Origin of the sequence: Streptomyces sp. NPDC050674, from assembly GCF_040654575.1 — a bacterium.
Classification (GTDB): Bacteria; Actinomycetota; Actinomycetes; order Streptomycetales; family Streptomycetaceae; genus Streptomyces.
This window is the reverse complement of record NZ_JBFAIG010000006.1, coordinates 1-56484: the sequence shown is the minus strand read 5'-3', so window position 1 is coordinate 56484 and position 56484 is coordinate 1. Positions and strand designations below refer to the sequence as shown.

Sequence of the window (56484 nt, the reverse complement as noted above, 5' to 3'; positions counted from 1 at the left end):
CGTTTCGGTCCCGGGACGCGTCCGCATGGTGAAATTCCGTCGGCTGTGGCAGCGTGATTCTCGCCACCCCTGATAAGGGTTGCGCTCAGATGAGCGGATCATGAGCGACTGCACTTCTCCAAAGGGTGGCACTGAGTGCCACCCTTTGATCGTTCATCGAGCGAAATCAAATGGGCGGAAACCCTGCTCACATGAGCATCCAGCCGGGGTTGGGGAGGCTCTTGCGTTCAAGAAGTGAAAACATGCGCTCGCGATCGCTTGCCGTGCCTTGACTTTCGATCCGCTGGCGGGCGAGTGGTTACAGGCGCATGACGCACGAGTGGACGTACCCAGAAGCCTTTGATCTGGGTATGTTCCTCGCCGTCAGGGCAGCCACCGCGTCCTCGAGGAGTCGAGACCCGTGTCGGAAAACAAAGATCCCCACGTAGCTGAGCACGGCACCAGCGTTGAGGGCGTGAAGTTCGTCTACGACTTCACCGAGGGCAACAAGGACCTCAAGGACCTCCTCGGTGGCAAGGGCGCGAACCTCGCCGAGATGACCAACCTGGGCCTTCCGGTTCCTCCCGGCTTCACGATCACCACCGAGGCCTGCAAGGTCTACCTGGACAGCGGTGAGGAACCGGCGGCACTGCGTGACGAGGTGAGTGCACACCTCGACGCGCTCGAGGCCCGCATGGGCAAGAAGCTCGGCCAGGCCGACGACCCGCTGCTGGTGTCGGTGCGCTCGGGCGCCAAGTTCTCCATGCCCGGCATGATGGACACCGTCCTCAACATCGGCCTGTCCGACAAGTCGGTGCAGGGCCTGGCCAAGCAGGCCGGCGACGACCGCTTCGCGTGGGACTCCTACCGCCGCCTCATCCAGATGTTCGGCAAGACCGTCCTGGGCGTCGACGGCGAGCTGTTCGAGGACGCGCTGGACGCGGCCAAGGCGGCCAAGAAGGTCACGGTCGACACCGAGCTGGAGGCCGCCGACCTCAAGAAGCTCGTCACCAAGTTCAAGAAGATCGTCAAGACCGAGGCCGGCCGGGACTTCCCGCAGGACCCGCGCGAGCAGATGGACCTCGCCATCCACGCGGTCTTCGACTCCTGGAACACCGACCGGGCCAAGCTCTACCGCCGCCAGGAGCGCATCCCGCACGACCTGGGCACGGCCGTCAACGTCTGCTCCATGGTCTTCGGCAACCTCGGCCCCGACTCCGGCACCGGCGTCGCCTTCACCCGCGACCCCGCCTCCGGCCACCAGGGCGTCTACGGCGACTACCTCCAGAACGCCCAGGGCGAGGACGTCGTCGCCGGCATCCGCAACACCGTGCCGCTCGCCGAGCTGGAGTCGATCGACAAGAAGTCGTACGACCAGCTCATGCAGATCATGGAGACGCTGGAGAACCACTACAAGGATCTCTGCGACATCGAGTTCACCATCGAGCGCGGTGTGCTGTGGATGCTCCAGACCCGCGTCGGCAAGCGCACCGCGGGCGCGGCCTTCCGCATCGCCACCCAGCTGGTGGACCAGGGTCTGATCGACGAGGCCGAGGCGCTCACCCGCGTCAACGGCGCCCAGCTCGCGCAGCTGATGTTCCCGCGCTTCGACGAGGACGCGAAGGTCCAGCAGGTCGGCCGCGGCATCGCCGCCTCCCCGGGCGCGGCCGTCGGCAAGGCCGTCTTCGACTCCTACACGGCCGTGAAGTGGTCCCGCTCCGGCGAGAAGGTCATCCTGATCCGCCGGGAGACCAACCCCGACGACCTGGACGGCATGATCGCCGCCGAGGGCATCCTCACCTCCCGCGGCGGCAAGACCTCCCACGCGGCCGTCGTCGCCCGCGGCATGGGCAAGACCTGTGTCTGCGGCGCGGAGGAGCTGGAGGTCGACACCAAGCGCCGCCGGATGACCGTCCCCGGCGGGCACGTCGTCGAGGAGGGCGACGTCGTCTCCATCGACGGCTCCTCCGGCAAGGTCTACCTCGGTGAGGTTCCGGTCGTGCCGTCGCCGGTCGTGGAGTACTTCGAGGGCCGGATGCACCCGGGCGCCGACGACGCCGACGAACTCGTCGAGGCCGTCCACCGCATGATGGCCTTCGCCGACCGCAAGCGGCGGCTGCGCGTGCGCGCCAACGCCGACAACGCCGAGGACGCGCTGCGCGCCCGCCGCTTCGGCGCCCAGGGCATCGGCCTGTGCCGCACCGAGCACATGTTCCTCGGCGACCGGCGTGAGCTGGTGGAACGGCTGATCCTGGCCGACACGGACGCCGAGCGCGAGGAGTCCCTCAAGCAGCTGCTCCCGCTGCAGAAGCAGGACTTCGTCCAGCTCTTCGAGTCGATGGACGGCCTCCCGGTCACCATCCGCCTGCTCGACCCGCCGCTGCACGAGTTCCTGCCGGACATCACGGAGCTCTCGGTCCGCGTGGCCCTGGCGGAGTCCCGCCAGGAACCGCACGAGAACGAGCTGCGCCTGCTCCAGGCCGTGCACCGGCTGCACGAGCAGAACCCGATGCTGGGTCTGCGCGGTGTGCGTCTCGGCCTGGTCATCCCCGGCCTGTTCACCATGCAGGTCCGCGCGATCGCCGAGGCCGCGGCCGAGCGCAAGGCCGCCAAGGGCGACCCGCGAGCCGAGATCATGATCCCGCTGGTGGGCACGGTCCAGGAGCTGGAGATCGTCCGCGAGGAGGCCGACCAGGTCATCGCCGAGGTCGAGGCGGCCTCCGGCGCGCAGCTGAAGCTGTCCATCGGCACGATGATCGAGCTGCCGCGCGCCGCGCTCACCGCCGGTCAGATCGCCGAGGCCGCGCAGTTCTTCTCCTTCGGCACCAACGACCTCACCCAGACGGTGTGGGGCTTCTCCCGGGACGACGTGGAGGCGAGCTTCTTCACCGCGTACCTGGAGAAGGGCATCTTCGGTGTCTCCCCGTTCGAGACGATCGACAAGGACGGTGTCGGCTCGCTGGTGAAGCTGGCCGCCAAGGCCGGCCGTGAGACCCGTCCCGACCTCAAGCTCGGTGTCTGCGGTGAGCACGGCGGCGACCCGGAGTCGGTCCACTTCTTCCACGAGGTCGGACTCGACTACGTCTCCTGCTCGCCGTTCCGCATCCCGGTGGCCCGTCTGGAGGCGGGCCGGGCGGCGGTGCAGTCCCAGGGCAGCGATCACCGGTAGGCCGGGCACGGAACCCGGAGCCGCCGAGGTCCCCGACCCTCACCGATCGCGGCGGCTCCGGCTCACGAAGGAGCGCGGGAGCGGCACCTTGTGCGGAGGTGCGGCTCCCGCGCTGCCGTGTCACCGGGGCAGGCCCTCCCGCAGGCACACGGGGGTACCGGTCCTCGCCGCCGTCAGGAGCGCGGCGAGGGTGGACAGCCGGGTGGCCAGCGGCGTGGATTCCAGGTCGGGCAGGGCGAAGAAGCCGTGCCGGTCGTGTTCCGAGCTGCGCAGGACGGGCTGCCCGGCCGGGAGCCGGCCACCGTGGAAGTAGAAGTCGATCACCGGCCCGGTGTCCAGCACGTCGGCTCGGTGGTCGTACCCGATGAACCGCAGGTCCCCTTCGAGGGCGATGCCGGTCTCCTCGTGCAGCTCCCGGCGTGCGGCGCCGACGGGGTCCTCGCCCGGGTCGAGCATGCCGCCCGGCAGCCCCCACAGCCCCGCGGCGGGCTGCCCCCCGGCGTAGCGCAGCAGCAGGATCCGGTCCTCGGCGTCGAGCAGCAGGACGCAGGACGCGACGATGGTCTGCGGCAGTGTCTTGACCCACTCGGCGCGGGGCAGCACCCGGGGCGCGTCGGGGGCGGGCACGGTCGTGTCCACGGTGGAGTTCCTTCCGTCGGCCGGACAGCCCGGACGGGCTGCCCGAACGGTGGAACGGCCGGACCCGCCGATGGTCACCGGCGCGTCGGGGCTCAGGTGTCGCAGGCGACCCCGTCGCGCCCGTGAAAACCGGGCCGGGTGGTTACGAGCGGAACGGGCCCGTCACCTCGTAGGTGATGCCGCCCGAGGACGAGCCGCTGGTGCCGCGCTGGCTGGAGAAGTAGAGGCGGGTGCCGTCCGGGGAGAAGGCCGGGCCGGTGATCTCCGAGGCGGACTGGCCGTCGACGCGGAGGAAGGGGGCCACGACGTCGTCCGGGGTGATGACGCAGATCTCCATGGTGCCGCCGTCCTCGGCGACGAAGAGGTCGCCGGAGGCGGAGCCGGTGATGTTGTCCACGCCGGTGAGCGGGGCCGTTCCGCCGGTGACGAGGGAGTCGTCGTAGGCGAGTTCGATGGTCTGGGCGGCGGCGTCGTACTGCCAGACGCGGTTGTCGCCCTTGGTCGTGAACCAACAGGTGTCGTTCGCGTAGTGGCAGCCCTCGCCGCCGTTGAAGCGCTTGGCGCCGAAGACCTGGTCGCGGGTGGCCGTCGCGCCCGTGGGGTCGGGGACGCGGGACCAGGTGACCGGGCCGCTGGTGCCGCTGCCCGCCACCATGACCTCCAGCGTGCCGGAGGACAGGTCACCCCAGGTCGTCGGCCGGAAGCGGTAGAAGCAGCCGTCCGTGACGTCCTCCGTCAGGTAGACGACCTTGCGGACCGGGTCGGCCGCGGCCGCCTCGTGCTTGAAGCGGCCCATCGCGTCACGGCGTACCGCCGCCTTCACGCCCCACGGATCCGTCTCGTAGACGTAGCCCCGGTCCACCTCCTCGCAGGACAGCCAGGTGTTCCATGGCGTCTTGCCGCCCGCGCAGTTCTGCCGGGTGTTCGACAGGACGCGGTACGCGCCCGTGATCGCCCCGGTCGCCGAGAATTTCACCGCGCTCGCGCCGCCCGAGGGGTTGATCTCGGAGTTGGAGACATAGATCCAGCCGGTGCCGTCGGCGTAACAGGCGCCGCCGTCGGGGGCGTTGTGCCAGGTGTACGAGGTGCTCCCGACCCGCTGTCCGGACCGGGCGACGACCCGGCTCGTGAAGCCGCCGGGGAGTCTGATGCCGTTGGCGTCGGGGGAACCCAGCGGACCGTAGGGGCCGGTGCCGGGCTGGGCCGGGGCCGCGTACGCGGCACCGCGCCACAGGGTTCCGCCCAGAGCGGCCGATGTGCCGCCGAGGACGGCCGCACGCAGGAGGCTACGACGTTCCACACTCACTCCAGAGGTGCCGTACCGCCCCGCCGCCGGTCGACGGCAGGGGTCGTGCGGGGGAGAAGGGGGAGGCGGAAAGGACGCTAAGGGCGCGGGGTTGACGGAGCATGGACAACCCGTGGCCATGGGGCGGCACGCTGTGTGCGGCTGGGCGGCTGGGCCGAATGGAGACGCCGGGCCCGCCGGAGCCCGCCGGGACATGCCGAAGTGGCGTGCGCGCCCGGGCAGGCGTGCACGCCACTTCGCTTCGCGCAGGGGCCGGATCAGCCGCAGCTGCCCGAGATCCACCGGTGGGAGCGGACCTTGTACGTACCGGCCAGGTTGCCGCCGTGCTGCTGACGGGTGCAGCCGATGCGGTCGGAGTAGTCGGTACCCCGGTAGTACGCCACACCGCTGGAACTGCTGGTGCCCGCGTTCCACACCGACTTCACGTTGGTCGTGGCGGCCCACGAACACCGGATGGAACCGCTCTGCCAGTCGGGGTCGGCCACGTCCCACGAGCACTTGCTGCCGGTGAAGTTGGCGCCGGTCCAGAAGCAGACGTGCCCGGACGCGCAGTCCACCGCGGCGGGTGCGGCAGGGGCCGCCGACGCGGAGCTCGGCACGGCCAGGGCGGTGACGGCGGCTGCGCTGACGGTCAGCACCGCGAGCAGCGAGTTCGTACGAGAGTGCCGGCGTACGGAAAGGCGCATGAGCCTGGTCTCCTCGGAGATCGGGGACGGTTGAGCGGACGGCCCGACGCTGGCAAGGCGCGACGGGGCCGGGCAAGGACACGGGGGCCCGCTGGGATGCCGGGACGGCGTCCCGGCGCCGACCTGGCGCGTTCCGGAACCGTTGGGACGGCCATGGGACGCCTTTGGTGGCACAGTGTCGGCACGAGACGCCCGACCAGCGTCCTGTCGGGGATCCAGAGGGGGGAGAGGCGTTGTCCGCATGCCCGGAAACGGAACGGTTCGCCGCGCTGCTGCGTTCGCTGAAGAGCCGGTCAGGGTTGAGTTACGAGGCCCTCGCCCGGAAGTCCGGACTGGCCGGTTCGACCTTGCACCGCTACTGCCGGGGCACGTCGGTGCCGCAGGACTACGGCAGCGTGCACCGGCTGGCGACGGTCTGCGGCGCGACCCCGGAGGAACTGCGCACGCTGCACCGCCTGTGGGCCCTGGCGGACGCGGCCCGGGCGGCGGCCGGTGCGGGGACAGACGGGGCACACGGCCCCGTCGCGGGGGAAGAGGCCGACGGGTCCGAGCCTGACGCCCCGCACCCCCACGTCCCCCCGGGCCCGGCCACGGGCCCGGACCCGTCCCCGGCCGCCCATTCGAGCTCGGGCACGCATGCGGGTGCGGCTACGCACGAGGACCCGGCTCCGCACCCGGGCACGGGTGAGGGTGCGGCTGAGCACGAGGGCCCGATTACGCACCCGGGCACGAGTGAGGGTGCGGCTGCGCACGAGGGCCCGACTACGCAACCCACTCGGGCCTCGACCACGAACCCGGTCCCTGCCACGAACCCGGTCCCTGCCACACACCCGGCCCCGTCCACACACCCGGCCCCTGACACGCGCCCGGCCTCACCCCCGGCCCCAAACGCCGCCCCGCCCTCCGCCCCGGCCCCTCCCCGGGCCGGTGAACAGCCGGACACCGCGCCGGCCGCCCCGGTGGCCGCCTGGCCGCGCAGCCGCCGGTTGCGCTCCACCGTCGTCACCGCCGCGCTCATCGCCGCCGTCGGTGTCTCCGCCTGGGCCCTGTCGAACGGCCGGTCGCCCTCCGGCGGCGGCGGTCAACGTGCCGACGCGGACCGGCCGTTGTTCTCGGCCAACTGCCCGCCCGTGATCGCCATGGGCGAGCACGACGAGTGCGTGCGCGAGGTGCAGCGCCTGCTGCACGCCAAGGGCGCGGACATCGGCGTGGACGGGGACTTCGGGCCGCAGACCCTGCGCCGTGTCACGGCCTTCCAGGTGCTCGCCGGGCTCCAGCCCAACGGAGTCGTCGGGGAGCCGACGAAGAAGGCGTTGTACGCCTCGAAGGTCCGGATGAGCGTGTGGCCGCAGCGGAAGGTGCGGGAGCGGGTCCGGGAGGTGTTCCCCGAGGCGCCGGACAAGGCGGTGGCCATCGCGGACTGCCAGTCCTTCCTCGACCCGCTGCACATCCTCCCCAACACCAACGGCACCCGGAACTGGGGCCTGTTCCAGATCTCCGACGCCCGGCTGCGCGACCTGGGCGGCACACCGCGCGAGGCCCTCGACCCGGAGTGGAACATCCAGGCGGCCCGGAAACTGTGGAGCCGTGAACGCGACTTCGGCGACTGGCCCCACTGCGAACGCGCCGCCGACGCCCCTCGCTCACCGGCACCCCGGCACTCGCCCACGACGGCCCGGCCCCCGAGCTGAACGACACCCCGGCCGCCCACGGCCCCCGGCCTGCCATGCGGACGGGACGGGGAAGGCACCCCTCCAGGACGGAGAGGTGCCTTCGTTCAGCCAGGGGCCGCCGGCCGTGCGGTTACGCGGCGCGGACCGCGTAGGCCGTCACCCGCACCGTCTCGTCGTCCAGGCACTGCCCGGACATCAGGTCGAAGCGCTGCTTGAGCAGGGGGGAGGCGACGAAGGGACGGCCCCGGTGGGTGCCGGTGAGGCCTCGGGAGAGGACCGCGGCGCCGGTGAAGGGGTCGCGGTTGTCGATGGCGAACAGGCCGCCGGAACGGTCGCGGAAGATCGCGGCCTGCCGGCCGTCCGGCAGCAGTGCGGCCACCCCGCGGCCCGGGAGCAGCGTGTTCAGGTCGCAGACCGCGAACCAGTCCCCGTCCAGGTCGAGTTCGATCTTGAGGTCGGTGGTCTCGAGTGCCAGGGTCATCGCTGGGCGCTTCCTTCCAGTACGTCAGCGGCGGGTCGCATGCCGATGGACAGCAGCGGCAGGTCGGGCTTCATCTGGTCGCGCTCGGGCACGAAGGCGACGACCGGGTCCGGGGTGTCCGGCGCGTTCACGAAGGACACGAACCGGGCCAGCTTCTCGGGGTCGTTGATGGTCTCGGCCCACTCGTCCCGGTAGTGCGCGACATGTGCCCGCATGAGCTGCTCCAGCTCGTCGCAGATGCCGAGCGAGTCGTGCACGACGACGTCCCGTACGTGGTCCAGGCCGCCGGGGATCCGCTCCAGCCAGGTCGAGGTGCGCTCCAGGCGGTCGGCCGTGCGGATGTAGAACATCAGGAACCGGTCGATCAGGCGGACCAGTTCGGCGTCCGACAGGTCCTGGGCCAGGAGGTCGGCGTGGCGCGGGGTCGCGCCGCCGTTGCCGCCGACGTAGAGGTTCCAGCCGTTCGCGGTGGCGATCACGCCGAAGTCCTTCGACTGGGCCTCGGCGCACTCGCGCTGGCAGCCGGAGACGGCCGACTTCAGCTTGTGCGGGGAGCGCAGGCCCCGGTAGCGCAGCTCCAGGTCGATGGCCATCCGGACGGAGTCCTGGACGCCGTAGCGGCACCAGGTCTGGCCGACGCAGGACTTCACCGTGCGCAGCGACTTGCCGTAGGCGTGGCCGGACTCGAACCCGGCGTCCACCAGGCGCGCCCAGATCAGCGGGAGTTGCTCGACGCGGGCGCCGAACATGTCGATCCGCTGACCACCGGTGATCTTCGTGTAGAGGCCGAAGTCGCGGGCGATCTCGCCGATCACGATGAGCTTCTCCGGGGCGATCTCGCCGCCGGGGATGCGCGGCACGACCGAGTACGAGCCGTTCTTCTGGAGGTTGGCAAGGAAGTGGTCGTTGGTGTCCTGGAGCGCGGCCTGCTCGCCGTCCAGGACGTAGCCGCTCGCGCCGATCGTCGGGGCCAGGGAGGCGATGATCGAGCCGACGGCCGGCTTGCAGACCTCGCAGCCGTCACCGCCCCGGGCCTCCTCGCGGCCGTGCCGGTCCAGCAGGTCCTGGTAGGTGGTGATGCGCAGGGCGTGGACGATCTCGTACAGCTCCTCGCGGGTCTGCCCGAAGCAGCCGCACAGGCCCTTGTCGACCTCGACGCCGTTCGCCTCCAGCTCGGCGTTGACGAGCTGGCCGAGGACCTTGACGCAGGAGCCGCAGCCGGTGCCGGCCTTGGTGCACTTCTTCACCTCGGGCACCGTCGTGCACTGGTGGTCGGTGACCGCGCCGCGGATCGTGCCCTTGGAGACGTTGTGGCAGGAGCAGACGATCGCCTCGTCCGGTAGCGCGGACGGGCCGAGCTGCACGGACTCCCCGGCCCCGGCGGGCAGCACCAGCGACTCGGGCGAGACCGGCGGCACCGAGCCGGTGAAGGCCTTCAGCGTGCCGTACGCCTCCGCGTCGCCGACCAGGATGCCGCCGAGCAGCGTGCCGTCGCGGCCGATGACCAGCTTCTTGTACAGCCCCGCGCGGGAGTCGGAGTAGACGACGTCCAGGCAGTCCTCGGCGGTGCCGTGCGCGTCACCGAAGGACGCCACGTCCACGCCGAGCAGCTTCAGCTTGGTGGAGAGGTCGGCACCGGTGAAGGACGCCTCGTCCGAGGCGATCGTGGCCGCGGCCGTCTCGGCCTGCTCGTAGCCGGGCGCCACCAGGCCGTACACGCGGCCGTCGGAGGCCAGCGCGCACTCGCCGATCGCGAAGACGTGCGGGTCGGAGACCGTACGGCACTGCTCGTCGACCGTGATGCCGCCGCGCTCGCCGACCGTCAGACCGCAGTCGCGGGCCAGCTGGTCGCGGGGGCGGACACCGGCGGAGAACACCACCATGTCGGTGGCCAGTTCGGAGCCGTCGGAGAGCTTCATGCCGGTGACGGCGCCCTCGGAGTCGACCAGGATCTCCTGCGTGCCCACGCCCGTGTGGACGGTCAGGCCCATCTCCTCGATGGTGCGCAGCAGCGCGGCGCCGCCGCCGTCGTCCACCTGGACGGGCATCAGCCGGGGCGCGAACTCCACGATGTGGGAGGTGAGTCCGAGGCCCTTCAGCGCCCCCGCGGCCTCCAGGCCGAGCAGACCGCCGCCGACCACCGCGCCGACCGTCGCCTTCGACTTGGCGTACTCCTCGATCGCGAGCAGGTCCTCGATCGTGCGGTAGACGAAGCAGCCCTCGGCGTCCTTGTTCGGAACCGGTGGCACGAACGGGTACGAGCCGGTCGCCAGGACCAGCACGTCGTAGTCCACGACGAGACCGGAGCGGGCGGTGACCCGGCGGGCCTCACGGTCGACGGCGGTCGCCGGGTCGCCGATGTGCAGCTCGATGCCGTGGTCCTCGATGAACGCCAGGTCCGTCATGGACAGGTCGTCCGGGGTCTTCCCCGAGAAGTACGAGGTCAGGGCGACGCGGTCGTAGGCCGGACGCGGCTCCTCGCAGAGCACGACCACGCGGTGCGTGGCGGTCAGGCCGCGCTCGGCGAGCGCTTCGAGGAAGCGCTGGCCGACCATGCCGTGGCCGACGAGCACGATCGTGGGGGTGGCCTCCGTGGCCTCCGGGGTGGCGGTCATCAGGAGCCTCCATCGTTGGTGAGCAGGTGGAGCAGCGGGCCGCCGTCGGAGGGGAGCGGCTCTGCTCCCTCCCAGGCGCGGGCGAGCGCGCCGACGGTGCCGAGTTCGCCGACGAGGACCCCGCCGACCAGGCGGTCGTCGCGGACGACGACCTTGCGGTAGGTGCCGCGGGTGGCGTCGGCGAGCTGGACGACGTCGTCGCCCGGAAGCGCCTCGGTCTCACCGAAGGCGGCGAGGTCGAAGGGGCTGTCGTGCCCGTTGAGCGTGAGCCGCGTCAGGGAACGCGTGCCGGTGTACCGGGCGGTGGGGTCACCGGCCAGCAACTCGGCCAGCGCGTCGGCCTGTTCGAGCGCCGGAGTGGCCAGGCCGTACACCGTGCCGTGGTGCTGGACGCAGTCCCCGACGGCGTGGATGTCCGGGTCGGAGGTGCGGAGTTCGTCGTCGACGACGATGCCCTTGCGCACCTCCAGACCGGCGGCCTGCGCCAGACCCACCCGCGGGTGGACACCGCAGGCCAGGACCACCAGATCGGCGTCGAGGGCATATCCGTCGGCCATCTCCACCGAGCGGACCGTGCCGCCGACGCAGCGCACGTCACGGACACGGAGGTCGGTGTGCACCTCGACGCCGAGGTCGGTGAGGTGCCGCCTGACCAGCTTCGACGCCGACGGGTCGAGCTGGCGCTCCATCAGCCGCTCCGACTGCTGGGCGAGCACCACCTGCGCGCCGCGCAGGGCGAGCGCCCGGGCCGCGGAGACCCCGAGGAGCCCGCCGCCGATGACGACCGCCTTCGTGCCCGGCCGGACCGCCTTGGACAGGCCCAGGCAGTCGTCCATGGTGCGGAACGCGTGGACGCCCTCGGGCAGTTGGTGGTCCTCGGTGAACAGGCCGCGCAGCGGCGGCAGTACGGGGTTGGACCCGGTGGCCAGCACGAGCCTGTCGTATGCGATCTCCGAGCCGTCCTCGCACCGCACGGTCCGTGCCGCGCGGTCGATTCCGGTGACCCGGCCGCGGGTCAGCTCCGCGGGCGCCGGCAGGGCGATCACCTCGGGGCTGTACCGTCCGGCCAGGACCTCGGCGAGCAGCACCCGGTTGTAGGGCCGGTGCTCCTCCTCGCCGATCAGCAGCGCGGGCGTGCCGAGCTCACCGAGCCGCCGGGCGAGCCGTACGCCCGCCAGGCCGGTGCCGATCACCACCACACGCTCATTCGAGGTCATGTCCTTGAGCGTGCGGTGCCGGTGTTACCCGGCAGCATCACCTCTGTTTCCCGCGGGGAACGCTGCCCTCAGCGGGGAGGGGCGGTGGGTGTGAGGGTTCCTGAAGTGCGGTGACGGCCGACTGTGAGGGGACGTGGGGGCGTCGCATAGGGTCGCGGTCATGCCCGACATATCGCTGACCATGATCGTCCTGCTCTGCCTCGCGGCCCTCGCCGCCGGCTGGATCGACGCCGTGGTCGGCGGGGGCGGCCTCCTGCTGCTGCCCGTGCTGCTGCTCGGACTGCCGGCGAACACACCCGCCGCGCACGCGCTGGGCACCAACAAGGCCGTCGCCATCGTCGGCACCACGGGCGCGGCCGTGACATACGCCCGCAAGGCTCCCGTGGACGTCCGTACCGCCGTCCGCATCGGGCTGGCCGCCCTCGCCGGTTCCTCCGCCGGGGCGTTCTTCGCGGCCGGGATGAGCACCGACGTCCTCAAGCCGGTGATCATGGTGGTGCTGCTCGGGGTCGCCGCCTTCGTGATCCTGCGGCCCGCCTTCGGCACGGCCCCCGCGACCGGCCCGGCGACCCCCCGCCGGATCCTCGCGGCGATCGGCCTCGGCGGCCTCGGCATCGGCTTCTACGACGGTCTGATCGGCCCCGGCACCGGCACGTTCCTGGTCCTCGCGCTCACCGCGATCCTCCACCTCGACCTCGTCACCGCCTCCGCCACCGCGAAGATCGTCAACTGCTGCACCAACGCCGGGGCGCTGGCCACCTTCGCGTGGCAGGGCGCGGTCCTGTGGCAACTGGCGGCCCTGATGGCCCTGTTCAACCTCGTGGGCGGCACCCTCGGTGCGCACACCGCCCTGAAGCAGGGCAGCGGCTTCGTCCGGATCGTGCTGCTGACGGTCGTCTTCGCCCTGGTGGCGAACCTGGCGTACGAGCAGTGGTTCGCCTAGGCGGCCGAGCCCCCTCGCAGATCCAGCAGTTCGACCATGCCGGTTCCGTCCTCGTCGCCGTGCCCCTGCGCGAGCCGCCGCTCCATCAGCGCCGTGTACGGCGTGAGCAGTTCCGGGCTGACCCGCTGTTCCTCGGCCGTGCGCAGCAGCGTGGCGTTGGCCGTGACCTGCATCGCGAGGTTGGACACGACGTCGCGGGTGTAGTCGCCGCTCTGGATCCGGTCGGCGCTCTGGTGCACGGCCGGGGCCATCGCGGTCAGCCAGTCCACGAGCAGCGGTGCGAAGTCCTTCGGCGCGATGTCCTCCGGGCGGATCAGCGCGAAGGCGTGGGTGACACCGGCGAACATGCCGCTCATCGCGCTCAGCAGTGCCACGTCGTGCAGCGCGGCGAAGCCCGGGTCCGCCCCGACGTAGCGGGTTCCGGCCGGGACGGCGAGGGTGTCGCGGTGTTCCTCGAACGCCTCGGGGGAACCGCTGTACAGGACGTAGCCGCCGGAGTCCGGGGCGCCGATCATGGGCGGTACGGCCATGATCCCGCCGTCCAGGAAGCGGGCACCGCGCGCCTCGGCCCAGGCGGCGCGGGCCCGGCCCTCGGCCGGGGTGCCGGTGGTGAGGTTCACCAGGTCCCGCCCCGTGGGGTCGGCCCCGTCGAGGGCCTCGTCCACGGAGGCGTCGTCGAGCAGGCAGGCGATCACCAGCCGGTGCGCGGCCACCGCCTCGGCGGCGGTCCGGGCGACGGTGGCGCCGTCGGCGGCGAGGGCCTCGGCGCGGGAGGGCGTGCGGTTCCAGACGGTCACCTCGTGCCCGGCGGCCAGCCAGGTGCGGGCCAGGGCGGTGCCCATGGCCCCGGTGCCGAGCAGGGTGACAGGGGTGCGGGAATGAACTTCCTTGTGGGTCATGGCGTTTAGGCTCGTCCAGGGGAGCGGGCCGCTCAAGTACGTACTTCGGAGTGGGTGGTTACCCCGGGGGAAGAGTGCAGGCAGTGGACGGGGGAGAGGTGGCATGGGGACGACAGGGCGACGGCCGGGGGCGTACGTCTGCGGGATCGACGCGGCGATGGACGTGATCGGCGGCAAGTGGAAGGTGCTGATCCTGTGGGCGCTGCACGAACGGCCCTGCCGTTTCGGGGAGTTGCGGCGCGCGCTGCCCGGCGTCACGGAGAAGGTGCTCGCCTCGCACCTGCGGCAGCTGGAGGCCGACGGCCTGGTGCACCGCGAGGCGTACGACGAGGTGCCGCCCCGCGTGGAGTACTCGCTGACGGCGCGGGGCGTCTCCCTGAACGAGGCGCTGGAACCCCTGGGCGCCTGGGGGAGGGCCAACGTCCTGGACGGGTCACCGGCTGCCGGTCAGATGCGCGAAGACGACGACGTTGCCCTGGTAACCGGTGCCCCGTGACCAGCCGCCGCCGCAGGTGATGACCCGCAGCTCCGGCCGGTGCGCGGGGCCGTAGACCTTCTCGTCGGGGAAGTCCTTCGCGGCGTACACCTCGACGGCGTCCACGGTGAACACCGCGACACCGCCGTCCCGCCGGTCCACCTCGATCGTGCTGCCCCTGGTCAGGGCGCCCAGGTCGTAGAACACCGCGGGCCCGTCGGCGTTGTCGACATGGCCGGCGACGATCGCGGTGCCCCGTTCGCCGGGGGTGGTGCCGGCCTCGTACCAGCCGGCGAGGTTCTCGTCCGCGGCGGGCGGTACGTCGAGGCTGCCGGTCCTCGTCAGGCCGAGCCCGGTCAGCGGCGCGTCCACGCGGATCGCCGGGATGCGGATGCGGTCGGGCGGCGAGGGCGGCAGCGCGGGCACGGCGGGCCGCTCACCGGCCCGGCCGTCCAGCCCCGCCCGGGCCTGCGCGGGGGAGGGCTGCGGCGGGGCGTGCGTCGCGGTGCCGTCGCGCAGCAGCCACGCCCCGGAGCACAGGGCGAACACCGTCACGGCCGCCATGGCGGCGTTCGCGGGATCGCGGACACCGCTGCCGAACCTGGGAAACCTGCGCATACCCACCCTTTTCTGCTGGCCCCGTACCCCCTCCGGGCCGCGAGGGGCGTCGGACCCGGAGGGGGAGGGGACACGCGGTACCGGCGACGGACAGCGGAGGGTGTCCGTCAGATCCCGTCGCCTCTCGCCCGGCGATGCAGGAGCCAGGTACCGCCCGCGGCGGCGACGGCGAGGGCCGCCACACCGGCCGCGGTCTGCACGGGGTCGGGGCCCAAGGCGCCGCCGACCCCCGTCTTCACACTCCCCCGGGGATGCACCCGCTCGCGCACCGGCGTCAGCGTGACCACCAGGTCCCCGGTGATCCGCCGGCCGCTGCCGGAACAGGTCGCGGTGATCTCGTACGTGCCCGGCTGCGCGCTCGACGGCACCCTGAACGCGCCGGTGGCGTCCTGTCCGTAGGCGTCCGGTGCCAGGCTGAGCGAACCGGCCCCGACCGCGCTGGCGTCGCCCGTCGCCGGGCCGCCGTCGCCGCAGTCCGCCGTACGCACCGTGACCTGACCGCCGGGCACGACCGAGGCGGGGGAGACCTCCAGGCCGTCGGCGGACGCGCCGTACGCGGGACCCGCCGCGGCGAGGGCCGCCGCGGCGACGGCGAACGCGGTGGCGGTCAGCGGCCGGGCGGTACGTCGCATCGGTGCTCCCTCGAGCGGTTCGTTCGTGCGCCTGCCCTTCCGAGGTAACGGGCAGCGGCACGGCCGCGCTTGCTGAGGGAGCGTCAGAATTGGGGTGAACGGGTGTCGGGGACCGTGCTGTCCGGCCTCTGTTCCTGGCCGTTTCGCCAGGTCACAGGGGGTGAGGGCGGGCGGGCTGCTAAAAAGCGCGGGGCGCGCGGGTGAACGGGTGACCCGGGTGTGCGCGACGGCGCTTGACCTCAACAAAGGTTGAGGTACGAGGCTGGGCGCATGAACCCGACTCAGACCGATTCAGCAACCGCCCGGCAGACCCCCGCGGACCCGATCCGCCTGACCCTCGTCGTGGGCAGCAACCGGCACGGCCGCTTCGGGCCCGTCGTCGCCAACTGGCTCCTCGATCGCATCCGGGACCGGGACGACCTGGTCGCCGAGGTCGTGGACGTCGCCGAGGTCGCGCTGCCGATGTCCCTCGAACCGACCGCCGAGGCCAGTGCCGCGCTGTCCGCCGTGACCCCGAAGCTGGCCGGCGCGGACGCCTTCGTGGTCCTCACCCCCGAGTACAACCACTCCTTCCCGGCGGGCCTGAAGAACCTCGTCGACTGGCACTTCACCGAGTGGCAGGCCAAGCCCGTGGGCCTCGTCTCCTACGGCGGCGTGTCCGGCGGCCTGCGCGCCGTGGAGCACCTCCGCCAGGTCTTCGCCGAGCTCCACGCCGTGACGGTCCGCGACACGGTCTCCTTCCACAACGCCGGCGCCTCCTTCGACGACCGGGGCACCCTGCGCGATCCGTCCGGACCGAACGCGGCGGCGAAGGTCATGCTGGACCAACTGGTGTGGTGGGGGCTCGCGTTGCGGGAGGCCAGGCGGAGCAGGCCCTACGGCGGCTGAGTCGGCCGCGCGCACGCCGGCCCTCGCCCGGGCCGGCGCCGCACGCCTCACTCCCGTGCCCGCCAGTCGCCGCTCGCGATCACCTGTCCCCGGGCCCGCAGCCGCGCGGCGACGGCGGGCGCGGCCACGTACACCCAGGCCCGCACGGCCGCCCCGTCGGCCGCCCGTACGGCCTTCCGCTCGACGCGCTCGTACAGACTGCGCGGATCCCCCGGCACGTACTCCTCCAGCCGGTCCAGCTCGGCGAGCAGCTCCTCGTACGCCTCCGGCAGCGCGGTGACCAGCTCCCCGCTGACCGGGCCGCCGCCCGCTTCCCCGACGGCGTACGGGTAGCCGGGCCCCTGGTACAGCACGGCGTCCGCGAGCCGGGCCGGCTCCTCGGAGCGGGTGCGGCCGCGCAGCAGGAGGTCGTGGTTGACCTCCCCCGGACGGAGGGTGCCGTAGACGAAGAAGGGGAGGGCCACAGGAACGATTCTGCACCCTCACGCACCTGCACAGCGGGGCTATGGACATGCCATGTCCGCTTCCGCCGTGACTCGCGGTCGACATCAACGCCCCGGTCCAAGGCCTGGTACCGCGGAGCACAAGGCGGTGGCGGCGGCCTGGAAGGCCGTCGTGGTGAGCTGACCGCTGCTACGGCCGCACCGCCTCCAGCCGCACCGCGCACGCCTTGAACTCCGGCATCCGCGACGTCGGATCGAGCGCGGGGTTGGTGAGGGTGTTGGCCCGTCCCTCACCCGGCCAGTGGAAGGGCATGAAGACGGTGTCGGGCCGGATGGCGTTGGTGATCCTCGCGGGCGCCACGGCCCGGCCCCGCCGCGACACCACGGCGACCGGATCACCCTCGGCGGCGCCCAGCCGGGCCGCCAGCCGCGGGTGCAGCTCCACGAACGGCCCGGGAGCGGCGGCGTTCAGCTCCGCCACCCGCCGGGTCTGCGCCCCGGACTGGTACTGCGCCACGACCCGCCCGGTCGTGAGCAGCACGGGGTACTCGTCGTCGGGCTCCTCGGCGATCGCCCGGTGCGAGACCGGCACGAAGCGGGCCCGGCCGTCCGGCGTGGCGAAGCGGTCGAGGAAGAGGCGGGGCGTGCCCGGATGGTGCGCGGCCGGTGTCTCCCGGGCGGGGTCGTCCGGCAGCGGCGCGTCCAGCAGGGCGTCCTCGCCTCCCTCCACCGCCTCCGGCGGGGCGGCCCCGTCCGGTTCCACCGTCGCCGGACAGGGCCAGAAGACCCCGTCCTCCTGCGCCAGCCTGCGGTAGGTGATCCCCGAGTAGTCCGCCGCCCCGCCCGCCGACGCCCGGCGCAGCTCCTCGAAGACCTCCTCCGGGTCCGTCGGGAAGCCCTTCTCCACGCCCAGGCGGGCGGCCAGTTCGTGCAGCACCTCCAGGTCGCTGCGGACACCGGCGGGCGGGGTGATCGCCCGGCGCCGCAGCAGCACCCTGCCCTCCAGGCTGGTCGTCGTGCCCGTCTCCTCCGCCCACTGGGTGACCGGCAGCACCACGTCCGCGAGCGCCGCCGTCTCCGAGAGCACCACGTCACAGACCGCCAGGAAGTCCAGCGACCTGATGCGCTCCTCGATGTGCGCGGCCCGCGGCGCCGACACCACCGGGTTGGACGCCATCAGCAGCAGGGACCTGATGTCGGTCCCCAGTGCGTCCAGCAGCTCGTACGCGCTGCGCCCCGGGCCGGGCAGGCTGTCCGGGTCGACCCCCCACACCTCGGCGACATGCGCCCGGGCCGCCGGGTCGTCGAGCTTGCGGTAGCCCGGCAACTGGTCGGCCTTCTGCCCGTGTTCGCGCCCGCCCTGCCCGTTGCCCTGCCCGGTCAGACAGCCGTACCCGGACAGCGGGCGGCCCGCCCGGCCGGTCGCCAGACACAGGTTGATCCACGCACCCACCGTGTCCGTGCCCTTGGACTGCTGCTCGGGCCCCCGGGCGGTGAGCACCATCGCCGACTCCGGCTCGCAGAACATCCGGACCGTCTGGCGGAGTTGAGGAACGGACACCCCCGTGATCCGCTCCACGTACTCCGGCCAGTGCGCCATCGCCGCCGCCCGCGCGTCCTCCCAGCCGGTGGTGCGCTCCCGGACGTACTCCTCGTCCACCCGCCCCTCGGCGATCACCAGGTGCAGCAGGCCCAGGGCGAGGGCCAGGTCCGTGCCCGGCCGGGGCGCAAGGTGCAGGTCCGCCTGCTCGGCCGTCCTGGTGCGGCGCGGATCGATCACGATCAGCGTGCCGCCGTTCTCCTTCAGCTCGGTGAAGAACCGCAGCGAGGGCGGCATGGTCTCGGCGAGGTTCGACCCGACCAGGATCACGCAGCCCGTCTTCGGGATGTCCTCCAGCGGAAAGGGCAGCCCCCGGTCGAGCCCGAACGCCTTGATGCCGGCGGCCGCCGCCGACGACATGCAGAAACGGCCGTTGTAGTCGATCTGGGACGTGCCGAGCACGACCCGCGCGAACTTGCCGAGCGCGTACGCCTTCTCGTTCGTCAGCCCGCCCCCGCCGAACACCCCGACCGCGTCCGGCCCGTGCTCGGCGCGTGTGCGGCCCAGCCCCGCGGCGATCCGGTGCAGCGCCCGGTCCCAGGTGGCCGGCACCAGCGCGCCGCCTTCATCACGCACCAACGGGGAGGTCAGACGCACGCCGGGCGCCAGGACCGCCGCGGCCGTCCGGCCCTTGCCGCACAGCGCGCCCCGGTTCACCGGGAAGTCCGCGCGTTCGCCCACCTCGACGGTCCCGTCCGGCGCGGGCGTCAGGTTCATCCCGCACTGCAAGGCGCAGTACGGGCAGTGCGTGGGCGTCGCGGTGTTCTGCATGCCCTTCAGCGTGCGTCGGCCGTGTTACGCCCGGGACGGTTCCCTGTTACGCGGCCGGGACGGCAACCTCCCCGCCGCCGCCCCGCCCGCGTGAGGCAGGAGCCCGCTGTCTGTTTCAGGCACAGGCCCACCCTCCTTCAAGTCGCCGCCGACCGGCACGGACGTTGCCTCTGGGGCGAAGAACGCCACATGTGGCTCATTGCGTTCCTTTCTTGGCCGGTCCGACCTAGTTGAGTGTTGAAGCAGCCGCACTACGCTCTCGCTACGCGCAGCGCTCGCACGACTCCGCACGGCGTTCGACACCCGGGCATGCCCGCCGCTCACGGCAGCATCCACCCGCGGCCGGCCCGCAGGTGGCAATCCGACCTCGAAACAGCCAGGAGGCCATTCGGCCATGCCTCTGCGCCACTTGACCCCCCGCGACCAGCGGCTCTTCCGGCAGTACGGCCGGGGACCCACCGTCCCCGTCCCCGACCCGCTCCTGCACCACGCCGTCGCCCGGCACGCCACGGCCCGCCCGCACGCCGTGGCCGCCGAGCACCAGGGCGCCCGCATCACCTACGGCGAACTCGACCGGCACGCCGCAGCCCTCGCCGCCCGCCTGGTCCACGAGGGCGTCCGCCCCGGCGACCACGTCGGCCTGTTCGTGCGCCGCTCCATTCCGATGCTGGTCGGCCTGCTCGGCATCCTGAAGGCCGGCGCCGCCTACGTCCCGCAGGACCTCGGTCTCGCGCCCCCGGCCCAGCTCACCCACGTCATCCGCACCGCCCGCACCCGGGTCGTCCTCACCCTCGCCGAGCACGCCCCGCGCGTGCCGCTGCCGGACGGCCATCTGCTGCTCCCGCTCGACGAACCGCTGCCGTACGCCCCGGCCCCGCACGTCCGCGTCACCGGCGACGACGGTGCCTACGTCCTGTTCACCTCCGGCACCACCGGCCGCCCCAACGGGGTGAAGGTCACCCACCGCAACGTCGCCAACCTCCTGCTCACCGCCCCGGGCGGCCTCGGCGTCCGGCCCGGCGACCGGGTCGCCCAGCTCCTCAACATCGCCTTCGACATGGCCGCCTGGGAGATCCTCGGCTGCCTCACCCAGGGCGGCACGCTCGTCATCCGCGGCAAGAACCTCGCCGCGGCGGCCCGCACGGCGGACGTGCTCGTCGCGACGCCGACCGTGCTGTCCGGCCTCGACCCGGCCGCCTGCCCGCGGGTGCGCACCGTCGCCGTCGCGGGGGAACCCTGCCCGCGCCCGCTGGCCGACCGGTGGGCCCGGCAGGCCGCCTTCTTCAACGGCTGCGGCCCGACGGAGACGACGATCGTCAACACGATGAGCCGCCACGACCCGCACGCCCCGCTGCTCACCATCGGCCGCCCCACCCCCAACAACACGGTCTACGTCCTCGACGCCGACCGCCGCCCCGTGCCCATCGGCGAACCCGGCGAGATGTGGGCCGGCGGCGATTGCGTCTCGGCCGGCTACCTCGGCGACGACGCCCTCAACGCCGAGCGCTACGCCCCCGACCCGTTCCTGGGCGGCGGCCGCCGTATGTTCCGCACCCGCGACCTCGGCCGCTGGACCCCCGAAGGCGAGCTGGAGCACCTCGGCCGCACCGACGACCAGGTCAAGGTGCGCGGCTTCCGCGTCGAACTCGACTCCGTCTCCGCCGTCCTGGAGTCCGCCGCCGGCTGCACCCGGGCCGTCACCCTGAAGCGCGACGCCCGCACCCTGGTCTCCTTCGTCTGCCCGGCGGACGTCGACCCGGACGCGGCCCGCCGCGCGGTCGCGCACGCCCTGCCGTACTACTGCGTCCCCGAACAGATCCTGCCGCTGGCCCTCCTGCCCGAGACCGACCGAGGCAAGGTCGACAAACAGGCATTGCTGCGCATGATCGAGCAGCGCGTGGCGGTGGCGCCATGACCACGTCCCCTCCCCGGAGCCGGCACGCCACCGGTGGGCTCCCTCCGCTCCTGCCCGGCCCCCGCCGCCTGCTCAAGCACCCCCGCCTGATGCACTACAACCGCCTGGCGGCCCTGGTCCTGCTCGCCAACGCGGCCTTCACGGCGGCCGCTTGGCCCCTGGCCGCGCCGACCCTCGGGCACGCGGCCCTGGCCAACCTCGCCCTCGCCGTCGTCGTACGCCAGCAGTACGTCATCAACGCGCTGTTCCGGCTGGCGACCTCGGCACCGACGAGCTGGCCGCTGCGGATCCGCTGGACGCTCGGCAAGGTGTACCACTTCGGCGGACTGCACGTCGGCGGGGCGCTGGCCGGGACGGCCTGGTTCCTGGCGCTGACGCTCACGACGCCCCACGGCCCCCGCACGGCCGTCGGCTGGACACTGATCGCCCTCCTCACGCTCGTCGTGGCCACCGCCCTGCCGCCCTTCCGCTCCCGCCACCACGACCGGTTCGAGAGGATCCACCGCTTCGGCGGCTGGGCGGCCCTGGCCCTGTTCTGGACCCACACCCTGCTGTCGTCACCGGGCCCCTGGGAGGTCGGCGTGCTGACAGTGATCACCTTCAGCGTCGCCCTGCCCTGGCTGCGGCTGCGCAAGGTGGACGTCCACCTCGAACGCCCCTCCTCCCACGTCGTGCTGGCCCGCTTCGACCACGGCGAGACCCCCTTCGCCGGCTCCTCCACCGCGATCAGCCGCAGTCCGCTGAAGGAATGGCACTCCTTCGCCAACGTCCCCACCCCCGGCGAGCCGGGCTTCCGGCTCACGATCTCCCGTGCCGGCGACTGGACCGGCGCCTTCATCGACGACCTGCCCGAGCGGGTGTGGGTCAAGGGCATCACCACGGCAGGCGTCGCCAACATCGAGGTCCTGTTCACCAAGGTGGTCTACGTCGCCACCGGCAGCGGCATCGGCCCCTGCCTGCCCCACCTGCTCGCCGCGCAGGTGCCCTCCCGGCTGGTCTGGGCGACCCGCGACCCCCGCGCGACCTACGGCGACGCCCTGGTCGACGAGATCCTCGCCGCCCAGCCGGACGCCCTGATCCACGACACCTCCCGGCACGGCAAGCCCGACATGGTGCGCCTGGCCCATGAGGCCTTCCGGGACTTCGGCGCCGAGGCGGTCATCTGCATCTCCAACAAGAAGCTGACCTGGCAGGTGGTCCACGGCCTGGAACGGCGGGGGATTCCCGCGTACGGCGCGATCTGGGACTCGTAGAAAGGGGATGTCCATGAACAACCTGAAGCTCGAACGGCACGGCCGGGTGGTGACCGTGCGTCTGCACCGCCCGCACGTACGCAACGCGCTCAGCTCACAGCTGCTGTCCGAACTCCTCGGCGCTCTGCGCCCGTTGGACGCGGACCCCGAGGTCGGCTGTTTCGTCGTCACCGGTTCGGACACGGTCTTCGCGGCGGGCGCCGACATCAAGGAGATGGCGGGGAGGTCGGCCGTCGACATGGCGGCCGAGGACTACTTCGCCGACTGGGAACAGTTCGCCGACCTCCGCACCCCGAAGATCGCCGCCGTCAACGGCCATGCCCTGGGCGGCGGTTGTGAGCTGGCGATGATGTGCGACCTGGTCGTCGCGGGGGAGTCGGCGGTCTTCGGCCAGCCCGAGATCAAGCTGGGCGTGATTCCCGGCATCGGCGGCACCCAGCGGCTGACCCGGCTCGTCGGCCGGGCGAAGGCGATGGACCTGGTCCTCACCGGCCGCACCATGGACGCGCGGGAGGCTGGACGCTGCGGTCTCGTCTCCCGTGTGGTCCCCGACGAACGGGTGCTGCCCGAGGCCCTCGAAGCGGCGGCGGCGATCGCCTCCTACGGCCGCGCGGCGGTCAGGGCCGCCCGCGAGTGCGTCGACCGGGCCCTGGAAACCGGCCTGCGCGACGGGGTCCGCTTCGAACGCCGCGTGTTCCACGCCCTGTTCGCCACCGACGACCAGAAGGAGGGCATGGCGGCGTTCCTGGACAAGCGCACGCCGCGCTTCGGCGGACGCTGACGGGCCCGGTCACCGGAGAGGGTCTTCGGCTGCCGCCAAGGCCCTCTCCACCCCCGGCTCCCGCGGCCCGAGGAACCGGGGATCCGGCCGGAACACCGCGTCCAGAGCGGCCTTCCCGGCGGCGAGGATCTCCCGGGCGCCCCCGTAGTACCAGGTCGCGTCGTGCACCGCGTCCACCCCGACGCCGTAGGAGGTGACCCCCGCCGCCTCGCACAGCGCCACCGCCCGCCGGATGTGGAAGCCCTGGCTGATCAGCACGGCCTCGTCCACCCCGAAGATCTTCTTCGCGCGCACGCAGGAGTCCCAGGTGTCGAACCCGGCGTAGTCGCTGACGATCCGCCCGTCGGGCACCCCGTGGCGCGTCAGATACACGCGCATCGCGTCCGGCTCGTCGTAGTCCTCACGACTGTTGTCCCCTGTGACGAGCACCACCTCCACCCGCCCCTGCCGGTACAGCTTCGCCGCCGCGTCCAGCCGGTGCGCGAGGTACGGCGAGGGCTCCCCCTGCCACAACCCGGCTCCGAACACCACGGCCACGTCGGTACGCGGCACGTCCGCCGCCGTACGCAGCCGGTCGCCCGCGACGGCGTACATCCACGTCGCCGGAAGCAGCGCGAGCACGCACCCGGCCATCACGGCCTGCACCAGCCTGCGCTGCCCGCGCCGGCTCCGCGGCAGCCGCGGCCGGCGCAACGTCACACCACGCATCGCACGGTCCCTCCCCAGGTCGGCCCCTCGACAGTCGAGGACGTGCTCCCGGGCCGCCCGGTTCATCCGCCTCCGCGTGACCAGCTTCACCCCGTTTCAGGCAACCGCAGCTCACGCCACCTCACACACCCCCCGTCCCGCATCGTGAACCGCCGGAAAACACCCGTGACGCCCAGGCAACGGGAAGGCAACGTGGCGCCGCGACCATCGGTGCATGCCCAGTCAGCTCACCCTCGTCCCGCCGCCCGCCCCGCGCCGCCCGGCCCCGCCCGCCCTCGTGGTCGTGGCCCACGGCAGCCGCGACCCCCGCGCGCTGAGCACCGTGAGCGCGCTCCTCGACCGGGTCCGGGCCCTGCGCCCCGACGTGCCGGTGCACCTGGGCCACATCGAACTCAACGCCCCCCTGCTCCCCGACACGCTCGCCGCCCTCGGTGACAGCGAGGCGGTCCTCGTCCCCCTCCTGCTCAGCCGCGGCTACCACGTCAAGCAGGACATCCCCGAGATGGCCGCCGCCTCCCCGGCCCGCACCCACCTCGCCGCCCCCCTGGGCCCCCACCCGCTCCTGGTCGACGCCCTCGAGGCCCGCCTCACGGAAGCCGGCTGGGGCGGGACACCCCACCGCACCAGCGCGGTCGTCCTCGCCGCTGCGGGCTCCCGCGACCCGGACGCGAAATCGGACACGGGCCGCACCGCCCACCTCCTGGCGACCCGGCTCGGCGTCCCGGTCATCCCGGCCTACGCCTCGGCCGCGACCCCCACGGTCCAGACCGCGGTCCGCACCCTCCTGGCCAGGGGCCGCCGCCACATAGCCCTGGCGTCCTGCTTCACGGCCCCGGGCCGCTTCGCCACGGAGTGCGCCCAGGCGGCCCCATGGATAGCAGCGGCCCCCCTGGGCACCCACCCGGCGATGGCCCGGCTCCTCCTCCACCGCTACGAGGAAGCCCTGACGGCAGCGGCTGAACCGATACTGGCCTCGGCCTGAAACGGGGCGGGGGGTCGCGCCCTCAGGGGCGCGGGGAACTGCGCGACAAGCCACAAACCTCCCGCACCCGCCCGAAATGAAATCCCGGCACACGCAGACGCGCTTACTGTCGTCACATGGACGGCACCGCACAACACCCCCTCGCCTACGACCCGACGTCAGTCGACCGCTGGGCCCCTGAACCCGACAAACGCCCCGGCCGCACCGCGTTCCAACGCGACCGGGCCCGGGTCCTCCACTCCGCCGCCCTGCGACGCCTCGCCGGCAAGACCCAGGTGGTGACGCCCGGCAGCCTCGGCTCCGCCTGGGACGCCAGCCCCCGCACGCGCCTCACCCACTCCCTCGAATGCGCCCAGGTCGGCCGCGAGCTCGGCGCGGCCCTCGGCTGCGACCCGGACCTCGTGGAAGCGGCCTGCCTCTCGCACGACCTGGGGCACCCGCCCTTCGGGCACAACGGCGAGCAGGCCCTCAACGAGTTCGCGGCCGACTGCGGCGGCTTCGAGGGCAACGCCCAGTCCCTCAGGCTCCTCACCCGCATCGAGCCCAAGCGGTTCACTCCCGAGGGCTCCGTCGGCCTCAACCTCACCCGCGCCACACTGGACGCCGCGACGAAGTACCCCTGGCCCCGCGGCGCCCACCCGACCGACCCGGCCTCACGCAAGTTCGGTGTCTACGAGGACGACCGCCCGGTCTTCGACTGGCTCCGCAAGGACGCCCCCGGCACCCGTACCTGCTTCGAGGCGCAGGTCATGGACTGGTCCGACGACGTGGCCTACTCGGTGCACGACGTGGAGGACGGCCTGCACGCCGGCCACATCGACCCCAACTGCCTGCACGCCGACCCCGAACGACGGGACGTCTTCCAGGTCGCCCTCGGCCGCTACGTCCCCGACGGCACCGACCCGGCCGAGCTCTCCGAGGCCCTGGACCGGCTCCTCGCCCAGGAGTGGTGGCCGCACGGCTACGACGGCACCGCCGTCGCACAGGCCCGGCTGAAGGACGCCACCAGCCAGCTCATCGGCCGCTTCTGCCTGGCCGCCGAGACCGCGACCCGCGCCGCGTACGGCGACGGGCGGCTCACCCGGTACTCCGCCGAGCTCGTCGTCCCGCGCGAGACCCGGATGGAGTGCGCCGTCCTCAAGGCGGTCGCCGACCTCTACGTCATGCAGCGCGCCGAGCAGGAGCGGCTGCGCGCCGACCAGCGGATCGTCGTCGCCGAACTGGCCGAGGCGCTCACCGCCCGCGCCCCGGACGGCCTGGACCCGCAGTTCCGCTCCCTGTTCGACCGGGCGGCGGACGACAGGGGGCGCAAACGGGTGATCGTCGACCAGATCGCCTCCCTCACCGACCTCTCCGCCCGTTCGCTTCACGCCCGTCTGACAGGGCAGGGGTGAGACTGACGCGACGGGCGGGACGTGAGCACCCCCGCATGTGACCCTCCGTGGCCTGATCGGGTCACTCCCTCTTCCCGCATCACGCTCCGTGCGGGACGCTCGCAAGTGGCGACACCCTGACGAGGAGGCACCAAGTGGTCGACGCGGATCAGACATTCGTCATCGTCGGAGGCGGACTGGCCGGCGCCAAGGCGGCCGAGACGCTCCGCGCGGAGGGCTTCACCGGCCGCGTGATACTGATCTGCGACGAACGCGACCACCCCTACGAGCGCCCGCCGCTGTCCAAGGGCTACCTCCTCGGCAAGGAGGAACGCGACAGCGTCTTCGTGCACGAACCCGCCTGGTACGCGGCGCACGACATCGAGCTGCACCTCGGCCAGACCGTCGACCGGATCGACCGTACGGCGAAGACGGTCCGCTTCGGCGAGGACGGCACCGTCGTCCGCTACGACAAGCTGCTCCTGGCGACCGGCGCCGAACCCCGCCGCCTCGACATCCCGGGCACGGACCTGGCGGGCGTGCACCACCTGCGCCGCCTCGCCCACGCCGAGCGCCTCAAACACGTCCTGACCAACCTCGGCCGGGACAACGGCCACCTCGTCATCGCCGGCGCCGGCTGGATCGGCCTGGAGGTGGCGGCGGCCGCCCGCGAGTACGGCGCGGAGGTCACCGTCGTCGAGCACGGGCCGACCCCCCTGCACGGCGTGCTGGGCCCGGAGCTCGGCGCCCTCTTCGCCGACCTGCACCGTGAGCACGGGGTGCGCTTCCACTTCGGCCGGCGGCTGACGGAGATCGTCGGCCAGGACGGCATGGTCCTCGCGGCCCGCACCGACGACGGCGAGGAGCACCCGGCGCACGACGTGCTGGCGGCGATCGGCGCGGCCCCGCGCACCCACCTCGCGGAGGCGGCGGGCCTGGAGACCGCCGACCGGGCCCACGGCGGCGGCATCGTCGTCGACGAGCGGCTGCGCACCTCCGACCCGGACGTCTACGCCGCCGGTGACGTCGTCTCCTTCCCGCACACCCTCTTCGGCACGCGCGTGCGCGTCGAGCACTGGGCCAACGCCCTCAACGGCGGACCGGCCGCCGCCCGCTCCATGCTGGGCCGGGACGTGACGTACGACCGGGTGCCCTACTTCTTCTCCGACCAGTACGACCTGGGCATGGAGTACTCCGGCTGGGCGCCCGCGGGCGCCTACGACCAGGTGGTGATCCGCGGGGACGCCGGGAAGCGCGAGTTCATCGCGTTCTGGGTGAAGGAGGGCCGGGTGCTGGCCGGGATGAACGTCAACGTGTGGGACGTCACGGACAAGATCCAGCGCCTGATCCGCTCCAGGGCCCGGGTGGACACCGAGTCCCTGGCGGACCCGCACGTACCGCTGGAAAGCCTCGCACCGTAGGTGTCGGTCCGTCCCCGTAGAATTCACGCGTGGCAGGACGGATCAACGACGAGGACGTGAAGGCGGTACGGGACGCGGTCCCGATCGACGCCGTGGTGTCCGAGTACCTCCAGCTGCGCAACGCGGGCGGCGGAAACCTCAAGGGTCTGTGCCCCTTCCACGACGAGAAGTCACCGTCCTTCCAGGTCAGCCCGAGCAAGGGGTTCTTCCACTGCTTCGGCTGCCAGGAGGGCGGCGACACCATCACGTTCGTGATGAAGATCGACCACCTCACCTTCTCGGAGGCGGTCGAGCGCCTGGCCGGTCAGGCGGGCATCACCCTGCGCTACGAGGAGGGCGGCTACAACCCCTCCCACCAGCGCGGCGAGCGGATCCGCCTGGTCGAGGCCCACAAGATCGCCGCCGACTGGTACGTGGAGCAGCTCGCCACCAGCCCGGAGGCCGACGCCGGACGCCAGTTCCTCGCCGAGCGCGGCTTCGACCAGGCCGCCGCCCAGCACTTCTCCGTCGGCTACAGCCCCCAGGGCTGGGACCACCTCACCCGCTTCCTGCGGGGCAAGGGCTTCAGCGACAAGGAGATCCTGCTCTCCGGTCTCGCCCAGGAGGGCCGCCGCGGCCCCATCGACCGCTTCCGCGGCCGGCTGATGTGGCCCATCCGCGACATCGGCGGCGACGTCGTCGGCTTCGGCGCCCGCAAGCTCTACGAGTCGGACAACGGCCCCAAGTACCTCAACACACCCGACACGGCGATCTACAAGAAGTCCCAGGTCCTCTACGGCATCGACCTGGCGAAGAAGGACATCGCCAAGGCGTCCCGCGCGGTCGTCGTCGAGGGCTACACGGACGTCATGGCCTGCCACCTCGCCGGCGTGACGACCGCCATCGCCACCTGCGGCACCGCCTTCGGCACCGACCACATCAAGATCCTCCGCCGCCTCCTGATGGACAACGGCTCGGCGCGGGTCATCTTCACCTTCGACGGCGACGCCGCCGGCCAGAAGGCGGCCCTGCGCGCCTTCGAGGACGACCAGAAGTTCGCCGCCGAGACGTACATCGCCATCGCCCCGGACGGCATGGACCCCTGCGACCTGCGCCTGGCCAAGGGCGACGAGGCCGTCGCCGACCTGGTCGAGCCCCGCACCCCGCTCTTCGAGTTCGCGCTGCGCCAGATCGTGAGCCGCTACGACCTCGACACCCCGGCCGGCCGCGCCTCCGCGCTGGACGAGGCCGCCCCGATCGTCGCCCGCATCAAGAACAGCGGCGCCCAGCACGAGGTCGCCGTGCAGCTCGCCGGCATGCTCGGCATCCTCGACACCCAGTTCGTGGTCAAGCGCGTGGCGCAGCTGGCCCGCTGGGCCCGCGACCGCGGCGGCAAGGGCCCGGCCCCCGAGCGGCACCAGCAGGGACAGCAGTACGCCGGCCCGTCCCGGCCGGCCCCCACCCGCGGCCCGGCCCTGAACCTGCGCAACCCGGTCTTCGCCACCGAGCGGGAACTGCTCAAACTCGCCCTCCAGCGCCCCGAGCTGGTCTCCCCGGCCTTCGACGCCTACGGCGTGGACGAGTTCACCGCCCCGCCCTACGCCGCCGTCCGCCAGGCCATCCAGGACGCGGGCGGCGCCGAACCGGGCGTCGCGGACCCCCAGGGCTACCTGGTCCGGGTCCGTGAGGCCGCCCCGGACGACGCGGTCCGCGCGATGGTGACGGAGCTGGCCGTCGAGGCGATCATGCTCCACAGGGGCGTGAAGGGCGTCGACGAGACCTACGCGGGCGCCCAGTTGGTGACGGTGCGCCGCCGGGCCGTCGAGCGCCGCATCCGCGACATCACGGGCCGGCTCACCCGCCTGGGCACCCACGGCGACCCGGCCGAGCTCGCCGCCGTGCAGAACGAACTGTGGGTCCTCCAGCAGTACGACCAGAGCCTGCGGGAGCACGGCGCCGCCGCGCTCTGACCCCGGTCAGGTCCCTGCTTTCCCGAAGGCCGGCGCCACGGCCCGCACCAGCCGCTCGGCGAACGAGTGCTCGTCGTACCTGAACCGCGGGTACTCGGTGACGAAGTGCTCCCACTCCACATGCCCGACGGCGTACTCCACGTGCTCCAGCAGGATCCGCTCGCGGTACGGGTAGGGCCACTCGCCCGTCAGCCGGAACACCTCGTGCAGCAGCTCGTAGCGCAACGGGTACCGCTCGGCCAGCAGGACGGCGTCGTACAGGTCCTTGCCCTGGACGTGCGCGTCGTTGATCACCCACAGCAGCTTCCACGCCAGCGACAGCTCCGGGGTGGCCGCCTGGACGAGCGCACCGCCCGGCAGCTCGACCGGCTCGGGCTCCTCGGGCAGCCGCTCGTTGAAGACGAAGTCCAGCTGAACGTGGCCGCCGGGCAGGCCGGGCGCGCCCCAGGGGAGCACCATGCGCCGGCCGGGCACGCGGTCGTAGGTCCAGATCTCCTCGGCGACCGCTCCCCGCGCCGAGATCCCGACCCCCGGTCCCCGTGCCTCGGCCAGTTCCTGCGCTGCCGCCGCGATCCCGCTCAGCATCCGGTCCGTCCGGCCGTCCTCCATGCGCCAGGTGTGCGGAACGACGACGAAGTCCAGGTCACCGGGCTCGCGCGCGGCCTCCCCGAACCACGCCGACATCAGCACGCTGCCCCGCAGCACCAGCGAGTCCACCCATGGCGAGTCGCTGATCGCGGCCAGCACCAGGTGCAGCGCCTGCCGGCGGGCCGCCCGCCACGCCTCGTCCCGCGCCGGGTCGGTGAAGCACGGATCCGTGGCGCGGTAGGCGTTGTGGAGGTGCTTCAGGGCCGGGTCGAAGACGGGGCGCTGCACCACGTCGTCGCCGGGTACCGGGCGCAGCGTCCTGGGCAGGTGTCCCGTCCTGCGGGTGGCGTCGTCCAGCGGCTCCCGGGGGATCTCGGTGCTGCGCCAGCCGAACCCCTCCCACGCCGTCCCGGTCATGTCCGTACCACCACCGGCTCCTCCAACCATCCCTCGTCCACCGAGACATCACTGTCGTGCAGCACGAACTCCCGCTCCACGCCGAGCACTTCACAGCCGCGCAGCTCGGTCAGCAGTCGCTCCAGCGCCCGGCCTGCGCCCTCGGCGTCCACCGCGTGGCAGCGCTGGGTCACGAACCGCTCGTGCTGCTCGCCCCGCACCCGCCGGGCGTTCCAGGACAGATGGGCGCCGTGCGGCGTGACGCGCGCCGCGAGAGCCGCCAGGCCGGTGTCCGCGGTGAGCCGCAGCTTCACATGGTGCTCGAAGTACCGTCCGTCGCCGCAGGGCCGGCGCGGCACCTCCGACGCCCAGGGCGACGACTCGATCTTCACGCGCACCGGATCGAAACCGTCCGCCCGCAAACGCGCGACCACGTCCCGTACGCGCGTCAACTCACCGGCGTACGACGGCGAACCGGACAGGGTGAGCATGGGCTGGTCGCGCATCCGGCCCCTGGCCAGCACGATGTGCGTGAGCTTGAACCCGCCCCCCGCCGCCCAGCGGCGCAGCCGGGCGAGCTCGTCGGGGCCGGCGCAGCGGACCGTCACATGCGACTCGTACAGGGAGGCGGACACCGGACGATCGTCGCAGACCAGGGGCGCGTGAGGCATCCGGGTTTTCCACGAGGGGCGACCACGCGGTCACGGACCGGAAGCAAAAAGTCCTCGCACGCCCCTCGTGGCGACGATGTGTCTTACCCCACACTGGGTTGCGGTGCCTGAGTCCTCGGAGCGCGGCCGATCCGTCACCGACGGGTCCCAGACCCCCGCGGTTCCGCTCATCGCGTACGGGACGGAAAGCGGCGAGGCCGTCGACTCCGCCCCCGAAGTACCGCTGCCGCCCTCCTTGGCAGCGATCATCCTGGAGGTCGCCCCCGTGCAGACCCAGACCCTCACCCAGACCGACGTCGGTGCTGCCCCCGGCGCCGACGGCACCTCCCCGGACACGGAGGCCGACGCCCTGTCCGGGGTTCCGGCCCAGAGCCGCGCCGCGCACCACCCCGAGTCGGAGCCCGAGCCGGAGGAACCGCCCGCCGAGGCCATCGAGACGGCCGAGCCCCCCGAAGCCGTCGTCCCGCCGGCGCGCACCGAGACCGGCGGCCCCTCCTCGGACCTGTTCCGCCAGTACCTGCGGGAGATCGGCCGCATCCCCCTGCTCACCGCCGCCGAGGAGGTCGAACTCGCCCGCCGCGTCGAGGCCGGCCTGTTCGCCGAGGAGAAGCTGCGGCTCACCCCCGACCTGGACAGCCAGCTGGCCCTCGACCTGGACCGGCTCGTCGTCATGGGCCGGATGGCCAAGCGCCGTCTGATCGAGGCGAACCTGCGGCTCGTCGTCTCCGTCGCCAAACGCTACGTCGGCCGCGGCCTGACCATGCTCGACCTCGTCCAGGAGGGCAACCTCGGCCTCATCCGGGCGGTGGAGAAGTTCGACTACGCCCGCGGCTACAAGTTCTCCACGTACGCCACCTGGTGGATCCGGCAGGCCATGTCCCGCGCCCTGGCCGACCAGGCCCGCACGATACGCGTCCCCGTCCATGTCGTGGAGCTCATCAACCGGGTGGTGCGGGTGCAGCGCCGCATGCTCCAGGAGCGGGGGTACGAGCCGACACCCGAGGAGGTCGCGGCCCACCTGGAGCTGGCGCCCGAGCGGGTCAGCGAGGTCCTGCGCCTGGCCCAGGAGCCGGTGTCGCTGCACGCGCCCGTGGGCGAGGAGGACGACGTCGCCCTCGGCGACCTCATCGAGGACGGCGACGCCGCCAGCCCCGTGGAGTCGGCCGCGTTCCTGCTGCTCAGGGAGCACCTGGAAGCGGTCCTGTCGACCCTGGGGGAGCGGGAGCGGAAGGTCGTCCAGCTCCGCTACGGCCTGGCGGACGGCCGCCCCCGCACCCTGGAGGAGATCGGCCGCATCTTCGGTGTGACGCGGGAACGGATACGGCAGATCGAGTCCAAGACCCTCAACAAGCTGCGGGACCACGCCTTAACGGACCAGCTGCGGGGCTATCTGGAGTGAAGGGCGCCGGCTGAACGTCCCCAAGGGGCGCGGGGAACCGCGCGACCAGCCCCCACCGGCCCGCAGCCGCCCCACGACACCACCGGCACCCCCCGGAACGCGACTCAGTCGACCTCGGCCACCGCCTGCGCGAACTGCGCCTGGTACAGCCGCGCGTAGGCGCCGCCGGCCGCGAGCAGCTCCTCGTGCGCGCCCTGCTCCACGATCGACCCGTTCTCCATCACCAGGATCGTGTCCGCGTCCCGGATCGTCGACAGCCGGTGGGCGATGACGAACGACGTACGCCCGTGCGCCAGTTTGGCCATCGCCTTCTGGATGAGCACCTCGGTACGGGTGTCGACGGAACTCGTCGCCTCGTCCAGCACCAGGATCACCGGGTCGGACAGGAAGGCCCGGGCGATGGTGATGAGCTGCTTCTCACCCGCGCTCACCCCCGTCCCCTCGTCGTCGATGACCGTGTCGTACCCGTCCGGCAGCGTCCGCACGAACCGGTCCGCGTGCGCCGCCCGGGCCGCCTCCTCGATCTCGCCGCGGGTCACCTTCCGGGACGCGCCGTACGCGATGTTCTCCGCGATCGTGCCGCCGAACAGCCAGGTGTCCTGGAGCACCATGCCGATCCCGGCCCGCAGTTCGTCCCGGGACATGCGCGCGATGTCGACGCCGTCGAGGGTGATCCGCCCGCCCGTGACGTCGTAGAACCGCATCAGCAGGTTGACCAGGGTCGTCTTGCCGGCGCCGGTCGGGCCGACGATGGCCACCGTCTGCCCCGGTTCGACCTTCAGCGACAGGTTCTCGATCAGCGGCTTGTCCGGGTCGTAGCGGAACGACACGTGCTCCAGCGCCACCTGCCCGCGCAGTTCCTCGGGCCGCACGCCCGGCACCGGGTCGGCGCCCTGCTCCTCGGCGTCGAGCAGCTCGAACACCCGCTCCGCCGAGGCGACGCCCGACTGCACCAGGTTCGCCATCGACGCCACCTGCGTCAGCGGCATGGAGAACTGCCGCGAGTACTGGATGAACGCCTGCACATCACCGATGGACAGCGATCCCGACGCCACCCGCAGCCCGCCCACGACCGCGACCAGCACGTAGTTGAGGTTCGACACGAACATCATCAGCGGCTGCATCACCCCGCTGTTGAACTGCGCCTTGAACCCCGCCTCGTACAGCGCGTCGTTCTGCTCGGCGAACTGCCGCGCCGACTCCTCCTGCCGCCCGAACACCTTCACCAGGGCGTGCCCGGTGTACATCTCCTCGATGTGCGCGTTCAACTGGCCCGTGGAGCGCCACTGCTGCACGAAGTGCGGCTGCGACCGCTTGCCCACGCGCGTCGCCACGACGAACGACAGCGGCACGGTCACCAGCGCGACCAGCGCCAGGATCCAGGAGACGTAGAACATCATCGCGAGCACGCCGATGATGGTCAGCACCGAGTTGATGAGCTGGCCCATCGACTGCTGGAGGGTCTGCCCGATGTTGTCGATGTCGTTGGTCGCCCGGGACAGCACCTCGCCGCGCTGGCGCTGGTCGAAGTACGACAGCGGCAGCCGCGACAGCTTCGTCTGCACGTCCTCGCGCATCCGGAACATGGTTCGGTTCACGGCCCGGTTCACCAGCCGCGTCGCCACCGCCATCAGCAGCCCGGCCACCGTGAACACACCCAGCGCGAGCAGCAGCACATGCCCGACGGCCGTGAAGTCGATGCCCTCGCCCGGGGTGAAGTCGGTGCTGCGCAGCATGTCGGCTTCGTCACCGTCACCGCGCTGCCGCATCTGCTCCAGGACCTGGTCCTTGGACGCCCCCTCGGGCATGCCGCGCCCGATGATGCCCGCGAAGACCAGGTCGGTGGCCTTGCCGAGGATCTTCGGACCGACGACGTTGAGGCCGACGCTGAGCACCACGCACAGCAGCAGCACGTAGATGGTCACGCGCTCCGGCCGGAACCGCGCGACGAGCCGTTTGCCCGATCCCTTGAAGTCCAGCGAGCGCTGGTCGGGGCCGCCCCCGGCCATCATCCGCCCCATGGGCCCCGCCATCAGGCAGCCTCCGCTTCCGTGAGCTGGGAGAGCACGATCTCCCGGTAGGTCTCGTTGTCCGCCATCAGCTCGTGGTGCCGGCCGGTTCCGACGACCCGGCCCTCGTCGAGGACCACGATCCGGTCGGCGTCCCGGATGGTCGACACCCGCTGGGCCACGATCACCACGGTCGCCTCGGCGGTCTCCTGGGACAGCGCGGCCCGCAGCGCGGCGTCCGTGGCGTAGTCGAGCGCCGAGAAGGAGTCGTCGAAGAGGTAGATCTCGGGCCGCTGCACCAGCGTCCGGGCGATCGCGAGCCGCTGGCGCTGACCACCGGAGACGTTCGTCCCGCCCTGGGCGATCGGGGAGTCGAGACCGCCCTCAAGCCGCTCCACGAACTCCTTGGCCTGCGCCACCTCCAGCGCGTGCCACAGCTCCTCGTCGGTGGCGTCCGGATTGCCGTAGCGCAGATTGGTCGCCACCGTCCCCGCGAACAGATACGGCTTCTGCGGCACCATCCCGACTGTCTTGGCGAGCAGCTTCGGGTCGATCTCCGCCACCTCGACCCCGTCGACGAGCACCTGCCCGTCGGTCGCGTCGAACAGCCGCGGGACCAGCCCGAGCAGGGTGGACTTGCCGCTGCCGGTCGAGCCGATGACGGCGGTCGTCTCACCCGGCCGGGCCACCAGGTCCACCGACCGCAGCACCGGCTCCTCGGCACCCGGGTAACGGAAGCCCGCCCCCCGGATCTCCAGATGCCCGTGCCGGCGCAGCTCCCGCACCGGCGCCGACGGCGGCACGACGCTCGAGGAGGTGTCCAGCACCTCCTGGATGCGCTCGGCGCACACCTCCGCGCGCGGCACCATCATGAACATGAAGGTGGCCATCATCACGGACATGACGATCTGCATCAGATAGGCCAGGAACGCCGTCAGATCACCGATCTGCATCCCGCCGCTGTCGATGCGGTGCGCGCCGAACCACACCACGGCGATCGACGACAGGTTCACCACCGTCATGACGATCGGGAACATCAGCGCGAGCAGGTTGCCGGTGCCCAGCGCGAAGTCCGTGAGGTCGGTGTTGGCCTTCCGGAAGCGCTGCTGCTCGTACTCGTCCCGGACGAAGGCCCGGATCACACGGTTGCCGGTGATCTGCTCGCGCAGCACCCGGTTCACCGAGTCCAGCCGCTCCTGCATGGACCGGAACAGCGGCCGCAGCCGCCGCACGATCAGCGTCACGCAGACGCCCAGCACCGGCACGACCGCGACCAGCACCCCCGACAGCGGCACGTCCAGACCGAGCGCCAGCACGATGCCGCCCACGCACATGATCGGCGCCGACACCAGCAGGGTGAACGTCATCAGCGCCAGCATCTGCACCTGCTGGACGTCGTTCGTCGTCCGGGTGATCAGCGACGGCGCCCCGAAGTGACCGACCTCACGCGCGGAGAACGACTGCACCCGGTCGAACACGGACGCCCGCAGGTCCCGCCCGAGTGCCGACGCCGTACGGGCGCCGTAGTACACGGCGCCGATGTTGCACACGACCTGGACCAGCGAGATGCCGATCATCACGCCGCCGTAGCCCAGGATGTAGCCGGTGTCGCCGTTGACGACACCCTGGTCGATGATGTCCGCGTTCAGCGTGGGCAGATAGAGCGTGGCGCAGGTCTGCAGGAATTGCAGCAGCACCAGGAGAGCGATGGGTCTCTTGTAGGGCCTGAGACAGGTCCGCAGGAGTCGTATGAGCACGCTGCTTCTCTCGGAGTGGACGACGGGGCCAGTGGTTGCCCCTGGCCCCTATCGTCGAACACTCCACCCGCGTTACCTCAACCGAATTAACCCAACAAGCGGTCAAGAGGTCACAGGGCCCCGGGGTGCGTCTGCTCCCGTACCGCCACGAACTGCTGCCGCACCGCCTGCCCCACGGCCAGTTCCTCCCCGGGTTCCAGCACCTGCGCCACCGCGCCCTGCCAGGCCGGCGGATTGCGCACGTCGAGCGTGCCCTGCGAGGCCCCGAGCGCCCAGGCCGCCTGGCGGGCGGCACCGATCGCCGCGTAGTCCGCGGGCTGCGGCACGACGACCTGCGTCCCGAACAGCATGGGAGCCGCGGCCTGCACGGCGGGCAGTTCGGCGGCAGGTCCGAGCAGGAACACCCGCCGCACGTCGACGCCCCGGCCGCGCAGCACGTCCAGCGCGTCCGCGAGCCCGCACAGCATGCCCTCGAACGCGGCCCGCGCCAGGTGCTCCGCCTTCATCGACTCGCGCCTGAGGCCGGCCAGCGTCCCGGCGGTGTGCGGCAGGTTCGGCGTCCGCTCACCCTCCAGATAGGGCAGCAGCACCAGGCCGTGCGACCCGGGAGTCGACTTCATGGCCAGGTCGGACAGGCTCTCCAGATCGGGCAGCCCCAGCAGCTCGGCGGCCCCGCGCAGCGCCCGTACGGCGTTCAGGGTGGTGACGACGGGCAGGTGCATGCCGGTCGCGTCCGCGAGCGCGGTGATCATCCCGGACCCGTCGACCAGCGCCTCGGGGTGGACGGCCATCACGGACCCGGACGCGCCCAGCGACACCACCGCGTCACCCAGACCGATGCCGAGACCGAACGCCGCCGCCATGGTCTCGCCGGTCCCCACGGAGATCAGCAGCCCTTCCGGCGTCGTACCGGCCGCGTCCGCCGGTCCGATCACCTCCGGCAGCATCACCTGGTGCCCGAGCGCCAGCTCCACGAGGTCGGGCCGGTAGCCGCCGGTGGCCGCCGACCAGTAGCCGGTGCCGGACGCCCCGCCCCGGTCGGTGGTCCTCCTGACCGGCCGGCCCAGCAGCTGCCACACCAGCCAGTCGTGTGCCTGGAGAAGGATCGCGGTGCGCTGCGCGTTCTCCGGCTCGGTCCGGGCCAGCCAGCGCAGCTTGGTGATCGGCTGCGCGGCCTGCGGCACGGACCCCACCGCCTGCGCCCACGCCTCGCGCCCGCCGAGCGCGTCGACCAGATCGGCCGCGGCGACCTGGGTGCGCTTGTCGCCGCCGACCATCGCCGGGCGGACGGTGTTCCCCTGCGCGTCCAGCGGCACGACGGCGTTCTGCTGCGCCGAGACGCCGATGGCCTGCACACCCTCCAACAGGCCGCCCCCCGCGGCCTCGCCCAGCGAGAGCAGCCAGGCCTGCGGGTCGACGTCCGACGGCCGGCCGCCGCCCTCGGGGCTCTCCACCGGATGCGGTGCATATCCCTGCCTGAGCACGGCTCCGGTATCCGTGTCACAGACGACGATACGAGTGAAATCGGGCGAACTGTCCAACCCGGCGACTATCCCCATGGCCAAAATTCTGCCGTACCGCTGCGCCGGCTCGGGCCGTGGGCGCCGTCGGGGCTCTCGTCCAGGGGCGGCTGCGGGCTCGTCGTGGCTGGTCGCGCGGTTCCCCGCGCCCCTGAGGACGAGCCCCCGCCCGGCACCACAGCGGAACCGTTACGTATTGCTCGTGCCCCAGTCGTCCTGGCCGCCGTTGTGGGTGGCCCGGTCGCGCAGGTGACGGACCCGGTCCGCCACCGACTCGGGGACCCGGTCGCCGACCTTGTCACTCACCACGTGGTACGCCTTGCCCGCGAACTCACGGCCCTGGTGGGCCGCGGTCTCCGCGGTGTTGCGGACGGCGGGGTTCTGAGCGAGCTGCCGGGCTGACTTCTTCAGCTGCTCGTAGCGCTCGCGTCCGGCCCTCGTGCCCAGCACGTAACCCAGGACGACTCCGGCGACAAACGTGAGCCGGTAACGCATGGCGGCCACCCTTTCCTTGCGTAGGTCTCCGGTGCGGCGTCGGTGCCGGGGAGTACCGATTGGCGGAGCACCCCCCTGCTTGCGCTAATGTATGTGTCGCAGCGAACGCGCGCCCCCTGGCGAATACCCGGGTAGCCACGTTCGATGCATACGAGACCTTCCTCGGTAGCTCAATTGGCAGAGCAGCCGGCTGTTAACCGGCAGGTTACTGGTTCGAGTCCAGTCCGGGGAGCTCGGTCCTCCGTAGCTCAATTGGCAGAGCAGCCGGCTGTTAACCGGCAGGTTACTGGTTCGAGTCCAGTCGGGGGAGCAGGTTGAACGAGGGCCCCTCTCAGGGGTCCTTTTTCATGTCCGTTCCGCTGTCCCGGGAACCGCGCGGCACCCGGCGCAGTCCTCAAGGTCACGTAGGCCGTGCGAAGCCGCCCAGCCGAAGCAGGAGATCGTATGAGCGGCTATGCTGCGGCAGACGGCGCGCACACATGTACGCGACACGCCGCTATGGGGCGGTAGCTCAGCCGGTTAGAGCAGCGGACTCATAATCCGTCGGCCGTGGGTTCGAGTCCCACCCGCCCCACCACGCGCTACCCGCGCAGAACCGTTTCTACTCGCGAGCGCGCGAGAGCGACGGTGCCGCTCCCGAGCGGCCCACCCCCTTCACTCGCCCGGCCCCGCCGCAGGAGCCGCCGTGGTGTGCGCTGCTGACGGTCCGTCGGCGGGGGCGGCCGGGGTGCCCGCGGCGGATCCCGCCGTGGCCGGTGTCGCACCGTGGTGGCGCTGGCGGTGGGTGAACGCGGTGATCGCCTGCCAGAGGTCGCGGCGGTCCGCGTCGGGCCACAGCCCCTCGGTGAAGTGCAGCTCGGCGTACGCGGTGTGCCAGGGCAGGAAGTTCGACACGCGCTGTTCGCCGCCGGTGCGCCACAGCAGGTCCACGTCCGGCAGGTCCCCCAGGGGCAGATGGCGTGCGAAGTCGTCCTCGGCGATCAGATGCGGCTGAAGATGACCGGCCCGGGCCCGCTGGGCCAGGGCGGCGGCCGTACGGGTGAGCTCGTCCCGGCCGCCGTAGTCGATGCACATCGTCAGCGTCAGGCCGGTGCGGGCTCGGGTGGTGCGCTCCCGCAGATGGAGCAGATCGACCAGGTCCGGGGGCAGCCGCCCCGCGCGGCCGTGCCAGCGCAGCCGGACGTCGAGGTCGCGGAAGGGGTTCTCGGCCAGTTCGGCGCGCAGGAGGTCGAGGATCGCGTCGACCTCCTCCGGGTCGCGGTGCCAGTTCTCGGTGGAGAACGTGTAGAGCGTCAGATGGCGCAGGCCGATCTCCAGGGCGCCGTGCACCACCTCGCGGACCGTGGCGGCACCGGCGCGGTGTCCCTCGTGCCGGGGCAGCCCGCGCTGCTGGGCCCAGCGTCCGTTGCCGTCCATGATCACCGCGACGTGGCCGGGCAGCCGGTCCGGCGGGATCTCGGGCGGCTGCTCGCCGCTGGGGTGGGGCGGTGGCTGCCGGAAGACGCCGGTGGGTGCCGGCCGGGCGGCCTGCGGTGATGCCTGCGGCCCGGGCCGGCGCCGTGGCGGCACCGTCAGCGGGGTCAGGCTCCAGGCCAGGGCCGCGCGGGTGCGGGCCGGGGCGAGGATGCGGGCGCGGGTGCGCAGCGCGGGTCGGGGCGGGGAGCGCAGCAGGGCCGGACCGGCGGCGTCGACGGCGTCGAGCTGGGCGCGCAGCAGGGCGGCCATGGTGTGCAGGACCGTCGCGGGCCCGGGGTGCATGCCGCGGGTGAGGGACTCCTGGGTCACCCACTGCCGGGCCAGACCGGTCAGGTGCGTCACCAGGGCGGCGACGGCGGGACTCCAGCGCAGCCGCGCGAGGTCGGCGGCGGCCCCGGGGTGCCGGTCGAGGGCCTCGGCGGGCAGCAGCAGGTCGCCCTGGGCGAGATCGGCGGACAGGTCGGTCAGGATGTCGGTGAGCCGGACGCCGTCGAGGAACTCCTCATAGGTCTCACGGGTGTCCAGACGCAGCGCCACGGGGACACCGGCCCGGTCGAAGACCGTGCGGACCTGGCCGAACCAGGGCAGGAGGTTGTCCCGGCCCCAGGCGCGCCACTGCGCCCAGTCGGCGAAGCTCCTGCCGCGGGTGTCGTCCCGGACCTGGGCCATGGCGTCGCGCAGTTCGGACAGGTCGAGGCGCCAGCGGTTCGCGGTGTCCACCAGGGCGTGGCGGACCGGGTCGGGGCTGGAGCCGGCGGGCAGTTCGCGGTGCAGGGCGGTGATCCAGGCCTCGACCCGGGCGGCGCGCTCGGCGGCGGGCGCGGTGCGGTCGTCGCCCAGGTCGTCGAGGGCGCTGGCGGCCGCCCACAGGGCGTGCAGCGCCGGGCGCAGGGCCGCCGGCACCAGCTGGATCAGCGCGTACTCCGCCGGGTCCTGGTCCCTCGTCCGGCGCCGGCACAGTCGGTAGGCCGCCCGCAGGGCCGGATCGTCGCCGGTCACCGGTCTTCCGGAGATGTCGGAGGTCACCTGTCGGTCTTCCGGTGTCGTGGTCGCGGGGGGCACATCGCTCACACCGAGGACGATACGTCCTGGTTGCGCGCGGTGATCACAGGGGCCGGGCGCGCGTCAGGAATCCGTCCCGGGCCCCGGGGCGCGTCACGGCCCGGGCCCCGGGTCCGGCCGCACGGCCTCGGTGATGCCGGCCCGGGCCGCCTCCAGCTGAGCGGCGAAGGCGATGCCGAGGAAGAGCACCACACCCGTCAGGTTGGCCCACAGCAGCAGGGCGACGAAGGCGGTCAGCGGTCCGTAGACGGCGCCGAACGAGCCGCTCTTGGCGACGTAGAGCGACAGCAGCCAGGTGGCCGTGACCCACAGCACCAGATGGACCGCGGAGCCGAACGCCAGCCAGGTGTAACCCGGTTGGTCCCGGCGCGGTGCCCAGCGGAAGATCACCGCCGAGGCGACCCAGGCGAGCGCCACGCCCAGCGGCACGTCCAGGGCGCCCCACCAGTCGAGCCAGGTGCGGGACCAGCCGAGGGTCTCGACCACCGCGCCGCCGACGGCGTCCCCGGCCACCAGCACGAGGAACCCCAGGACCATCGGCATGCCCGCGGCGACGGCGAGCAGCAGGGAACGGCCGTACTTCGCCAGGAAGGGCCGGTCGCGCTCGATGCCGTAGATGCGGTTGGCGCCCCGCTCGACCTGGGCCATCGCCGAGGCCAGATTGAGGACGGCGAAGGCCAGGCCCAGCCACATGGCGACGGCGCCCCAGACACCTGAACCGGCGCTGCGCTCGGTGCCGTCGAGGGCGTCCTCGATCAGCTGCGCGCTCGCGCCCGGGACGATGTGGCCGAGGGTGAGTTCGATGACCCGCCCCACGCTCTCGGTGTGCACGGTCGTGGCCACGCCGACCAGGGCGATGGTGAACGGCACCATGCCGAGCACCACCTGGAAGGCGAGGGAGCGGGAGTTGCTGAAGCCGTCGGCGTACCGGAACCGGGTGAACGCGTCGATGAGCAGCCGGCGTCCGCCGTAGCGCCGCAGCGCGGTGAACGCCTCGTCTCCGGAGAGTTCCTCCCCGATCATGTCCCGCGTCTGCGGGACATGCACAGCGGTACCCATCGAAGAGGTCTCCTTCTGCCTGCCCTGTGTTCCGGACCAGCATGCCGGGTGATCCGGTCGGGCGGGTCAGAAGGGCATGCGGCCGCGCGTGCGGCGCCCGGCCGAGCCGCTGCGGCTCACCGCGCGCGAACTCGTGTGGAAGGGCTTGCTGAAGAGCCTGCCCAGCACGCCGGGCGCCTTGCCGCCGGCGCGGGCACCGGCGCCGAGCGAGCGCTGGGTGCCGCGTTCGGGGTGGCGCGAGAGACGGGGGAGGAGGAAGGCCAGGACGGCCAGCAGCACGCACCCGGCGACGACGGCGGCGATGATCACGGTAACTCCCTTGTACGAGGGGTGAGATGGGGAGATACGGGTGCCCCGTCGCGTCGCCTCCATGTGGCCTGCCGGGTGTCGTCCGTTCCGTCAGTCCTCGTCCTCGCCCTCGGTGCTCGCGTCGTCGCGGTCGCCCTCCGCCTGGGACGGGGTGGGGCGTGGGGTGGTGTCCTGCTCGTCGTCGCGGTCGCCCTCGGCCTGGGACGGTGTGTGGTCGCTCATCGTGTGCCTCCTTGTGCGGTCGCCGGCTGCCGGGTACCCCGGTGGGGCCGGGACCACCGGCCCTGTGCGCGGTACCACTGGCCGGCCAGCAGCAGGGCAAGGGCGAGCTCCACCGCGTCACCGCCGTAGTACATGAGCTGCGAGGCGGCGTGCAGGTCGGCGGGGGTGTGGGCGGTGCCGGGCGGGCCGGTGGCCCACAGGCTCTTCGCGAGGATCGCGTGGGCCGCCGAGGCGGCCAGGAGGGTGCCGCCCCGCACGGCCCAGCCGGGCCGGTGGCGTACCGGGTCCACGGCGAGCAGGGCGAAGGTGTAGAGGGTGCCCGCGGCGAAGAGGTGCAGGAGGAGGAAGGGGTGGTGGTGCAGAGCGGACAGGCAGGGAGTGCGGTACAGGAGCCACAGGCCGCCGATGTCCAGGGCCGCGGCGACGGGCGGGAAGACGAGCGCCGTGACCGGGCGGGAGCGGGTCAGCCGGACCAGGGCGCGGCGGCCGGCCGGCGGGAGGGTGCGCAGGGCCAGCGTGACCGGCCGGGCCAGGACGACCGGCAGCGGGGCCGCCATGCCGGCCGTCACATGGGCGGCGGTGTGCGCGGTGAACGGGGCCGACCAGGTCTGCCACGGCACGGCGTACGCCGCCACGAGCAGTCCGCCGCCCAGCCAGAACCCGGCGTCGCGACGCACGGGCCAGCGGTCCCCGCGGCGCCGCAGCCGGGCGGCGCAGGCCGTGTACAGCAGACAGCACGACAGGACGAGCACCGGCAGGGCAGCCGGGGTCGTCACCGCGCCCGCCCGCGCTCCGCGTGCCGCGCCCGGCGCCACAGGAGCAGGCCGGCCAGCAGGAACAGGGCGGCGACGACGTTCCAGGTCCAGTCGTAGGGCCGCGGATCGACCTCGTAGCGGATCTGGTGCAGGCGCAGCAGCTTGTGCTGGACGGTGCCGTCGTACAGCTGGAATTCGCCGAGGCCCAGGCAGACGCCGGACCACCACGCCGGGGGCAGCAGGGCGTCCTCGCGGCGCAGGTCGGCGAAGAGGAACAGACCCGCCACCATCGCCAGCCAGCCGCCGGCGTGGAACAGGCCGTCGGAGACCAGGCCCACGTCGGGGGTTGACCGGTCGTAGAAGTGGTGCCAGTGGAGCAGCTGGTGGAAGACGGTCTCGTCGACGAACGCGGCCACGCCGACCCCGGACAGCGCCCCGCCGGTCAGGGAACGGCCGAACCGCACCCGCCCGCGGTCGTGGTCCTGCGGCCCTCGGCGCTCGGGGCGGTTGAAGCCCATGGGGATTCTCCTCGGCGCGGGCTGGGCCGGAACGGGCCGCCGCCGGGTACCCGGGGCCTCCCGCGCGAAACCGGACGCCCCGGGCCCCGCGGCACCGCTCAGTCCCGGCGGCGCCTCGCGACCGCCCGCCGCAACGCCGTGCACAGTTCGGCCGACGGCGGCGGGCCGTCCGCCTCCGCGCTCGCGGTCACCGCCGCGGCGACGTCCCGCAGCTTCGTGTTCGACAGCTGCGACGCCTCGCGCAGGATGTGCCACGCCTCGTCGGATGTGCAGCCGTGGGTGGCCATGAGGATGCCCCGGGCCTGGTCGATGACCGGGCGGGAGGCGATGGCCTGGCGGAGCTGCTCGACCTCCTCCTGGAGCACGTGCAGGCGCTCCGCGCGTTCCAGCGCGACCGCCGAGGTGGCCGGGGCGGCCGGGGTGGCCGGCGTCGCGGCGGAGACGGCCCCGGCGGCGTCCAGGTTGGTCAGCGGATCGGTCGTGTCCAGGCCGGCCAGCTCCAGGATCCGGCGCGGCTGGCCGTTCCAGTTGGTCGCCGTCACCGTCCGGAACCGCCGCCTGCCGTGGTCGGCGAGCACGTCCAGGAACTGCAGCCCGGCCGTGTCCATGAAGTGCACGCCCCCCATGTCCAGATCGACCCGGGTGACCGTGGCCGGCAGGTCGGCCAGGGTTCTGCCCAGGACGTCCGCGCAACCGTGGACGAGCTCGCCCCGCGGGGTGAGCTCGGCGCGGTCCGCGTCGACGCGGCCGGAGATGACCAGGGTGTCCAGCCCTCCTGTGAGATGTGGTGATGCCGCTGAGGTCATGTCACCGCCTTGTCGGTCCTCGTCGGTCGTGTTCGTCTGGCCGGACTGCACGACGTCACTCGCCCCCGTGGACGTCGGTGTGAGGTTCGCCTGCCCTGGGGACGGCGTAGTACACACTGTTCGGGGGAATGAGCCTCTCCCGTACGGGTACGAGCGCTGTGATCCGGAAGAAACGTGGGGAGAGGGGCGTGAACACGAGACGGCAGATGTCGGCGTCCGGCCCTCCCGGGCCCGTGCCGGGCCTGGCGGTGTTCCCGCTGGCCGGCCGGCAGGGTGTCAGGGCGGCGGGTGAGGTCGGCCTGACGACGCGTGCGATCTGGGAAGGCGTGCTGGAGCAGGCTGTTCGCGAGGATGAGGACGTGTACTACCTCGAGCTGTCCGACGTGACGTTCGTCGATGTCGCGGGCGCCGGTGCGCTCGCGGCCGCCGCCGGACAGCTCCGGGACGGCCGGCGGTTCGTCGTCCGCCGGCCGCCGCCGGCCCTGCGGCGAACGCTGGACCTGCTGTGGCCCGGCCATACCGGAATCGAGGTGTCGACGACATGACGACCGCCGTGACCGAGCCCTTCGGCCCCCTGGCCCCCTTCGCCCACCCGGCGCTCTTCTACCGGGACGAGCAGGAGTACCTCGACGGCACCCTGCCCTTCGTGCGCGCCGGCCTGGAGGCGGACGAGCCGGTCGCCGTCGCCGTGCCCGGCAAGAACCTCACCCTGATCAGGGACGCGCTGGGGGACGCCGCCGGCTCCGTCCGGCTCCTGGACATGCGCGAGGCCGGACGCAACCCGGGGCGGATCATCCCCGGAGTGCTGCGCGCCTTCGCCGACGCCCAGCCCGCCGGCCGCCGGGTGCGGATCATCGGCGAGCCCATCTGGGCGGGGCGCTCCGCGTCCGAGTACCCGGCCTGCGCCCAGCACGAGGCCCTCATCAACGCCGCCTTCCAGGGCCGTACGGCGACGATCATGTGCCCGTACGACGTGGTGCGGCTGCCCGAGCACATGGTCGCCGACGCGTACGCCACCCACCCCACCGTCATCCACCCCGGTTCCCCCACGGAGCAGGACAGCGACGCCTTCGCCCCCGAGGACGTCGTCAACCGCTACAACGAGCCGCTCGCGCCCGTGCAGGAGGCGCTGACGTTCGATTTCGACTCCGACTCACTCTCCCAGGCCCGGCACGTGGCCGTCGGGGAGGGCGCGCGGCTGGGGCTCGCGGGCGTGAAGCTGGAGGACCTGGCCCTGGCCACGGCCGAGCTCGCCACCAACAGCGTGGTGCACGGCGGTGGCAGGGGTGTGCTGCGCCTGTGGGCCGAGGACGGGTACGTGGTGTGCGAGGTCCGCGACGAGGGACGGCTCGCGGACGTCCTGGCCGGACGCCGGCCCGTGCCCCGCGACCAGCGCGGCGGGCGCGGGATCCTGCTGGTCAATCTGATCGCCGACCTGGTGCGGGTGCACCGCGGCGACAGCGGGACGACCGTGCGCTGCTGGTTCGCCCGCTGACCGGCGGCCGACGGCTCAGGAGTGCAGCGGGTCCAGCGCCAGCGGCGCGATCCTGCCCTCCAGCATCGCCCCGAGCCCCTGCACCGCGCACACGTCCGGGCGCTCGGCGATGTGCACCGGCATGCCCGTCGCCTCCCGCAGCATCTGGTCCAGGCCCGGCAGCAGGGCGCTGCCGCCGACCATCATGATCCCCCGGTCGGCGAGGTCGGCGACCAGGTCGGGCGGGCAGGCCCGCAGCACCTTGCCGATGCCGTCGAGGATCGCGGTCAGCGGCGTCTGGATGGCGTCCCGAACCGCGGCGGTGTCGACCTGGACGGAGCGGGCCAGGCCGGTGGCGACGTCCCGGCCGTGGATCTCCGTGGACGCCGGGCCCTGCGGGGTGAGGCCGTTGCCGGACAGGGCCAGCTGCAACGGCCGCACCGACTGGCTGGGCAGCATCAGCTCGTGCTGGTGCCGCAGGTGCTGCACGATCGCCTGGTCGACGGCCTCGCCGCCCACCGGGATGCGCTCGGCGGTAACGATCGCCCCGAGCGACAGCACGGCCACCTGGGTGGCCGCCGCCCCGCACACCATGATCATCGTGGCCTCGGGCTGCTCGACGGGCAGTCCGCAGCCCACGGCCGCGGCGATGAGCGTGTCGACCAGCTCCACGCGACGGGCTCCCAGGCCGACGAGCGTCTCGATCGCGGCGCGCTGGGCCAGCGGGTCGGCGTCGTGCGGGGTGCAGGCCGCCGCGCGCAGGATCGGCTTGCGGCGCAGCGCGCGGCGCATCTTGTCGCCGAGCAGGTGCCGCAGCATGCGCTGCGCCATCTCGATGTCGACGACGGTGCCGCCGGAGACCGGCCTGACCACCCGGATGTAGCCCGGTGTGCGGCCCGTCATCTTCTCCGCGAGTTCACCCACCGCGATCAGCGCGCCGGTGCGGGTGTTCACGGCGGCGGCGGACGGCTGGTCGACGACGAGACCGGCGCCCTTGACGTAGACGCGCGTGCGGGCCGCCCCGAGGTCGACGGCGAAGTGGCAGCGGCGCAACTGCTCCAGACTGGCGGTCATGGCAGGTCCTCCCGAGAGCACAGACCGTGGGGGGCCGCCAGGTGGCGGGCCTCGCAGACGTGGGGCCGCCGGGACGGCGGGCCTCTTTCGCATCGTGCGCGGCAGGGGACCCGGCCGCCTTTCGTGGGGGGCCGGGCGGGGCGCCGCCGAACGGGGGGTTCGGCGCCCGGTCACAGGGACCGCGCGGCCTCCAGCAGGGGCGCCAGGGAGGTCACCGTGGACTCGCAGCCGGCCTCGCGCAGCCGCCGGTCGTTCGTGGTGTTCCGGGCGAGGCCGACGAAGCGCAGCCCGGCCCGCTGGGCGGCGGCGAGCTCGGCGACCGTGGAGCCGATCACCAGGCCCGTGGCGGCGGTCCCCTCGCAGGAGTCCAGGGCGCGCACCATGCAGTCCGGGTGCGGGGTGAGCAGCGCCAGGTCCCCGGCCCGCCCGTGGACGCCGGCCAGGGGCAGCGCCCCGTAGGGCCGCAGATAGCGGGGCACGGCCTCGGCGCAGGCGTCCGTGACGACACAGACGCGGCGGCCGGAGGCGTGCAGGGCGCGCACCAGCGCCGCGGAGTTGTGGGTCGCCGGGGCGTGCGGCACCGCCTGGAGTTCGAGTGCGTCCAGACGTTCCCGCAGCAGGGGCCCGAGCGGGTCCCGGGCGAAGGCCCGGAGCACGTCCAGCGGATGGGTGAACGTCTCCCGCACCGTGCCGGGCAGGGCGTGCCGCGGGTCTCGGTGCTCGTCGACCAGGGCGAGCAGGTCCGTCACGGCCTCGCGCGCCGCGCCGCCCGGGAACAGGCGGGCCAGCGGGCCGTCGAATCCGAGCAGGACCGTCTCGGTCTCGCGCAGGAGCTGCGGCAGCGGGCGCCGCACGGGCGCGCTGCCCGGCGGTCCGGGCAGGTCGGCGCCCTCCGGGCCCAGCAGCACCGACGCCGTCACCGACAGCCCGGGCACCGGCCAGCGGCGCAGCCCGGCGTTGACCGCGCGCTGTGCCGCGCCCGCCCGGCGCGGCGGATGCCGGCGGGTGATCCGGGCCGCCTCCTCCAGCAGGTGGTCGAGCAGGGCCTCGGACACCCGGCCGATCTCGGCGCGCACGAAGGCGACCGGGTCCTCCACGTGCCAGGACAGTTCGACCGCGGCGGTGAAGGCGCTCTTGCCGGAACCGGGCAGGGAGACCTGGTGGTGGGCCTGGTGGGTGGTGAGGTCCACCTCGTAGTACGTCACGAGCCGCGGCGGCCGGCCGTCGTGCGGCCGGGCCGGGTCGAGGAGGGTGAGCGGGCCGTCGGGCCGGGTGTGCACGACGGCCGTGCGGCCCGGGACCGGTATGCCGAGCCGGCGCAGGTCACGGGTGATGAAGGGGCCCTGCACCAGGTCGCGGGCCTCGGGCTGCGGGGTCGTCTCGGGGGACAGCGGGCAGTGCCAGGCGACGGGCGGGGTGTCCGTGGCGCCGTCCCGGTAGAGCGGCTGGAAACGCTGGGGGCCCTGGGCGGCCGAGCTGGCGGCGAACTGCTCGTAGACGGCCGGGGAGACGATCACCTGGATCGCCGCGGGCCCGCGGGGCGGCTCGGGAGGCGGGGTGGGCAGGTCCCAGAAGGTGACGGTCAGCGGCGGCGGGTCCACCAGCCCGGTGAGCACGTCGGGCAGACCGCGCAGGACCGCGACCAGGACGGGGAGGAGGTAGGTGCCGGGCCGGGTGTGGACGTCGTAGCCGTTGCCGCGGACGCGGACGTCGAACCGGTGGGGGGCGAGTGCGCCGCGGGAGAGCATCTCGTGCACCGCGTACTCGAGGGTGATGCGGGCCTCGGGGTGGCCGGTCAGGTCGTCGGCCTCGAAGAGGATCACGGGGGCCGCGGCCCCGGGCCGTGGATCCGCCCCGCCCAGCCGCCGCACGGTCTCCTCGCTGACGGTCGCGAACGCCGGGCCCGCCTCGCCCTCGCCGTCGCCCGTCTCGGCCCGGAACTCCCCGGCGGCCAGGCCCGCGCGCTCGTCGATCAGCCCCCCGACCCGGTCGAGGAACTCCCGCGTCCGGCCGCGGGCCGTGCGGGGCAGGGAGCGCAGCAGCAGCTCCCGTACTCCGGGCCGGAAGGCGTAGGAGCCGGGTGGGCCGGGGACGGAGGTGAGCATGCCGCTGAGGATCACCTCGGCCAGGTGCTGGGGGCGTGGGTCGCGCTCCAGGGTGCGCTGGACGAGGCGCATCACCGGAACCGAGGGGACCGCCAGCGCCAGGTGCCCGGCGAGCCGGAAGGCCTCCGGGGACGCGGTCGCGCGAAAGCGCAGGACCAGGTCCTCGGGGGAGGAGGCGGCGAGGTCGGGGACGGGCTCGGCGGGGGGCGCGGGAGCGGGCGGCAGCCAGGCCACCGCACCCGGTGTGCGGGCACCGCCCGGATCGGCGAGCAGGGCCGCCCAGTGGGCCAGCCAGGGGGCGCCCGGCTCCAGGACCGGCAGCGGGAGGGCCGCCGGGCCGGGTGGCGGTGCGGCGTCGTACGGGGTGAACGCCAGGGTGGCGGAGGGGGCCGCCGTGGACGGGGACGTCAGCAGACCGGGCTCGGCGGGCAGCGCCGTGGTGGCCCACAGGTGTTCGGGGAGGGGCTGGACCACGGCGAGCGGCATGCGACGGGCCCAGTGCCGCAGGGTACGGTACCAGCGCTCGCCCGCCTCGCCGGGACGCCACTGCGGGCCCATGCAGTCGCTGACGACGAGGGTGGCCGTGCGGCCGTCGTCGAGGACGGGGACTTGGCGGGCCCGCCCGTCGGGCGTGGCCGGGTGCAGGGTGACCGCGCGGAAGATGCCCGACTGGGCGAGCGCCGTGTGCAGTTCGCTCACCAGGGGCCGCCAGACCGGCATGGTGGGGCCGGTGTCGTGCACGAGGTTCAGGCGCAGCCAGCGGTCGGGCGCCGGGCGCAGCACGGGGAACCACACGTCCGGGTGGGCGCCCAGCCGCGCGATCCGGTCGGCCGTGGCCCGTTCGTCGAGCAGGCGCAGCCGCGCGGAGGGCACCTTGCGCTGGAGCGGACGCAGGGCCCGCTGGAGCGCGAGGGGGTGGGGGAGCATCGGGGGCGCGGGGGCGAGCAGGGGCGAGCCGCCGCCGGAGTGCCGCGGGTGGTCGGGGGAGCGCGGGGCGGGGAGGCGGAGAGGGACACGGCCGGAGGCGGCCGTGGCGGCCCGGGCCGGGGGCTCGGCGGTCCGCGGTGGGGCGGGGGCGGCGGGGGCCCGCTCCTGCGGGGCGGGCGCGTCTCCTCCGGCAGCCGGGGCTGCGGACGCCGGGGGCGGGGCGGCCCCGTGCTCCCCCGGGGGCTGCTCCAGCCGAGCTGCCAGCCAGAGCAGTTCGGCGATCTCCCGGGGCGTCGGCGCGGCGCCCGCCGCCGCGAGCGCCGCCGCCAGCCGGGCGACCGGGGGCGGCCCGGAACCGGCCTCAGAAGCCATCGCCGTCGGCCGTCGCGCTGAGGTAGGGCATCAACTGCTCGGCGAGGTCGTCGCGGGACTCGGCGTCCAGGCCCGCGACTCCGGTGAGGTAGAGGGCGTTCAGCAACTGGTCGGTGGCCAGTTCGCCGCCGGAGGCCCGCTCCAGGAAGCGGGTGATCAGGCGGTCCGCCTCACCGTCGGGCGTGTCGAGGTGGGCCCGGACGATGTGGGTGAGCTGGTCCCGGTCGGGGCGGCGCAGCTTCAGCCGGACACAGCGGCGCAGGAAGGCGGGCGGGAACTCGCGCTCGCCGTTGCTGGTCAGCACGACGAACGGAAAGGCCCGGCAGCGGACCCGGCCGCGCCGGACGGTGACCGGGGTGTCCGTGCCGTCGGCGAGGACCTCGGCCGCGCCGTCGTCGGAGTGCCGGGCGGCGCGGACCAGTTCCGGGATCTCGTACTGGCCCTCCTCCAGGACGTTCAGCAGGTCGTTCGGCAGGTCGAGGTCGCTCTTGTCGATCTCGTCGACGAGCAGCGCCCGGGGCCGCTCGTAGGGGAGCAGTGCCGTGCCGAGGGGGCCGAGACGCAGGTGGTCCTCGACCTCGCCGGACCTGTCCCGCCCCTCCCTGGCCGCGTACAGCCGGGACAGCGGGTCGTACTGGTAGAGGCCGTCGGCGAGCGAGCTGCGGCTGGTGATGTTCCAGCGCAGCACCGGGCCGAGCCGCAGTTCGCGCGCCACCGCGTAGGCCAGGGAGGACTTGCCGGTACCGGGCGGGCCGGTGACGAGCAGCGGGCGGCGCAGGCACAGCGCGGCGTTGACGAGCCGGACACTCTCCTCGGTGGCGACGTACGACTTCGCCCGGTGCACGCGGTCGGGGGAGACGGCCGTCGCGTCGTCGCCGTCGTGCGGCGGCGGCAGGGCGGGCCCGCCGTCGAAGGCACGCCAGGGCGGCGGGGCGGGCAGGTGGTCGATGCCGTCGTGCGGCTCGTCGCGGCCGGTGTAGACGGACCAGTGCGGCATGGAAAGGGGTCTCCGCTCTCCGTTTTCGTGCGGGTGTCTCTCGGGTGTGTCGCGTGCGCGCGGGTCAGGCCACCGGCGACCTCGGGTGCGTGGCGGCGAGGGCGTGCGGGTCGGTGAAGAGCCGCGGGTCGTCCCAGAGCAGCTGGATGCCACGGGCCCAGTGGTCCTCCTCCGCGTGCGCCTCCTCGCGCAACGCCAGGACCTGGCGCGGGAGTTCGGCCGGCGGCACGGCCAGGACACAGGCGTCGAGCGCGTCGAGGAACGCCTTGCCGGTGCAGCCGTCCGTCCCGGCGCACTCCTCCTGCCCGGAGCCGCAGCCGCCGCGCGACCACATGATCACCGGGGCCGGGGCGGCGAGCGAGACGTCGAAGTGGGGCCGGGTGCGCGAGGCGGCCGGGGCGGTGCCGAACCCGGCCAGGCAGGCGTCGCGCTGCCGCAGCCGCAACCGCAGCCGCCCGGGCTCCTCCGATCCGCCGCACTCCACCCGGTGCATCCGCGCGCCCGGCCAGGAGTCCAGGCGCTTCCACGCCCGGGTCAGCACATGCCGGGTGCTGGCCTTGCGGCGGGTGTGGTCGGTGACGACCAGCGGATAGACGCAGCCGAGCGGGGTGTCGTCGTCCGGGGCGCTCTCCCAGCGGTCGACCGGCCAGTCCAGCCAGTCCCTCGGCAGCGCGAACGCCACCAGCTCGTCCGTGCCGGGGGTCAGATGGCGGAACGCCGCCTCGATGCCGTCCCGCACGTAGGCGTGCAGCCGGTGCCGCTCGACCGTGCCGGAGTCCACCGGGTGCCGCCGCCCCTCGCTGTAGGCGGACACCTCCACCCGGACCAGCCCGTCGCCCGCTCCGCTGTGTCCGAGCTCGACGAGGATCGGCGACCAGTCGGGCACCGACGGCTCCTCGGCCGGTGCGTGCAGCAGGGCCTGGAGCCGGTCGGCGAACCGGGCGACGGTCCGCGCGGCGCCCGGTCCGTCGAGTTCGCACAGCACGAACAGGGCCGCCGACCACAGCGAGCCGAACCCCTCCTCGGGCGGCGGGGGATCGAACGGGTCGGCCGCCGCCGTGTACAGCCGCACCGGGTCGCAGTCGACACCGGCGCGGGCCGCCTTCTCGACCAGGGCGCGCAGCCGGGCCCGGTCGGCGCCGGTGTGCTCGGAGGTGGGGACGAGGCCCTCCAGGCCCGGCCAGTAGCGGGCCATCACCTGGGTGGGCATCATCCGGCCGGTGCGCACCTCCCGGCTGCCGGAGTCCGCCGTGACCATGCCGACGACCTCGCCGGTGTCGGCCAGGGTGACGGCCGCCCCGCTGAAACCGGGAGCCAGGGGCTGGCCGCCCTGGTGCCAGGACTCCAGCTGGAGCCACTCCCGTCGGATCAACTGGGGTGCGGTGACGCGGTATTCGGCGAGGGTGCCCTCGTCGAAGCCGTCCGGGAAGCCGTACACGACGAGTTTGCGGGCCGGTGTGCCGTGCGCCGCGTCGGCCGGGGCCAGGGCGGCCGGGGCGAACGGCATCTCCCGGTCCAGCTCCAGCACGGCCAGGTCGCCGGGGTCGGTGACTCCGCCGCTCCAGCCGCCGTGGGCGACGACCCGGGCGGGGACCGGCGGGGTGCCGGGCCGCTCCGTGAAGGACACGGTCAGGTCCGCGCCGTCGCCCACGACATGAGCACACGTCAGCACGGTGTCCGGGGCGACCAGGAAACCCGCTCCGGTCACCCGGCCCCGTAACTCGATACGGGCGTGCCACTCGGCGCTGTTCATGAGGCGGAGCTCGCCCCAGGGGCGTCCGGGGACCAGGTCAGCTTGACCACCAGGTGGCCCTCTGCGGTGCCCTTGGCGATGAACGCGCCCGTCTCGGCGGCCAGTTTCACACCGAACTCGATCTCCACGCCGTCGGGCCGCAGCGAGCCGTCCCGGAAGACGCGCAGCGCCGACTCGGCCGCTGCCCGCACCCCGTCCAGGGCGCCCTCGAAGGTGTGGGCCGCCCGGACCGCGCCCTCGCCGCGGGAGACCAGACGGGAACCGGACCGCTCCTCCACGGCCTCGACCGCCACCACCGCCCCGTCACCGGTTCTGAACTCGACCAACCCGTCCACGACACCCCCGTCGTCCGATTGCGCTGGGCGGCTCCATTGTGACGGAAGGTGCGAGTTCGGCGCAGGGGCATGCGCCCGGCTCACCCGCCGACCGTCCCCCGGATCACCCCCAGTTCCACCAAGTCCTGCGGGCGGATGCGGAGTCCGTCCGCCGTCGCCTCCACCTCGCGCGGCGGACGCTTGAGGATGGCCGCCGCGAGCTCCGGCGCGATCACCGAGAAGTAACTGTCGGGTGTGGCCCAGGTGTTGCCGGGCGCGGCCAGGGCCAGTGCGCCACCGGAGCCGCCCTCGCCGATGACCAGCGTGGTCACCGGGGTGCGGGCGCTCGCCACCGCGCCGAACAGGTCGGCGATCGCCGCGCCCGCGCCCTGCCGCTCCGCCTCCGCGTCGTTGGCGGCGCCCGGGGTGTCCACGAGGGTCAGCACCGGGATGCCGAGCCGGTCCGCGAGACGGATCAGCCGGGCGGCGGTGCGGTAACCGGCCGGGCGGGTCGCGGTCCCGGTCTGCGCGGCGTAGGCGACCGTACGGCCCTCGTGCGTGCCGAAGCCGCACAACATGCCCTCCGGGTCGGTGCCGCCGCAGCGGTCGCCGCTGATCGCGACCCGGTCGGTGAAGTAGGCGTCCAAGTAGGCCGCGGCGCGCGGCCGCTGCGGGGAACGGGCCCGCCGGACGGCGTCCCAGCCCGTGGCGGGCAGCACCGCGGCCTCGCCGAGCGGCCCGGGCGGCGGGGCGGGCGTGGTCGACGGGCAGGTCAGCAGCCGCAGCCACCGCCCGAGCGTCTCGCGCAGCTCCCTGGGCCCCACGACCGCGTCCGCCGACCCCGCCGCGACCTGCGCCTCCGCCGTGTACGCCGCCGGGTCCGCGTCCGCCGGGCGCACCCGGGAGCCGGCGAAACCGACCTGGGCACCGGGCAGCGCGAGCACCACGTCGGCGCCCGCGCCCAGAGTGGCCCAGCCGCCCCCGGTGGTCGGGTCGCGCAGGACGGCGATCTGGGCGAGACCGGCCTCCCGCGTGAGCGCCGACTGGCGTGCCACCCGCTGGAGTTGGGTCAGCGCGAGCATGCCCTCCTGCATCCGGCTGCCGCCCGTCGCCACCAGCGGCACCACCGGGAAGCGGCGGTCACGGGCATACGCGTACGCCGCCTCCAGCCGGTCGCCGGTGCGCTGCCCGAGCGAACCGCCGAGGAAACCGAACTCGAACGCGATCAGCACGGCCCGGGTGCCGCCGACGCGGGCGGTGCCGCACACCACGGACTCCTGCTCGCCGGTGCGTTCGGCGGCCCGGGCCCGGGAGTCGTCGTAGCCCGGCCACCCGAGCGGGCCGTCCGGGAGCGATCGCCTTACGGGGGACGGGAGTTCGGCGAAGGTGGCGTCGTCGGCGAGGGCGGTGACGATCTCGCGGGCGGTCAGGCGCTCAGCCATGGGCCAGCGCCCGCTTCATGATCTTGCCCATGTCGTTGCGGGGCAGCGCGTCGAGGTGGTGCACGACCCGGGGCCGCTTGTGCGGCGCCAGCCGCCGCGCCACATGGTCCGCCAGCTCCTCCAGCGGGGGCGGTGACTGGGGATCGGCCGACACGATCCACGCCACGATCCGCTCGCCCAGATCGGCGTCCGGCTCCCCGGTGACGGCCGCCTCCCGCACCCCGGGATGTTCCAGCAGCGCGTTCTCGATCTCACCGGCCCCGATCTTGTAACCGCCGCTCTTGATCAGGTCGGTGGCCTTGCGGCCGACGATCCGGACGTAGCCGTCGGGGTCGCGCACCGCCATGTCACCGGTGCGGAAGAAACCGTCGGCGGTGAAGGCGGCGGCGGTGGCGTCCGGCCGGTTGAGGTACCCGGTGAACAGGTTCGGCCCGCGCACCTGGATCTCGCCCACCGTCTCCCCGTCGTACGCGGCGATCTCGGAACCGTCCTCCTCGACCAGCCGCAGCTCCACGCCCGGCAGCGGCACGCCCACCGTGCCCGGGCGGGCCTCGCCGTCGGCTCGGACGCTGGTGTTCATCAGCGTCTCCGTCATGCCGTACCGCTCGATCACCCGGCGTCCGGTCGCGGTCGCGATCCGGCCGTGGTCGTGCACCGGCAGCGCGGCCGAACCGGACACCAGCAGCCGCGCCCCGGTCAGCGCCTTCACCAGCTCCGGGTCGCTCGTCACGGCTTCCGCGATGCGGTGGTACATCGTCGGCACGCCGAACAGCATGGTCGCCCCGCCGTTCAGCTCGCGGGCCACGCCCTGGGTGCTGAAGCGGCCCAGGTGCCGGACGGACCCGCCGCGCCGCAGCGGGCCGAGGGTGCCGAGGACCAGCCCGTGCACATGGAACAGGGGCAGTCCGTGGACGAGGACGTCCTCGCCGGTCCACCGCCAGGCGTCGGCCAGGGCGTCGAGGGTGGCCGCGAGTGCCCGGCGCGGGATGACGGCGCCCTTGGGCGGGCCGGTGGTGCCCGAGGTGTAGACGATCAGGGCCGGATCCTCGTCCGCGGCGCGCTCCCGGGGGGCCGGGCCGGTGGCGTGCACGTCGACGTCCACGCGGGTGAGGTCCCGCAGTGCCGCGGGCAGTTGGTCGTCGGGGGCCGTGAGCACCAGCCCGGGCGCGCTGTCGGACAGGATGTGCCCGAGCTCCTTCTCCCCGGACTTCGGGTTGAGCGGCACGGCCGGCACACCGGCCAGCAGCGCGGCGACGACCGCCACGGCCGTCTCCAGCGTGGGCGTCGCCCAGACGGCGACCCGGCCGGCCTCGCCGAACCGGCCCGTCAGGGCCCCGGCCGCGGCGGCGAGCTGAGCGTAGGTCAGGGAGCGCTCACCGAACCGGAGGGCGGGGCGGTCGGCCGGGTCGTCGGTCAGGGCCGGGAAGAGGGGGGTCACGCGTCACGTCTCCTTGGCTGCTGCGGGCGGTCGTCGTCGCTGGGCGGCGGGTGGTCCTCCCCGGCCGGGGAGCGTGGCCGGCCCGGGCGGCGGCGACGCCCCCGGCGCGGCCCCGCCAGGAGGACACGGC

At 73.2% G+C, this 56484-nt stretch carries 47 protein-coding genes, 3 tRNA genes and 1 pseudogene; 19 read left to right on the top strand and 32 right to left on the bottom strand.

Features of this window, described 5'->3' with window-relative positions; genetic code table 11:
- Positions 1-454: 454 nt before the first annotated feature.
- Positions 455-3148 carry a pyruvate, phosphate dikinase gene (gene ppdK / locus AB0I06_RS12315; protein WP_363118911.1) on the top strand — a complete coding sequence of 898 codons (2694 nt, stop codon included), beginning with the start codon at positions 455-457 and terminating at the stop codon, positions 3146-3148.
- Positions 3149-3268: 120 nt separating this feature from the next.
- Here the strand turns inward: ppdK and AB0I06_RS12310 are convergent, their stop codons facing one another.
- The 3 genes from AB0I06_RS12310 to AB0I06_RS12300 form a co-directional block, all read right to left on the bottom strand.
- Positions 3269-3787, bottom strand: coding sequence for an NUDIX hydrolase (locus tag AB0I06_RS12310; RefSeq protein ID WP_363118693.1), 519 nt, complete (start codon positions 3785-3787; stop codon positions 3269-3271).
- A gap of 142 nt (positions 3788-3929) precedes the next feature.
- Positions 3930-5087 (bottom strand): alkaline phosphatase PhoX, encoded by a 1158-nt coding sequence (locus AB0I06_RS12305; RefSeq protein ID WP_363118692.1) that lies wholly within the window; start codon positions 5085-5087, stop codon positions 3930-3932.
- Between the two features lie 263 nt (positions 5088-5350).
- Positions 5351-5779, bottom strand: a complete 429-nt coding sequence (locus AB0I06_RS12300; RefSeq protein WP_363118691.1) for a peptidase inhibitor family I36 protein — start codon at positions 5777-5779, stop codon at positions 5351-5353.
- Between the two features lie 167 nt (positions 5780-5946).
- Between AB0I06_RS12300 and AB0I06_RS12295 the strand changes: the two are divergent.
- Together AB0I06_RS12295 and AB0I06_RS12290 are read left to right on the top strand one after the other, a co-directional pair.
- Positions 5947-6216, top strand: a pseudogene (locus AB0I06_RS12295) (helix-turn-helix transcriptional regulator); the annotation flags it as partial.
- Positions 6217-6738: 522 nt separating this feature from the next.
- A complete protein-coding gene (locus AB0I06_RS12290; protein WP_363118910.1) occupies positions 6739-7470 on the top strand; it encodes a peptidoglycan-binding protein in 732 nt (243 codons plus the stop codon).
- Positions 7471-7582: 112 nt separating this feature from the next.
- Here AB0I06_RS12290 and nirD read toward each other — a convergent pair whose 3' ends face one another.
- From nirD to AB0I06_RS12275, 3 genes are read right to left on the bottom strand one after another with little or no spacing between them, the layout of a single operon-like run.
- Positions 7583-7933, bottom strand: a complete 351-nt coding sequence (gene nirD / locus AB0I06_RS12285; protein WP_363118690.1) for a nitrite reductase small subunit NirD — start codon at positions 7931-7933, stop codon at positions 7583-7585.
- Positions 7930-10548: a nitrite reductase large subunit NirB gene (gene nirB, locus AB0I06_RS12280; protein ID WP_363118689.1), complete on the bottom strand. Its 2619-nt coding sequence runs from the start codon at positions 10546-10548 to the stop codon at positions 7930-7932. Before nirB ends, nirD begins: the two co-directional genes overlap by 4 nt.
- The gene (locus tag AB0I06_RS12275) at positions 10548-11765 is read right to left on the bottom strand and encodes an FAD-dependent oxidoreductase (protein WP_363118688.1); all 1218 of its coding nucleotides are present in this window, start codon (positions 11763-11765) and stop codon (positions 10548-10550) included. Before AB0I06_RS12275 ends, nirB begins: the two co-directional genes overlap by 1 nt.
- A 160-nt stretch (positions 11766-11925) precedes the next feature.
- Between AB0I06_RS12275 and AB0I06_RS12270 the strand changes: the two genes are divergently transcribed.
- Positions 11926-12708, top strand: coding sequence for a sulfite exporter TauE/SafE family protein (locus AB0I06_RS12270; RefSeq protein ID WP_363118687.1), 783 nt, complete (start codon positions 11926-11928; stop codon positions 12706-12708).
- Here the strand turns inward: AB0I06_RS12270 and AB0I06_RS12265 are convergent.
- Positions 12705-13607 (bottom strand): NAD(P)-binding domain-containing protein, encoded by a 903-nt coding sequence (locus AB0I06_RS12265; protein ID WP_363118686.1) that lies wholly within the window; start codon positions 13605-13607, stop codon positions 12705-12707. The two genes, AB0I06_RS12270 and AB0I06_RS12265, sit on opposite strands and share 4 nt — an antisense overlap.
- A gap of 103 nt (positions 13608-13710) precedes the next feature.
- On the opposite strand from AB0I06_RS12265, the gene AB0I06_RS12260 reads away from it, so the two are divergent.
- Positions 13711-14103 carry a helix-turn-helix domain-containing protein gene (locus tag AB0I06_RS12260; protein WP_363118685.1) on the top strand — a complete coding sequence of 131 codons (393 nt, stop codon included), beginning with the start codon at positions 13711-13713 and terminating at the stop codon, positions 14101-14103.
- Here the strand turns inward: AB0I06_RS12260 and AB0I06_RS12255 are convergent.
- Together AB0I06_RS12255 and AB0I06_RS12250 are read right to left on the bottom strand one after the other, a co-directional pair.
- Positions 14041-14700 (bottom strand): class F sortase, encoded by a 660-nt coding sequence (locus tag AB0I06_RS12255; RefSeq protein ID WP_363118684.1) that lies wholly within the window; start codon positions 14698-14700, stop codon positions 14041-14043. The genes AB0I06_RS12260 and AB0I06_RS12255 overlap by 63 nt on opposite strands.
- A 107-nt stretch (positions 14701-14807) precedes the next feature.
- Positions 14808-15332: a hypothetical protein gene (locus AB0I06_RS12250; RefSeq protein WP_363118683.1), complete on the bottom strand. Its 525-nt coding sequence runs from the start codon at positions 15330-15332 to the stop codon at positions 14808-14810.
- Positions 15333-15602: 270 nt separating this feature from the next.
- Between AB0I06_RS12250 and AB0I06_RS12245 the strand changes: the two genes are divergently transcribed.
- Positions 15603-16220 carry an NAD(P)H-dependent oxidoreductase gene (locus tag AB0I06_RS12245; protein WP_363118682.1) on the top strand — a complete coding sequence of 206 codons (618 nt, stop codon included), beginning with the start codon at positions 15603-15605 and terminating at the stop codon, positions 16218-16220.
- Between the two features lie 47 nt (positions 16221-16267).
- On the opposite strand, the gene AB0I06_RS12240 is transcribed toward AB0I06_RS12245, so the two are convergent.
- Positions 16268-16684 (bottom strand): gamma-glutamylcyclotransferase family protein, encoded by a 417-nt coding sequence (locus AB0I06_RS12240; RefSeq protein WP_363118681.1) that lies wholly within the window; start codon positions 16682-16684, stop codon positions 16268-16270.
- Between the two features lie 169 nt (positions 16685-16853).
- On the bottom strand, positions 16854-19034 hold the full coding sequence (locus AB0I06_RS12235; protein ID WP_363118680.1) for a molybdopterin oxidoreductase family protein: 2181 nt from the start codon (positions 19032-19034) through the stop codon (positions 16854-16856).
- Positions 19035-19428: 394 nt separating this feature from the next.
- Between AB0I06_RS12235 and AB0I06_RS12230 the strand changes: the two genes are divergently transcribed.
- Genes AB0I06_RS12230 through AB0I06_RS12220 form a run of 3 tightly spaced genes read left to right on the top strand, consistent with a single transcriptional unit; the run spans position 19429 to position 22983 of the window.
- Entirely contained in the window at positions 19429-20949 is a 1521-nt protein-coding gene (locus AB0I06_RS12230) for an amino acid adenylation domain-containing protein (RefSeq protein WP_363118679.1), read from the top strand.
- Positions 20946-22202 (top strand): hypothetical protein, encoded by a 1257-nt coding sequence (locus AB0I06_RS12225; RefSeq protein ID WP_363118678.1) that lies wholly within the window; start codon positions 20946-20948, stop codon positions 22200-22202. Before AB0I06_RS12230 ends, AB0I06_RS12225 begins: the two co-directional genes overlap by 4 nt.
- 13 nt (positions 22203-22215) lie before the next feature.
- On the top strand, positions 22216-22983 hold the full coding sequence (locus tag AB0I06_RS12220) for an enoyl-CoA hydratase-related protein (protein ID WP_363118677.1): 768 nt from the start codon (positions 22216-22218) through the stop codon (positions 22981-22983).
- Between the two features lie 9 nt (positions 22984-22992).
- On the opposite strand, the gene AB0I06_RS12215 is transcribed toward AB0I06_RS12220, so the two are convergent.
- Positions 22993-23691, bottom strand: a complete 699-nt coding sequence (locus AB0I06_RS12215; RefSeq protein ID WP_363118676.1) for an ElyC/SanA/YdcF family protein — start codon at positions 23689-23691, stop codon at positions 22993-22995.
- 214 nt (positions 23692-23905) lie between these two features.
- Between AB0I06_RS12215 and AB0I06_RS12210 the strand changes: the two genes are divergently transcribed.
- The 4 genes from AB0I06_RS12210 (at position 23906) to dnaG (ending at position 29416) form a co-directional block, all read left to right on the top strand.
- Positions 23906-24673, top strand: a complete 768-nt coding sequence (locus AB0I06_RS12210; protein ID WP_363118675.1) for a sirohydrochlorin chelatase — start codon at positions 23906-23908, stop codon at positions 24671-24673.
- A gap of 116 nt (positions 24674-24789) precedes the next feature.
- On the top strand, positions 24790-26067 hold the full coding sequence (locus AB0I06_RS12205; protein ID WP_363118674.1) for a deoxyguanosinetriphosphate triphosphohydrolase: 1278 nt from the start codon (positions 24790-24792) through the stop codon (positions 26065-26067).
- A 134-nt stretch (positions 26068-26201) separates the two neighbouring features.
- Complete coding sequence (locus AB0I06_RS12200) at positions 26202-27467, top strand: FAD-dependent oxidoreductase (RefSeq protein WP_363118673.1); 1266 nt, start codon at positions 26202-26204, stop codon at positions 27465-27467.
- Between the two features lie 29 nt (positions 27468-27496).
- On the top strand, positions 27497-29416 hold the full coding sequence (gene dnaG, locus AB0I06_RS12195; RefSeq protein WP_363118672.1) for a DNA primase: 1920 nt from the start codon (positions 27497-27499) through the stop codon (positions 29414-29416).
- A gap of 6 nt (positions 29417-29422) precedes the next feature.
- On the opposite strand, the gene AB0I06_RS12190 is transcribed toward dnaG, so the two are convergent.
- The gene (locus AB0I06_RS12190) at positions 29423-30421 is read right to left on the bottom strand and encodes a nucleotidyl transferase AbiEii/AbiGii toxin family protein (protein WP_363118671.1); all 999 of its coding nucleotides are present in this window, start codon (positions 30419-30421) and stop codon (positions 29423-29425) included.
- Positions 30418-31071, bottom strand: a complete 654-nt coding sequence (locus AB0I06_RS12185; RefSeq protein WP_363118670.1) for a hypothetical protein — start codon at positions 31069-31071, stop codon at positions 30418-30420. The genes AB0I06_RS12190 and AB0I06_RS12185 overlap by 4 nt, the downstream gene beginning before the upstream one ends.
- A 103-nt stretch (positions 31072-31174) precedes the next feature.
- On the opposite strand from AB0I06_RS12185, the gene AB0I06_RS12180 reads away from it, so the two are divergent.
- Positions 31175-32470, top strand: coding sequence for an RNA polymerase sigma factor (locus AB0I06_RS12180; protein WP_363118669.1), 1296 nt, complete (start codon positions 31175-31177; stop codon positions 32468-32470).
- Positions 32471-32574: 104 nt separating this feature from the next.
- Here the strand turns inward: AB0I06_RS12180 and AB0I06_RS12175 are convergent, their stop codons facing one another.
- From AB0I06_RS12175 to AB0I06_RS12160, 4 genes are all read right to left on the bottom strand, one after another.
- Positions 32575-34503 (bottom strand): ABC transporter ATP-binding protein, encoded by a 1929-nt coding sequence (locus tag AB0I06_RS12175; protein ID WP_363118668.1) that lies wholly within the window; start codon positions 34501-34503, stop codon positions 32575-32577.
- Entirely contained in the window at positions 34503-36236 is a 1734-nt protein-coding gene (locus AB0I06_RS12170) for an ABC transporter ATP-binding protein (RefSeq protein WP_363118667.1), read from the bottom strand. The genes AB0I06_RS12175 and AB0I06_RS12170 overlap by 1 nt, the downstream gene beginning before the upstream one ends.
- Before the next feature lie 110 nt (positions 36237-36346).
- Complete coding sequence (locus AB0I06_RS12165) at positions 36347-37795, bottom strand: FGGY family carbohydrate kinase (protein WP_363118666.1); 1449 nt, start codon at positions 37793-37795, stop codon at positions 36347-36349.
- Positions 37796-37945: 150 nt separating this feature from the next.
- Positions 37946-38251 (bottom strand): YtxH domain-containing protein, encoded by a 306-nt coding sequence (locus tag AB0I06_RS12160; protein ID WP_363118665.1) that lies wholly within the window; start codon positions 38249-38251, stop codon positions 37946-37948.
- Positions 38252-38410: 159 nt separating this feature from the next.
- Here AB0I06_RS12160 and AB0I06_RS12155 point away from each other — a divergent pair.
- From AB0I06_RS12155 to AB0I06_RS12145, 3 genes are all read left to right on the top strand, one after another.
- Positions 38411-38483 (top strand) — tRNA-Asn (locus tag AB0I06_RS12155).
- Between the two features lie 5 nt (positions 38484-38488).
- Positions 38489-38561, top strand: a tRNA-Asn gene (locus tag AB0I06_RS12150).
- A gap of 190 nt (positions 38562-38751) precedes the next feature.
- Positions 38752-38828 (top strand) — tRNA-Ile (locus AB0I06_RS12145).
- 77 nt (positions 38829-38905) lie between these two features.
- Here the strand turns inward: AB0I06_RS12145 and uppS are convergent.
- The 7 genes from uppS to AB0I06_RS12110 form a co-directional block, all read right to left on the bottom strand.
- The gene (gene uppS / locus AB0I06_RS12140) at positions 38906-40798 is read right to left on the bottom strand and encodes a polyprenyl diphosphate synthase (protein WP_363118664.1); all 1893 of its coding nucleotides are present in this window, start codon (positions 40796-40798) and stop codon (positions 38906-38908) included.
- 84 nt (positions 40799-40882) lie between these two features.
- Complete coding sequence (locus tag AB0I06_RS12135) at positions 40883-41848, bottom strand: YihY/virulence factor BrkB family protein (protein WP_363118663.1); 966 nt, start codon at positions 41846-41848, stop codon at positions 40883-40885.
- Between the two features lie 66 nt (positions 41849-41914).
- Entirely contained in the window at positions 41915-42157 is a 243-nt protein-coding gene (locus tag AB0I06_RS12130) for a DUF6411 family protein (protein WP_363118662.1), read from the bottom strand.
- Between the two features lie 90 nt (positions 42158-42247).
- Positions 42248-42379: a hypothetical protein gene (locus tag AB0I06_RS12125; RefSeq protein WP_363118661.1), complete on the bottom strand. Its 132-nt coding sequence runs from the start codon at positions 42377-42379 to the stop codon at positions 42248-42250.
- Positions 42376-43155 carry a cytochrome c oxidase assembly protein gene (locus AB0I06_RS12120; protein ID WP_363118660.1) on the bottom strand — a complete coding sequence of 260 codons (780 nt, stop codon included), beginning with the start codon at positions 43153-43155 and terminating at the stop codon, positions 42376-42378. Before AB0I06_RS12120 ends, AB0I06_RS12125 begins: the two co-directional genes overlap by 4 nt.
- Positions 43152-43652, bottom strand: coding sequence for a DUF2243 domain-containing protein (locus tag AB0I06_RS12115; RefSeq protein ID WP_363118659.1), 501 nt, complete (start codon positions 43650-43652; stop codon positions 43152-43154). Before AB0I06_RS12115 ends, AB0I06_RS12120 begins: the two co-directional genes overlap by 4 nt.
- A gap of 98 nt (positions 43653-43750) precedes the next feature.
- A complete protein-coding gene (locus tag AB0I06_RS12110) occupies positions 43751-44458 on the bottom strand; it encodes an ANTAR domain-containing protein (protein ID WP_363118658.1) in 708 nt (235 codons plus the stop codon).
- A gap of 206 nt (positions 44459-44664) precedes the next feature.
- Here AB0I06_RS12110 and AB0I06_RS12105 point away from each other — a divergent pair, with 206 nt between their 5' ends.
- Positions 44665-45003, top strand: a complete 339-nt coding sequence (locus AB0I06_RS12105) for an STAS domain-containing protein (RefSeq protein WP_363118657.1) — start codon at positions 44665-44667, stop codon at positions 45001-45003.
- Positions 45000-45953, top strand: a complete 954-nt coding sequence (locus AB0I06_RS12100) for an anti-sigma factor RsbA family regulatory protein (RefSeq protein ID WP_363118656.1) — start codon at positions 45000-45002, stop codon at positions 45951-45953. Before AB0I06_RS12105 ends, AB0I06_RS12100 begins: the two co-directional genes overlap by 4 nt.
- A 15-nt stretch (positions 45954-45968) precedes the next feature.
- On the opposite strand, the gene AB0I06_RS12095 is transcribed toward AB0I06_RS12100, so the two are convergent.
- From AB0I06_RS12095 to AB0I06_RS12065, 7 genes are all read right to left on the bottom strand, one after another.
- On the bottom strand, positions 45969-47006 hold the full coding sequence (locus AB0I06_RS12095) for a rod shape-determining protein (protein ID WP_363118655.1): 1038 nt from the start codon (positions 47004-47006) through the stop codon (positions 45969-45971).
- Positions 47007-47176: 170 nt separating this feature from the next.
- Positions 47177-50410, bottom strand: a complete 3234-nt coding sequence (locus AB0I06_RS12090) for an SAV_2336 N-terminal domain-related protein (protein ID WP_363118654.1) — start codon at positions 50408-50410, stop codon at positions 47177-47179.
- On the bottom strand, positions 50400-51407 hold the full coding sequence (locus tag AB0I06_RS12085) for a MoxR family ATPase (RefSeq protein WP_363118653.1): 1008 nt from the start codon (positions 51405-51407) through the stop codon (positions 50400-50402). Before AB0I06_RS12085 ends, AB0I06_RS12090 begins: the two co-directional genes overlap by 11 nt.
- A 64-nt stretch (positions 51408-51471) precedes the next feature.
- Positions 51472-53160 carry a trypsin-like peptidase domain-containing protein gene (locus AB0I06_RS12080; RefSeq protein WP_363118652.1) on the bottom strand — a complete coding sequence of 563 codons (1689 nt, stop codon included), beginning with the start codon at positions 53158-53160 and terminating at the stop codon, positions 51472-51474.
- Positions 53157-53495, bottom strand: coding sequence for a CU044_2847 family protein (locus AB0I06_RS12075; RefSeq protein ID WP_363118651.1), 339 nt, complete (start codon positions 53493-53495; stop codon positions 53157-53159). Before AB0I06_RS12075 ends, AB0I06_RS12080 begins: the two co-directional genes overlap by 4 nt.
- A gap of 80 nt (positions 53496-53575) precedes the next feature.
- A complete protein-coding gene (locus AB0I06_RS12070) occupies positions 53576-54916 on the bottom strand; it encodes a carboxyl transferase domain-containing protein (RefSeq protein WP_363118650.1) in 1341 nt (446 codons plus the stop codon).
- A complete protein-coding gene (locus AB0I06_RS12065; RefSeq protein WP_363118649.1) occupies positions 54909-56354 on the bottom strand; it encodes an acyl-CoA synthetase in 1446 nt (481 codons plus the stop codon). Before AB0I06_RS12065 ends, AB0I06_RS12070 begins: the two co-directional genes overlap by 8 nt.
- Between the last annotated feature and the right edge of the window lie 130 nt (positions 56355-56484).

Excerpts from the sequence above, each read along its gene's own strand:
- AB0I06_RS12105 (WP_363118657.1), top strand. The coding sequence starts at position 44,665 with ATGTCGGCGTCCGGCCCTCCCGGGCCCGTGCCGGGCCTGGCGGTGTTC.
- AB0I06_RS12230 (WP_363118679.1), top strand. The coding sequence starts at position 19,429 with ATGCCTCTGCGCCACTTGACCCCCCGCGACCAGCGGCTCTTCCGGCAG.
- AB0I06_RS12085 (WP_363118653.1), bottom strand. The coding sequence starts at position 51,407 with ATGCCGCACTGGTCCGTCTACACCGGCCGCGACGAGCCGCACGACGGC.
- AB0I06_RS12135 (WP_363118663.1), bottom strand. The coding sequence starts at position 41,848 with ATGGGTACCGCTGTGCATGTCCCGCAGACGCGGGACATGATCGGGGAG.
- AB0I06_RS12125 (WP_363118661.1), bottom strand. The coding sequence starts at position 42,379 with ATGAGCGACCACACACCGTCCCAGGCCGAGGGCGACCGCGACGACGAG.
- AB0I06_RS12255 (WP_363118684.1), bottom strand. The coding sequence starts at position 14,700 with ATGCGCAGGTTTCCCAGGTTCGGCAGCGGTGTCCGCGATCCCGCGAAC.
- AB0I06_RS12210 (WP_363118675.1), top strand. The coding sequence starts at position 23,906 with ATGCCCAGTCAGCTCACCCTCGTCCCGCCGCCCGCCCCGCGCCGCCCG.
- AB0I06_RS12300 (WP_363118691.1), bottom strand. The coding sequence starts at position 5,779 with ATGCGCCTTTCCGTACGCCGGCACTCTCGTACGAACTCGCTGCTCGCG.
- nirB (WP_363118689.1), bottom strand. The coding sequence starts at position 10,548 with ATGACCGCCACCCCGGAGGCCACGGAGGCCACCCCCACGATCGTGCTC.
- AB0I06_RS12110 (WP_363118658.1), bottom strand. The coding sequence starts at position 44,458 with ATGACCTCAGCGGCATCACCACATCTCACAGGAGGGCTGGACACCCTG.
- AB0I06_RS12225 (WP_363118678.1), top strand. The coding sequence starts at position 20,946 with ATGACCACGTCCCCTCCCCGGAGCCGGCACGCCACCGGTGGGCTCCCT.
- AB0I06_RS12100 (WP_363118656.1), top strand. The coding sequence starts at position 45,000 with ATGACGACCGCCGTGACCGAGCCCTTCGGCCCCCTGGCCCCCTTCGCC.
- AB0I06_RS12250 (WP_363118683.1), bottom strand. The coding sequence starts at position 15,332 with ATGCGACGTACCGCCCGGCCGCTGACCGCCACCGCGTTCGCCGTCGCC.
- AB0I06_RS12215 (WP_363118676.1), bottom strand. The coding sequence starts at position 23,691 with ATGCGTGGTGTGACGTTGCGCCGGCCGCGGCTGCCGCGGAGCCGGCGC.
- AB0I06_RS12260 (WP_363118685.1), top strand. The coding sequence starts at position 13,711 with ATGGGGACGACAGGGCGACGGCCGGGGGCGTACGTCTGCGGGATCGAC.
- AB0I06_RS12115 (WP_363118659.1), bottom strand. The coding sequence starts at position 43,652 with ATGGGCTTCAACCGCCCCGAGCGCCGAGGGCCGCAGGACCACGACCGC.
- AB0I06_RS12090 (WP_363118654.1), bottom strand. The coding sequence starts at position 50,410 with ATGGCTTCTGAGGCCGGTTCCGGGCCGCCCCCGGTCGCCCGGCTGGCG.
- AB0I06_RS12095 (WP_363118655.1), bottom strand. The coding sequence starts at position 47,006 with ATGACCGCCAGTCTGGAGCAGTTGCGCCGCTGCCACTTCGCCGTCGAC.
- AB0I06_RS12245 (WP_363118682.1), top strand. The coding sequence starts at position 15,603 with ATGAACCCGACTCAGACCGATTCAGCAACCGCCCGGCAGACCCCCGCG.
- AB0I06_RS12190 (WP_363118671.1), bottom strand. The coding sequence starts at position 30,421 with ATGACCGGGACGGCGTGGGAGGGGTTCGGCTGGCGCAGCACCGAGATC.
- AB0I06_RS12185 (WP_363118670.1), bottom strand. The coding sequence starts at position 31,071 with ATGCCTCACGCGCCCCTGGTCTGCGACGATCGTCCGGTGTCCGCCTCC.
- AB0I06_RS12165 (WP_363118666.1), bottom strand. The coding sequence starts at position 37,795 with ATGGGGATAGTCGCCGGGTTGGACAGTTCGCCCGATTTCACTCGTATC.
- AB0I06_RS12070 (WP_363118650.1), bottom strand. The coding sequence starts at position 54,916 with ATGGCTGAGCGCCTGACCGCCCGCGAGATCGTCACCGCCCTCGCCGAC.
- nirD (WP_363118690.1), bottom strand. The coding sequence starts at position 7,933 with ATGACCCTGGCACTCGAGACCACCGACCTCAAGATCGAACTCGACCTG.
- AB0I06_RS12235 (WP_363118680.1), bottom strand. The coding sequence starts at position 19,034 with ATGCAGAACACCGCGACGCCCACGCACTGCCCGTACTGCGCCTTGCAG.
- AB0I06_RS12220 (WP_363118677.1), top strand. The coding sequence starts at position 22,216 with ATGAACAACCTGAAGCTCGAACGGCACGGCCGGGTGGTGACCGTGCGT.
- AB0I06_RS12080 (WP_363118652.1), bottom strand. The coding sequence starts at position 53,160 with ATGAACAGCGCCGAGTGGCACGCCCGTATCGAGTTACGGGGCCGGGTG.
- AB0I06_RS12205 (WP_363118674.1), top strand. The coding sequence starts at position 24,790 with ATGGACGGCACCGCACAACACCCCCTCGCCTACGACCCGACGTCAGTC.
- AB0I06_RS12270 (WP_363118687.1), top strand. The coding sequence starts at position 11,926 with ATGCCCGACATATCGCTGACCATGATCGTCCTGCTCTGCCTCGCGGCC.
- AB0I06_RS12160 (WP_363118665.1), bottom strand. The coding sequence starts at position 38,251 with ATGCGTTACCGGCTCACGTTTGTCGCCGGAGTCGTCCTGGGTTACGTG.
- AB0I06_RS12265 (WP_363118686.1), bottom strand. The coding sequence starts at position 13,607 with ATGACCCACAAGGAAGTTCATTCCCGCACCCCTGTCACCCTGCTCGGC.
- AB0I06_RS12275 (WP_363118688.1), bottom strand. The coding sequence starts at position 11,765 with ATGACCTCGAATGAGCGTGTGGTGGTGATCGGCACCGGCCTGGCGGGC.
- AB0I06_RS12175 (WP_363118668.1), bottom strand. The coding sequence starts at position 34,503 with ATGGCGGGGCCCATGGGGCGGATGATGGCCGGGGGCGGCCCCGACCAG.